The sequence below is a fragment of the Paraburkholderia megapolitana genome, assembly GCF_007556815.1.
GTDB lineage: Bacteria > Pseudomonadota > Gammaproteobacteria > Burkholderiales > Burkholderiaceae > Paraburkholderia > Paraburkholderia megapolitana.
Genome location: NZ_CP041745.1, coordinates 3644702 through 3701471, shown reverse-complemented (window position 1 = coordinate 3701471; position 56770 = coordinate 3644702). Strand labels below are relative to the sequence as shown.

Here is a 56770-nt window from a genome sequence, read left to right as displayed (position 1 = left end):
TAACCCCGACATGATCGAGCTGAAAAAGCTTTCGCCGGCCTTCGAGAAAGCCAACCCCGATATCAAGCTGAACTGGGTGATCCTCGAAGAGAACGTGCTGCGCCAACGCGCAACAACCGACATCACCACCAACAGCGGCCAGTTCGACGTCGTGATGATCGGCGCATACGAAACGCCACAGTGGGGCAAGCGCGGCTGGCTGTCGCCGCTCACCGGCCTGCCCGCTGATTACGATCTAAATGACGTCGTGAAGACCGCGCGCGACGGGCTGTCGGTGAACGGTCAGTTGTACGGGCTACCGTTCTACGTCGAAAGCTCGATGACCTACTACCGCAAGGATCTGTTCGCAGCGAAGGGCCTGAAGATGCCCGACCAGCCCACCTATGACCAGATCGCGCAGTTCGCCGACAAGCTCACCGACAAGGCCAATGGCACCTACGGCATCTGCCTGCGCGGCAAGGCCGGCTGGGGTGAAAACATGGCCTATGTGACGACGGTGGTGAACACGTTTGGCGGCCGCTGGTTCGATGAAAAGTGGCAGGCGCAGCTCACGACGCCGGAGTGGAAGAAGGCGGTCGGTTTCTACGTCGATCTGCTGAAGAAGAACGGTCCCCCGGGAGCGAGTTCGAACGGCTTTAACGAAAACCTGACGCTGATGTCGTCGGGCAAGTGCGCGATGTGGATCGACGCGACGGTGGCCGCGGGTATGCTGTACAACAAGCAGCAGTCGCAGGTTGCGGACAAGATTGGTTTTGCCGCTGCACCGACGGCCGTCACGCCGAACGGTTCACACTGGCTGTGGACGTGGGCGCTCGCGATTCCGAAGTCGTCGAAGGCTCAGGACGCAGCGAAGAAGTTCATCACGTGGGCAACGTCGAAGCAGTACGTCGAGATGGTCGGCAAGGACGAAGGCTGGGCGTCGGTGCCATCGGGTACGCGTCTGTCCACCTACGCGCGCCCGGAATACAAGCAGGCCGCACCGTTCTCCGATTTCGTGCTGAAGGCGATCGAAACGGCTGATCCGGAGCATCCGACTGCAAAACCGGTTCCGTACACCGGCGTGCAGTTTGTCGGTATTCCGGAGTTCCAGTCGTTCGGCACGGTGGTTGGCCAGAGTATCGCTGGCGCGCTCGCTGGTCAGATGACGGTCGATCAGGCGCTCGAAGCAGGCAACGCCACTGCGAACCGCGCAGTCCGTCAGGCCGGCTATCAGAAGTAACGCAGGAGTAAAGCGAGAAGCAACGCCGCCCCGCACGACCTCGCGGTAGCGTAAGTCCCCTGGCCGGCGCGAGCCAGCCAGGGTCTGGTCAGCGTCATGGCCAGGCAGCACAGCGGGCCGACGTCTGCCGCCGGCTCGCGCATTACCAAAAGGTGGTCACGATCATGCGTCATCTACACCTTCCTCTCATGCAAGCCCGCCCCAAAACCGAACCTGAACGCACGTCGCAAAAGGCGTCTTCCGCCCGCTGGCTGGTCACGCCATCGGTCGCCGCGCTCGTGCTGTGGATGGCGATTCCGCTCGCGATGACGATCTGGTATTCGTTCACGCGCTATAACCTGCTGAACCCCGACGAGAAAGGTTTTGCCGGTCTCGACAACTACCATTACCTCGCCACCGATCCCTCGTTCATTCCGTCGATCGTGCACACGCTCGAACTGATCGTCGCGGTGCTCGTCATCACGGTAGTGGGCGGCATCCTGATGTCGGTGCTGTTCGACCGCAAGTTCTACGGTCAGGGCATCGCGCGGCTGCTGGCTATCGCGCCGTTCTTCGTGATGCCGACGGTCAGCGCGCTGATCTGGAAGAACATGATCCTGCATCCGGTGTACGGTCTCGTCGCCGACGGCATGCGTGCGCTCGGGCTTACGCCGATCGACTGGTTCGCCACGTATCCGCTCACCGCGGTGATCATGATCGTCGCGTGGCAGTGGCTGCCGTTCGCGTTCCTGATCCTGTTCACGGCAATCCAGTCGCTCGACCAAGAGCAGAAGGAAGCGGCGCGCATCGATGGCGCGGGTCCGTTCGCGATGTTCTTCTTCATCACGCTGCCTCACCTGAAGCGCGCGATCGCCGTGGTCGTGATGATGGAAACAATTTTCCTGCTGTCGATCTTCGCCGAGATCTACACAACGACAGGCGGCGGTCCAGGCACCGCGACGACCAACCTGTCGTACCTGATCTACTCGCTCGGGTTGCAGCAGTTCGACGTGGGCCTCGCATCCGCGGGCGGGATACTCGCTGTGGTGCTGGCAAACGTCGTGTCGTTCTTCCTCGTGCGCATGCTGTCGAAGAACCTGAAAGGGGAGTACGAAAAATGAGCCAGCTTGCCGCTACTCCAGCATCGACCACGTCGACGCCATCAAAGCCGCGTTCCGCTTCACCGTTCGCAATCGTCCGGCGCAGCATCCCTGGCATCCTTGCGTGGCTGATCTCGCTGCTGCTGTTCTTCCCGATCTTCTGGATGACGATCACGGCGTTCAAGACCGAGCAGCAGGCGTACTCGTCGTCGCTGTTCTTCACCCCGACGCTGGATAGCTTCCGCGAGGTGTTTGCACGCAGCAACTACTTCTCGTTCGCGTGGAATTCGGTGCTGATCTCGGTCGGCGTCACGCTGCTCTGCCTGATTCTTGCGGTGCCGGCCGCGTATGCGATGGCGTTCTTTCCGACCCGGCGCACGCAGAAGGTTCTGCTGTGGATGCTGTCCACGAAGATGATGCCGTCGGTCGGCGTGCTGGTGCCGATCTATCTGCTGTGGAAGAACGCGGGCCTGCTCGACACGGTGTGGGGGCTCGTAATCGTCTACACGCTGATCAATCTGCCGATCGCCGTCTGGATGGCCTTCACGTACTTCAATGAAATCCCGAAGGACATTCTCGAAGCGGGTCGTATCGACGGTGCCGCGACGTGGCAGGAGATCGTCTACCTGCTGATGCCGATGGCGTTGCCCGGTCTTGCATCGACGGGACTGCTGCTCGTCATCCTGTCGTGGAACGAAGCATTCTGGAGCATCAACCTGTCGAGTTCGAATGCAGCACCGCTCACGGTCTTCATCGCTTCGTATTCGAGCCCTGAGGGATTGTTCTGGGCGAAGCTGTCGGCGGCATCGCTGCTGGCGGTCGCACCGATTCTGATCGTCGGCTGGTTGTCGCAGAAGCAACTGGTGCGCGGTCTCACGTTCGGGGCGGTCAAATAATGAGCCACGTCGTGACAGCGTCGAGCCTCGCGTTGATTTGCGATTGCGACGGCGTGCTGGTCGACAGCGAAGCGGTTGCCGCGGCGATGCTGGTGCGCGAGCTCGAAGCGCGCTGGCCCGATGCCGACGTCGAACCGGTGCTGCTGCCGATGCTCGGCTTGCGCATCGAACGCGTACTCGAAGGCACGGCGGCGCAACTCGGCAAGACGCTTGCCGCCGCCGACGTCGAAGCGATTCGCAGCGCGGTGGAAGCAGCGGCGATGCAGGCACCGATGGTGGCGGGCATCGAAGAAGCGCTCTCGCAGATCGAACTGACGAAGGCCTGCGCGAGCAACAGCTACCGGTCGTATGTGGAGAACGTGCTGGCGCGCACCGGTCTTGCGCGGTTCTTCGGCGAGCGCGTGTTCTGTGCCGATACGGTCGCGCAGCCGAAGCCCGCTCCCGACGTTTATCTCGCGGCGGCACGCGGCCTCGGCACGACACCGGAGAACTGTCTCGCAGTCGAGGACAGCGTTACCGGCACGACGGCGGCAAGCGCGGCGGGCATGACGGTCCTCGGGTTTATCGGTGGCGGGCACGCGAGTGCGGCGCAGATCGACGCATTGCGTGCCGCGGGCGCGCAGCACGTATTCGACGACATGCAGCTCTTGCCGGCGCTTACGGCAAGCTGGGTGCAGCGCGTGACCGTCGGTTCGCATTGAAATGGATAGTACTGGCAACACAGTTCTACATGTGACCCGGGCCGGCGCTCAAGCGCTAACCCGGGTCGACAACGGAGACACATCATGGCAAGCCTGACTCTGCGCGGTATTAGCAAGCGCTACGACGACAACGAAGTGATGCGCGACATCAATCTCGACATCGCGGACGGCGAGTTCGTCGTCTTCGTCGGTCCTAGCGGCTGCGGGAAATCGACGCTGATGCGGATGATCGCCGGCCTCGAAGATATCAGCGGCGGCGACCTGAACATCGACGGAACGCGCATGAACGACGTGCCGCCCGCAAAGCGCGGCATCGCGATGGTGTTCCAGTCGTATGCGCTTTATCCGCACATGACGCTGTACGACAACATGGCGTTCGGCCTGAAGCTCGCGGGTACGAAGAAGCCCGAGATCGATGCGGCCGTGCGCAACGCCGCGAAGATCCTGCATATCGACCATCTGCTCGACCGCAAGCCGAAGCAGCTTTCGGGTGGGCAACGTCAGCGCGTGGCGATCGGTCGCGCGATCACACGTAAGCCGAAGGTGTTCCTGTTCGACGAACCGCTGTCGAATCTCGATGCGGCGCTGCGCGTGAAGATGCGTCTCGAGTTCGCGCGTCTGCACGACGAACTGAAGACGACGATGATCTACGTGACGCACGATCAGGTCGAAGCGATGACGCTGGCCGACAAGATCGTCGTGCTGTCGGCGGGTAACGTCGAGCAGGTCGGTAGCCCGACGCGTCTTTACCACGCACCGGCCAACCGCTTTGTCGCGGGTTTTATCGGCTCGCCGAAGATGAATTTCATGGAAGGCGTGGTGCAGTCGGTGTCGCATGACGGCGTCGTGGTGCGCTACGAAACCGGCGAGACGCAGCGTGTCGCCGTCGTGCCCGGTAACGCGAAGGAAGGCGACAAGGTGACGGTTGGTATCCGGCCGGAGCATCTACATGTCGGCGAAGCGGAATACGGTGTATCGGCGCGCACGATGGCGATTGAATCGCTTGGTGACGCCGCTTACCTGTACTCGGAATGCGGCGTGGCGCCGGACGGTCTCATTGCGCGGATCCCACCGCTCGACCGGCACACGAGAGGCGAGATGCAGAAGCTGGGTGCCACGCCTCAGCATTGCCATCTGTTCGACAGCGCGGGCATTGCGTTCGAACGGAAGATCGTCGAGGTGCTCGCGGCCTGAGCGACCGAGGCGCGTCACTCCACGAAAAACGCCGCACGCAGGGTTGCCCTGTGTGCGGCGTTTTTTTCGTTTACGGCGCCGGCATTACCGCACTGTCGCCGTCATCGTCACTGTCATGCCTCAAGCGCCGCGCGCGCACACAGCTCATCGGTGACGAGACCCGACAGCCAGCCACCCTTCAGCGTAGCAATCACCGCATGCCGTTTGCGCGTGCCACCGGCGATGCCGATAGTCGGTCGTTTCGGCGGCGAATCGAGGCGGATGCTCGTCACGCGCCGGCCAGTCGGCGATTCGATGCGTGCACCGTTGGCGTCGATCGGCAGGCCGAGCATTTCGGCGATCGCGCCGAGCCGCATCAGTTCGCGCACTTCGTCGACGGTCAGAAAGCCGTCTTCATAGAGCGGGCAGTTCGGTCCGATGTCGCCGATGCCGACGAACGCTACATCCGCTTCCGCCGACAGCGACTGCACGATCCGGTAGAGCCGGTGGTTGCACCACTGCGCGCGTTCGGCTTCGTTGTCGGCGATCAGCGGCGCGGGCAGCAGAAAATGCTTGCCGCCGGTCTTCTCGGAGATGTGCAGCGCGACGTCATAGCGGTTCGACGAGCCGTCCTGAGCGATCGCACCGACCATCGATACGAGCCGGTGCTGTGGCCGCTCCAGCTGCGTGATCTGATCGACGGCGGCCTTCAGGGTCCGGCCGCTGCTCAAGGCGATGACCATCGGTCGCTCTTCGGTGAGGTAGCGCTCCATCACCTGCGCGCCGGCTACGGCGAGCTTGCGATCGACTTCCTCGTGGGTGTCGCCGTCGATCGGCACGATCTCGCACATCGCGAGTCCGTAGCGCTTCGACAACTGGTCGGCAAGCGTGAGGCAGTCGGCGATCTGATGATCGACGCGTACACGGATCAGATTCTTCTCGACCGCGAACGCGACGAGTCGTTGTGCAACGGGGCGTGACACCTGGAGCTTTTCGGCAATCTCGTTCTGCGTGTTGCCGGCGACGTAATAGAGCCACGCCGCGCGGGTTGCAAGATCGAGTTTTTCGCTGGACTTGGGCACGATGGATTCCGTCTGTCTTGCGCGTGCTGTGCGCCTGGGATGGCAGCCGGCGTGCTTCGTGCCGGCTGTGCGTGTCGCAATGCGGGGCCACCGCGAAACGAAACATATGCGGCCCGCGGGAAACTGCTACGCGAGCCGTTCGCGCGATGGGTCGAAAAGCGGCCGCACGTGCCGGTACAGCGCCCGGAAGCCGTCGAGCCGCTCACGTAGCGTCGCATGCCGTTGCATGTCGGGCGTGAACTCGCTTTCGACCGGTGGCTTTGTCAGCACCTCCGCAGGGTGGCCGCCTGCCGCGAGCCAGCCGAGCCGTGCCGCACCGAGCGCGGCACCGGTTTCGCCGCCGCCGTGCTTGCGGGTATGCGTGCCGAGTGCATCGGCGAGCAGTTGTGCCCAGTAATCGCTGCGAGCACCGCCACCGAGCAGCGAGAGCGCGCTCACCTCGGTGCCTGCCGCGCGCAGTGCATCGAGACCTTCGGCCAGTGCGAGCGTGACACCTTCGATAACCGCGTAGCCGAGCAGCGCGCGGTCGGTTGCGTGGGTCATGCCGAAGAACACGCCTTGCGCGTAGGGGTCGTTATGCGGTGTACGTTCGCCCGACAGATACGGCAGGAACAGCGGAGCGGTGGTCAGCGCGTCCGGTGCGAGCGCCGCGATTTCGCCGAGCAGCGTGGGTTCGTCGGTGGACGTGAGCTTGCAGACCCAGCGCAGGCAACTCGCCGCCGACAACACGACGCTCATCTGTTGCCAGCGGTCCGGAATGGCGTGGCAGTACGCGTGTACCGCAGAGGCCGGATTGGGCAGGAACCGGTCGCCGACCACGCACAGCACACCTGATGTGCCGAGCGAGACAAAGCCATCGCCGGGCTGGGTGGCGCCGATGCCGACTGCGCTCGTCGCGTTGTCGCCCCCACCGGCCGCGACCACGACGCCCGCGGGCAGGCCCAGTTCGCGCGCAAGCTCGGCGCGCAGCGTGCCCGACGGCGCGCTGCCTTCGGCCAGCGCCGGCATCTGCGAGCGGCGCATGTCGCAGGCCGCGAGCAACTCGTCGGACCAGTCGCGCTTCGCGACATCGAGCCACATCGTGCCCGCGGCATCGGATGGATCGGATACCTTGCCACCCGTCAGCATCAGCCGCAGATAGTCCTTCGGCAGCAGCACGCAGGTCGTGCGCCGGAAGATCTCCGGTTCGTGCCGTGCGACCCATAGCAGCTTCGGTGCGGTGAAGCCGGGCATCGCGAGATTGCCGGCGATGCGATGCAGGTCCGGTGCGCGTGCTGTGAGCTGCGCGCATTCGTCGACACTGCGCATGTCGTTCCACAGGATGGCCGGGCGCAATACGCGGTCTTCGGCATCGAGCAGTACCGCGCCGTGCATCTGGCCGGACAGGCCGATGCCGCGCACCTGGGCGAACTCGTCGGGATAGCGTTCGCGCAACGCGGACAGCGCGGTGCGCGTGCCGCTCCACCAGTCGGCGGGATTCTGTTCGGACCAGCGCTGATGTGGCCGTGAGACTGTGAACGGAGAACCGGCGGTGCCGATCACCTTGCCGTCGGACGCGAGCAGCAGAACTTTTACTTCGGACGTGCCGAGGTCGATGCCGAGATACATGGGCGCGGAAGGATCATCGTTGGGGACGCACTACTTTAGCCGCACCTGCCCCATGGCGCCATCGGCATGAGACCTGGATGCGCCGCAACGCATGCGTGCGGCGAGCGGATCGTACGGGTGTGCAGGTCAGATATGCGTGCCGCGTACCGTAATCCATTCGTCGACGCGTGCGAGCGCAGCACGCACGGTGGTTTCCAGCGCCGCAGTTCCGGCCATGCTGCCCCACAGCAGACGATCCGCGCAAAACGCGTGCAGCGGGTCGTCGCCGGCGAAGAAACCGCGTGCGACGCGTTCGTCCATCACGCCGTCCTGATAGGCATAAGGCAACGCGCCGCGTTGCCAGCGATCGAGAAAGCGGAAGAACAGCGCCGGCAGTACCGCTGTCGCGGCCGGCTCGGCGCCGCGCGCGAAACATTCGGCAAGCGTCGGTGCGATGAAGCCGGGGATCTTCGAGAAGCCATCCGCCGCGACGCGCTGGTTGGTGTCCTGAATGTAGGGATTGCTGAAGCGATCGAGCACCACGTCGCGGTAGCGCGCGAGGTCGAGCGGGCTCGGTGTGAGGCACGGAATCACGTCTTGCGTGACATAGTCGTAAGCGAACTGACGGATATCCGCGTCGAGCGTGCCTTCGTGAATGTAGCTGAGCCCCACGAGCGTACCCGCCCACGCGATGCAGCTATGGGTCGCGTTGAGAATGCGGATCTTGGCTTCCTCGTAAGGCAGCACCGACTCGACGAGTTCGGCGCCGACCCGCTCCCATGCAGGGCGGCCCGCACAGAAGCGATCTTCGATGACCCACTGGATAAACGATTCGCCCATCACCGGGCAGGTGTCGTCGAAACCGGTCGCGGCACGGACGCGTTCGCGTACGTCGTCGGTGGGGCGGGGCGTGATGCGATCGACCATCGAGTTCGGGCTCGTGGTGTGCGCATCGAACCATTGCCGCAGCGCAGTCGCACCGCGCCGCTCGAGAAACTCGCTCATCCCCGCATGAAAACGCTCGCCGTTGCTGCGCAGGTTGTCGCTGCTCTGCAGCGTGACCGGGCCCGCGTTGCGCTGCATGCGCGCTTCGAGAATCGCCGCAAGCGCGCCGTAGATCGTCGTGCGTGCGCCGGCGAGATCCGCGGCGAGATCGGGGTTCGCGGTATCGAGCCGATGATGCTCGTCGAGGTAATAGCCGCCTTCGGTCACGGTAAACGACACGATCTTGCAGGCAGGATCCGAACCGGCTTCAACCAGCGCATCGAGATTCGCGGACCACGGCAGCACGCGCTCGATCGAGCGGATCGTTTCGTAGGCGCGCTCGCCATGCGGTGTCACGGTTTCGAGCGTGTAGACGCCATGCTGGGCTGCCAGTGCGTCGAGTGCCGCGCGCATGTCGTCGCGGATGTTGCCAACCGACAGCGACCAGTGCGGCTCGCCATCCTGCCGGGTGGCATTCAGACGATGAAGGTACCAGGCCTGATGGGCGCGGTGAAACGATCCCACGCCGATATGCAGGATCACGTTTGCGGTCGCGCCGCTGCCTTGCACGCTGTTCATGTGCGTCTCCAGAGTCTTGTCTTCGGCGCACAGCCTGCGCGTGCGCTTTTAATGGGGTCGTTGAGGTCGATGCGAAAGTCGATGCGGAATGTTGAGCATTTGCTCCGTATATGAACGAATGATCGTATTCGCGCTATTGAAAGTCAAGATGGAGCGTGCTGGTTTCGTTGGCGCAGTGCGGCGTGACGGGCTTTTCAGCTGGATTTGTCCGAATCGCACTGCGACTGGCCGACCGGGGCGAAGAAAGCTGCTGCGTTGCACAAAATTTGACATCGATGAGGCCAGGATTAACCCGAATGCAAAAAAGTATTGGTCGAGAGCGTTGTTTTCAGTAGTGTCAAACGCGTCCGGCGACTAACTTTCGCTATACAGGCTGGAAACGGACGACGCGCAGCGAGCCGGTGCAACACCCACCCGGACACACGCTGTCAGCGTCGCTTCATGGAGGAAGACGAGATGAGCCATTCGATCGCAACACCGGGCGCGCATTCCGCTGTGTGCGGATCTGTCTGCCCGCGTCGCGCATGCGCACGCTGTGCGCAGCGGTGCGTCGTATGAAAAGCGTCCGTCGCTCCGAGGGCAGCACGCAGCCCGATCTCGAACTCGTGGCCGTACGCCGCGACGAATCGTTCAAGGTGTGGTCGCACGGTTATCCGTACCGCACGGTGCGCTGGCACTTTCATCCGGAATTCGAAATCCATCTGATCGTCGCGACGTCCGGCAAGATATTTGTCGGCGACCATATCGGTAGCTTCGTGCCCGGCAATCTCGTGCTGATGGGGCCGAACCTGCCGCACAACTGGGTGAGCGATGTGCCGTCCGGCGAAACCATCGCGCAACGCAATCTCGTCGTGCAGTTCGGCCAGGATTTTGTCGCGCGCTGTGTGGAAAGTTTTCCGGAATGGCGCTCGCTCGAGACGCTCCTCGCGGATGCACAGCGCGGCGTATCGTTTGGTCCGCACACCAGCGCAGCGATCCAGCCGCTCTTCATGGAACTGCTCGAAGCTCGCGGTCTGCGTCGTATCGTGTTGTTCATGTCGATGCTCGAGTGCCTGCTCGACGCATCGGACCGCGAACTGCTCGCAAGTCCCGCCTATCAGGTCGATCCATCGAGCTTCGCCTCGACGCGCATCAATCACGCGCTGTCGTACATCGGCAAGAATCTGTCGGGCGATTTGCGCGAGGGCGATCTCGCGCAGCTTGCCGGTCAGAGTGTCAGCGCTTTCTCGCGCTACTTCCGTCGTCATACCGGGTTGCCGTTCGTGCAGTACGTGAACCGCATGCGCATCAATCTCGCGTGCCAGTTGCTGATGGATTACGAACTGAGCGTCACCGACATCTGTTTTAAGGCGGGCTTTAACAACCTGTCGAATTTCAACCGGCAGTTTCTTGCCGCAAAAGGAATGGCGCCGACGCAGTTCCGCCGCTATCAGCAACTGAACGATGCGAGCCGTGTCGCATCGGAAGATGCGGCCGCGCGTGGGGCGGGCATCGACGGGGCCCCGTCGATCGTGCCGGCCACAGCACCGGCAGGACACCCGCCGGGGCGCGCGCTCGTTGCGCCATCGGCCTGGCCGCCAACCTGACGCGGTGCGTTCTCGTTGGCCCGATCGGCGGCTGACTGGATGGAGCGCATCGAGAACCTCCCGCGCATCACGCGCATCGCTAACTGTTTCAAAGCTCATCGTGCTGCCATCAGCGCGAGGGACGGGCTCACGCTCAGTGTTTACATCAGTGTCCACCTCAGTGCTCACATAAACAATGGAGACAACCATGACGCAGACCACCTCGACATTCGCCCCGCGGAACACGCGGCTCGCGCAAGTACGCACGGCGCTCGCGCTTGCCGCATCCGCATTCGTCCTGTCGCTTGCCGCGATGCCCGCAGCGCAGGCCGCACCCCTGAAAATCGGCATGACCTTCCAGGAGCTGAACAACCCGTACTTCGTGACGATGCAGCAGGCGCTCAACGAAGCCGCCGCGACGATCGGCGCGACGGTCGTCGTCACCGATGCGCATCACGACGTGAGCAAACAGGTGAGCGACGTCGAGGACATGTTGCAGAAGAAGATCGACATCCTGCTCGTGAATCCGACCGATTCGACCGGCATCCAGTCGGCGGTAACGGCGGCGAAGAAGGCAGGCGTTGTGGTCGTCGCCGTCGATGCGAACGCGAACGGACCTGTCGACTCGTTCGTCGGTTCGAAGAATTTCGATGCGGGGCAGATGTCGTGTGAGTACCTTGCGAAGGCGATCGGCGGCAGCGGTGAAGTGGCGATACTCGATGGCATTCCGGTTGTGCCGATTCTCGAACGTGTGCGTGGTTGCAAGGCGGCGCTCGCGAAATTTCCCAACGTGAAGATCGTCGACACGCAGAACGGCAAGCAGGAGCGCGCCACTGCGCTCACTGTCACCGAGAACATGATCCAGGCGCATCCGAACGTGAAAGGCGTGTTCAGTGTGAACGACGGTGGCTCGATGGGGGCGCTGTCCGCGATCGAATCGTCGGGCAAGGATATCAAGCTCACGAGCGTCGACGGCGCGCCGGAAGCGATCGCCGCGATCCAGAAGCCAAATTCAAAATTCATCGAAACGTCCGCGCAGTTTCCGCGCGACCAGGTGCGCATCGCCATCGGTATCGCGCTCGCGAAGAAGTGGGGCGCCAATGTGCCGAAGGCGATCCCTGTCGACGTGAAACTGATCGACAAGGACAACGCGAAGGGTTTCAGCTGGTGAGGTATACGCCGCGCGCAAGCAGTATCGCGCGCGGCATCGAAGGGGAGTACAGATGGACACGAATACTGTTCTTCAGCTCGCACACATCACGAAGGGCTTCCCCGGCGTGAAAGCGCTGCAGGATATTCATCTTGAGATCGCGCGCGGCGAGATTCACGCGCTGCTCGGCGAAAACGGCGCAGGCAAGTCGACGCTGATGAAGATCCTGTGCGGCATCTACGCGCCGGACGAAGGCACCATCGTGATCGACGGCGAGCAGCGTCGGTTCGCGAACTATCACGATGCGGTCGCAGCCGGCGTTGGCATCGTATTTCAGGAGTTCAGCCTGATTCCGTATCTGAACGCGGTGGAGAACATGTTTCTCGGCCGCGAGCGGCGCAACCGGTTGGGGCTGCTCGAGCGCGCGGCGATGCGTCGTTCCGCGGCCGCGATCTTCGCGCGACTCGGTGTCGCGATCGACCTGACGGTGTCGATCCGCGAACTATCGGTTGCTCAGCAGCAGTTCGTCGAGATCGGCAAGGCGCTGTCGCTCGACGCACGCATCCTGATTCTCGACGAGCCGACCGCGACGCTCACGCCGGCCGAAGCGGAACATCTGTTCGCGATCATGCGTGAACTGAAACAGCAAGGCGTCGCGATGATTTTCATCTCGCATCACCTCGAAGAGATTTTCGAGGTCTGCGATCGCATCACGGTGCTGCGCGACGGCCAGTATGTTGGCACGACCGACGTTGCCGACACCGATGTCGGGCATCTGGTGGAGATGATGGTGGGACGTCGCATCGAAAGCAGCTTTCCGCCGAAACCGGTGCTGCGCGCCGACGCGCCTACGGTGCTCGAAGTCAACGCGTTGCAGTTGCACAAAGACGGTCCGGTGAATCGCTTCGCGTTGCGCGAAGGCGAGATTCTCGGCTTTGCGGGGCTGGTGGGATCGGGCCGCACCGAGACGGCACTCGCCGTGATCGGCGCGGACAGGGCCCACGTGAAGGATGTCCGCATTCGCGGTGTTGCCGCGAAACTGTCGGACCCGGCCGATGCGCTGCGCGCGGGTGTCGGCATGCTGCCCGAGAGTCGCAAGACCGAAGGGCTGATCGTCGATTTCTCGATCAAGCAGAACATCTCGATCAACAACTTCGGCAAGTATCGCACCGCCCGTTTCTTTATCGACGGGCGTCACGAAATGCGCGCCACTGCCGACATCATGAAGCGTGTCGGCGTCAAAGCCCCGACGATGCATACCCAGGTGGCGACGCTCTCGGGCGGTAACCAGCAGAAAGTGGTGATCGCACGCTGGCTCAACCATCACACGAACATCCTGATCTTCGACGAACCGACGCGCGGCATCGACGTCGGCGCGAAAGCGGAGATCTACCTGCTGATGCGCGAACTCACCGCTCGCGGCTACTCGATCATCATGATTTCGTCGGAACTGCCGGAGATCGTCGGCATGTGCGATCGCGTCGCCGTGTTTCGCCAGGGGCGCATCGAAGCGATGCTCGAAGGCGACGCAATCGATTCGAACGCTGTGATGACTTACGCGACTGCTGGAACCCGTGGAGCAACTCATGAACACGCCTAATCCTTCTTCTTCACCCGACACCACGGATACATCGCCGGCGCTCGCCGTCGCATCGATCAGTTCGAGCTGGGCCGCGTTGAAACGCTCGCCGCTGTTCTATCCACTCATCGGTCTTATCGTCGTGTGCATCGTGATGGTGTTCGCGAGCGACAGTTTTCTGTCGACGGCGAATCTCGAGAACGTGCTGCGCCAGGTGTCGATCAACGCAATCATCGCGGTCGGCATGACCTGCGTGATTCTGACGGGCGGCATCGATCTGTCGGTCGGCTCGGTGATGGCGCTGTCCGGCACGCTCGCCGCGGGGTTGATGGTGGCCGGCATGAACGCGGTGGCCGCGCTTGCGGTCGGTATCGCGGTCGGTCTTGGCTTTGGTATCGCGAACGGTTTCTTCGTCGCGTTCGCCGGCATGCCGCCGATCATCGTCACGCTCGCGACGATGGGTATCGCACGCGGTCTCGCGCTGATTTATACGGGCGGTTATCCGATCGACGGGCTACCCGACTGGATCAGCTTCTTCGGCAACGGCAAAGTGTTCGGCATCCAGGCGCCGGTGCTGATCATGCTCGTCATCTACGCGCTTGCGTGGCTACTGCTCGAACGGACGCCGTTCGGCCGCTATGTCTATGCGATCGGCGGCAACGAACAGGCAACCCGGCTCTCGGGGGTGCGCGTCGGTCGCGTGAAGCTGCTCGTGTACTCGATCGCCGGTCTCACATCGGCATTCGCCGCGATCGTGCTGACCGGCCGCCTGATGAGCGGTCAGCCGAACGCCGGTGTCGGTTTCGAACTCGATGCGATCGCGGCGGTAGTAATGGGCGGCACATCGATCTCCGGCGGCCGCGGCTCGATTGTCGGCACGCTGGTTGGCGCACTGCTGCTCGGTGTGCTGAACAACGGGCTGAACATGATCGGCGTGAACCCGTATGTGCAGAACGTGATCAAGGGCGGAATCATCCTGCTTGCGATCTACATCAGCCGCGACCGCAGGAAATGACCGTTTCTTTCCCTCTCTCTCGAAGCAAGGCCATGCAATGAGCACTCAAGATCCGACGCAACAGATGACGGCAATCGTCTGTCATGCCCCGAAGGACTATCGCGTCGAGCAGGTGACGCGCCCGCGCGCCCGCGCCCACGAACTCGTCATCAGTATCGCGGCATGCGGCATCTGCGCGAGCGACTGCAAGTGCCACTCCGGCGCAAAAATGTTCTGGGGCGGCCCGAGCCCGTGGGTGAAAGCCCCGGTCATTCCGGGCCACGAGTTCTTCGGCTACGTCGAAGAACTCGGCGAAGGCGCGGCCGAGCATTTCGATGTACAGGTCGGCGACCGTGTGATCGCCGAGCAGATCGTGCCGTGCGGCAAATGCCGTTACTGCCGCTCGGGACAGTACTGGATGTGCGAAGTGCACAACATCTTCGGCTTCCAGCGCGAAGTCGCGGACGGCGGCATGGCCGAGTACATGCGCATTCCGCCGACAGCCATCGTCCATAAGATTCCCGACGGCATCTCGCTCGAAGACGCCGCTATCATCGAACCGCTCGCGTGTGCGATTCATACGGTCAATCGCGGCGAGATCCAGCTCGACGATGTAGTGGTGATCGCCGGTGCCGGCCCGCTCGGGTTGATGATGACCCAGGTCGCGCATCTGAAAACACCGAAGAAGCTCGTCGTGATTGACCTCGTCGAAGAACGGCTCGCACTCGCCCGCGAATACGGCGCCGACGTGACGATCAATCCGAAGTCCGACGACGCACTCGCGATCGTGCAATCGCTAACGCAGGGTTACGGCTGCGACGTCTACATCGAGACCACCGGCGTGCCTGCCGGCGTCACGCAAGGCATGGATCTGATCCGCAAGCTCGGGCGCTTCGTCGAGTTTTCCGTGTTCGGCAGCGAGACTACAATGGACTGGTCGGTGATCGGCGACCGCAAGGAACTCGACGTGCGCGGTGCACACCTTGGGCCTTACTGCTACCCGATCGCCATCGACCTGCTTGCGCGCGGCCTTGTTACCTCGAAGGGCATCGTCACGCACGGCTTCTCGCTCGAAGAATGGGATGAAGCGATCAAGACCGCGAACTCGCTCGATTCGATCAAGGTGCTACTGAAGCCTGGCCGCTAAGCTGGCGCCTGGCAGATAAGCGAGCGCGCGAGGCGCATACACGGAGACTCTATGGAATACGTCATCGGCGTCGACATCGGCACGCAAAGCACGAAAGCGCTGCTCGTCGACCGGCACGGCACGATCGTTGCGCAGCATGCGAGCAGCTATCAGCCGGACACGCCGCGGCCGTTATGGGCCGAGCAGAAGCCGGCAGTGTGGTTCAAGGCAGTGACCGAGTGCATCGCGCGCTGCGTCGAGAAGGCGCGTGCCGAAGGCATTGCGCCAGCATCGATCAAGGCCGTCTGTGTGAGCAGCCTGTATGGCGGCTCGGGCATTCCGGTCGATCGCGATATGCGGCCGTTGCATGCGTGCCTGATCTGGATGGACCGGCGTGCGACCGAGCAGGTGGAATGGGTACGCAGCCACATCGACGTCGAACGGTTGCAAGCGATCACCGGTAACGGTGTCGACAGCTACTACGGCTACACGAAGATGCTGTGGCTGCGCGAACACCAACCGGACGTGTGGGCAAAGACACGCTACTTTCTGCCACCTAACGCTTACGTGATCTATCTGCTTACCGGCGAAGTCGCGGTTGATCACAGCTCGGCAGGCAACATCGGCGGCGTGTACGACGTTGCCGCGCGCGACTGGTCCGACGAAGCGCTCGACATGCTCGGCATTCCCGCGACGATGATGCCGGAGCGGCTCGTCGAATCGTCGGAGGTTGTCGGTGGCCTGCTGTCGCAGTGGGGCGAGCAGCTCGGGCTCGAAGCGGGGACGCCGATTGTCGCGGGTGGCGTCGATGCGGCAGTCGCGACGTTTGCGGCTGGCGCGACGCGCGCGGGCCAGCATGTCGCGATGATCGGCACCAGCATGTGCTGGGGCTACATCAACCAAAGCGTCGACGCGCGGCATGGTTTGATCAGCATGCCGCACGTGTTCAACGGGCAGCAGGATCTGTATGTGTTCGGTGGCGCGATTACCGCCGGTGCGTCGGTGGCGTGGTTTCGCGAGCAGTTTTGCCACGCCGAAATCGAGGCCGCGCGCGACACGCCGAATGGCGATCCACACGTTCTGCTTGAACAGGCGGCGCAGCAGATTCCGGCCGGCGCCGACGGCGTGTTGTTCCTGCCGTATCTGATGGGCGAGCGCAGCCCCGTGTGGGACGCGAAGGCGAGTGGTGCATTTATCGGTTTGAGTCTTTTTCATACGCGGGCGCATCTGTATCGCGCGGTACTGGAAGGTGTGTCGTTCGCGCTGAAGCACAACATCGTCGCTGGACAACGCGGCGCGCAATCGCTCGATGAACGGTTGATCGTGGTCGGCGGTGCTGCGCACTCGGATCTGTGGATGCAGATCATTGCGGACATCACGGGCTATCCGGTCCTGACGATCGAGCAGGACGTCGAGGCTGCGATGGGCGCTGCGCTGCTCGCTGCGCTTGGTGCGGGGCTGATCGATCGGGACGCCGCGCAGCAAGGCTGGATCACGCTCGTTGAGCGTGCTCGACCCGATGCCGAACGGCAGAAACTTTATGAGCAGCGCTTCGGCGTCTATGCGGATCTCTATCCGGCGTTGAAACCGCTCATGCACAGATTGCAACCGACATGAACGCACAATTCGATTTCTCCGAGTGTTCGATTCTCGTGACGGGTGCATCGAGCGGCATCGGTCGCACGACCGTCGAGATGCTATGCGCCAGCGGCGCGCGTGTCGTTGCCGCCGCGCGCAATGCGGACGAACTGGCACGCCTCGCGCAGGAGACCGGTTGCGAGCCGCTCGTGCTCGATGTCGGCGATGCGGCTGCGATCGACGCGGCGTTTGCGTCATCCGCGCCGTTCGACGGGCTCGTGAACTGCGCGGGCGTCGCGTTGCTTGAACGCGCAATCGATACGACCGCAGCGAGCTTCGACGGTGTGATGGCTGTCAACGCGCGCGGGGCGGCGCTCGTTGCGCGACATGTCGCGCGCGGCATGATCGCGGCGCAACGCAAAGGGAGCATCGTCAACGTGTCGAGCCAGGCGTCGCTTGTCGCGCTCGAGAATCATCTGAGCTATTGCGCGTCGAAGGCGGCGATGGATGCGATCACACGCGTGCTGTGCATCGAACTCGGCCCGCACGGTATTCGCGTCAACAGCGTGAATCCGACGGTGACGTTGACGCCGATGGCTGTCGCCGCATGGAGCGAACCGGTGAAGCGCGAACAGGCGTTACGCGGGATTCCGCTGGGCCGCTTTGCCGAGCCCGCCGAAGTCGTGCAGCCGATCCTGTTTCTGCTGAGCGACGCGGCATCGATGATCTCGGGCATTGCGTTGCCGATCGACGGTGGGTATACGGCACGGTAAGTGTCACCCGTTCGCAGGCGCGCTTGCGTATGGATGAACTACAGCACCGTCCGCACATGCCACAGCTCGGGGAACAGCACGACATCGAGCATCTTGCGCAGATACGGCGCGCCGCTCGTGCCGCCGGTTCCCTGCTTGAAGCCGATGATCCGCTCCACAGTGGTGACGTGGCGGAACCGCCACTGCCGGAACGCGTCTTCGAGATCGACGAGTTCTTCGGCCATCTCGTACAGTTCCCAGTGCTGCGACGGATTGCGATACACCTCGAGCCATGCCGCTTCGACGGATTCGTCATGGACGGTCGGCTGGGTCCAGTCGCGCGCGAGACGCGCGGGCGCAATCGCGAAGCCCTTGCGCGCAAGCAGGAAAATCACTTCGTCGTAGAGCGACGGCGCTTCGAGCGTTGCACGCACCTCGGCGAGCACCGCTGGATGATGCGCGTGAGGTTTGAGCATGTGCTCGTTCTTGTTGCCAAGCAGGAATTCAATCTGCCGGTACTGGTACGACTGGAAGCCCGACGAAGCGCCAAGGTAAGGCCGCATCGCCGTGTATTCCGACGGTGTCATCGTCGCGATCACGCTCCACGCCTGCACGAGCTGTTCGAGAATGCGCGAGATGCGCGCGAGCATCTTGAACGCGGGTGGCAGTTCGTCGCGATGCACGGCGCCGAGCGCGGCGCGCAATTCGTAGAGTGCGAGCTTCATCCATAGCTCGCTCGTCTGATGCTGGATGATGAACAGCATCTCGTTGTGATCGGGTGACAGCGGCTTCTGCGCGGACAGGATCGAACCCAGCGACAGATAGTCGCCATAGCTCATCGATTGCGAGAAATCGAGCTGGGCGTCGTGCCAGCCGGCGGCCTGGTCGGGGGCGGTGGAATGCGCACCCGTGCTTGCACCTGCACCATGGCCGAAGGGGCAACCCTGCGCAGACTCGCCGGCTGCGACTGGAGAGCGGTCGTTCGGCACGGATGGTTTCGGATCGGTCATCGCGTGCTCCTCAGGTCACCGCGCCGCGCGTGGCGAATTCGGGCGCCCGCCAGGCCTCGCTCGCGAGCACATCGCGCAGTGTTTCGACGGCGTCCCACACATCGACGTAGCGCGTATAGAGCGGCGTGAAGCCGAAGCGCAGCACACGCGGCTCGCGATAATCGCCGATCACGCCGCGCGCAATCAGCGCCTGCATCACTTCGTAGCCATGCGGATGTTCGAAGCTCGCATGCGAGCCGCGCTGCGCATGCGTGCGCGGCGTGACGAGCTGCAAAGGAAACTCGCTGCAACGCGTCTCGACAAGCTCGATGAACAGATCGGTAAGTGCAAGCGACTTGCGGCGAATCGCCTGCATGTCGGTCTGCAGAAACACATCGAGCCCGCATTCGACGAGCGCCATCGACACCATCGGCTGCGTACCGCACAGAAAGCGCCCCACACCATCGTCGGGGCGATACTGCGGATTCATCTCGAACGGAGCGCGATGCCCCACCAGCCGGACAGCGGCTGCGTGAACGCGTTCTGGTGCCGCTGTGGCACCCACACGAATGCCGGCGAACCCGGGCCGCCGTTCAGATACTTGTACGTGCAACCTACTGCGTAGTCGGCGTCGACGCCGTTCAGATCGACCGGTACCGCGCCCGCCGAGTGCGCGAGATCCCACAACGCGAGCGCACCTTTACGATGGATCAGCTGCGTGAGCGCGGCCATGTCGTGCATATAGCCGGTGCGGTAGTTGACGTGCGTGATCATCGCGAGCGCGGTGTCGTCGCCGATCGCATCGGGCAGTTCCGCCGGATCGTCGACGAGACGCAATTCATAGCCGCGATCGAGCTGTTCGATCAGTCCTTGCGCGATGTAAAGATCGGTGGGGAAATTCGAGCGCTCGGAGACGATCACGCGGCGTTTCGGATCGCGCTCGTTCTGCAGCCGCAAACCTGCGGAGAGCAGCTTGAACAGGTTGATCGAGATCGTATCGGTAACGACGACTTCGTTTTCCGCGGCACCGATCAGCGGCGCGAGCTTGTTGCCGAGGTGGCGCGGCAACGCGAACCAGCCGGCGCTGTTCCAGCTGCGGATCAGACCTTGCGTCCATTCGGCGGCGATCACCGTTTGCGCGCGCTGGGCGGCCGTGGCCGGCGGGACGCCGAGCGAATTGCCGTCCAGATAGATCGTGCTGGAGGCGAGCGCGAACTGGTCGCGCAACGCGCCCAGCGGATCGGCGCGGTCGAGCGCCAGAGCTTCGTCACGGCTGTTCATGAGGTTCCAGTGAGTCGGGAAAGGAGAAATAAGCCGGCAAAGAAGCTGGACGACACATGCCGGGATGTCACACGCTTCACGTACGCTCGGGCAGCGCGCGCAGTATGGCGCGCACGGGGCTGGCATCGAGCGTCGTGAGTTTGAGCGGCAGCGCGATCAGTTCGTAGTCGCCGGGTGCGACGGCATCGAGCACGATGCCCTCAAGAATTGCCATCCGGTGTTCGCGGATCCGGTGATGCGCGTCCATCGTTTTCGATTCCTGCGGATCGAGCGACGGCGTATCGATGCCGATCAGCTTCACGCCATGCGCGGCGAGCAGATCGATGGTCTCGGGGGCGACCGCGCAGAAGGCGCTGTCCCACGCGGCCGTCGGCGCGCGTTCGTAGGTGCGCAGCAGCACGCGCGGCGGTGGCGGGTCGTCGAGGTCGCCGAGCGCCGCGGCTACGTGTCGCGGCTCCACGAGCGGTGCCGCGCCGATACAGTGAATGACGCGGCAGCGGCCGAGGTAGGCGTCGAGCGGTACCTCGCCGATCGCGAGGCCGTTCGCGTCGTAATGCAACGGTGCATCGGTATGCGCGCCGGTGTGCGGCGACAGCGTGAGCCGCGCGACATTGACCGGCGAACCGGCTTCGATGCGCCACATGCGCTCGATCCCGACCGGTGTATCGCCCGGCCAGACGGGCGTGGCGGTATCGACGGCGGGGGTGATGTCCCAGAGTGTGTTCATGGTTTCGCTTCGTGGGTCTATCTTGCCTATCGAATGATAGGCAAAACGCGGCGAAATAAGCTTGCGAATAAATCTCGTTTTTTCCTGTCTCTTGGAACATAATTTGATCCAAACCGGAAAGGGAGACCGAAAATGAACGCGATCTCGCTCGACGCCACCGATTGCCGCATTCTGGCGGTGCTTCAGCAAGAAGGACGGATCAGCAACCTCGACCTCGCGGAGCGGATTTCGCTCTCGCCGTCGGCGTGCCTGCGGCGTTTGCGGCTGCTGGAAGAGCAGGGGGTGATCGAACGCTACCGGGCCTGCCTGAACCAGCATGTGCTCGGTTTCGAACTGGAAGCCTTCGTGCAGGTATCGATGCGCAACGAGCAACCGAACTGGCACGAGCGCTTTGCCGAAGCGGTGCGCGACTGGCCGGAGGTGGTCGGCGCCTTCGTCGTAACGGGCGAGACGCACTATCTGCTGCGGGTCGTTGCGCACAACCTCAAACACTACTCGGACTTCGTGCTGGAGCGGCTGTACAAGGCGCCGGGGGTGCTCGATATCCGCTCGAACATCGTGCTGCAGACGCTCAAGGAAGATTCGGGTGTGCCGGTGGCGCTGGTGGAGGCGGGTACGCGGCTGGGGGCTGCGGGCGGCGGCCAGGCGTAGCCCGGCGTCAGCTCGTTGTTATTGCGGCAGCAAGGCCGCAGTGCGATCGCGGCGGCGATCTGGGCGATACCAGTTGCCTCAGAACGACTTCAGCCCGTGGAACTTCCCGTTCTGGAAGACGAGCGGCGCCATCTCAGCCACGTTCTCATGTAGCCCGCAGCGCTCCACCTCGCCGACGAAGATCACATGGTCGCCCTCGTCATAGCGGCTGCGGTTGTGGCACTCGAACCAGGCCAGCGCGCCGTCCAGTACCGGCATGCCGCTATCGCCCTCGGCATGCGAGACACCCTCGAAGCGGTCGCCCTTCACCGTGGCAAAACGCGTGCACAGATCGAGTTGCGACGCGGCGAGCACATTCACGACATAATGGCTGTTCGCCCTGAACACCGGCATCGATGCGGAGCGCGTAGCGAGGCTCCACAGTACGAGTGGCGGCGCCAGCGAAACCGAATTGAACGAACTCGCCGTGATGCCGAGCAACTGGCCCGACGGCGCGCGCGTGGTAATGACGGTGACGCCCGTGGCGAACTGCGCGAGTGCGCGCTTGAACTCGGCGGCATCGAAATTGGGTGGTGTGGCGTGCTTCATCGGAGGGTTGCCCGCTTCGTTGGCCATCGCGGCCCGGTGACCGTGCTTGACGCTGCAGCGGGAAGAATTGATTCAAAAGTCATATTGAAAGTCGGCGATTTGTCCAAATTTTAACGGAATCGCGGACGGACCGGCCGTGCATCGTTGGGTTCGCAACGTTGGCCCGCCGGAGTGCCGCATTGAACGAGGAGTCGCAGCATGAGTGAATCAGTCGAAACCGCCACGCTAGGCGGCGGATGTTTCTGGTGCCTCGAGGCCGTGTTTCTCGGCGTCGATGGCGTGAACGCGGTGGAATCCGGCTACGCCGGCGGCCATGCGCAGCGACCGAGCTACGAGCAGGTCTGCGACGGCGATACGGGGCACGCCGAAGTCGTCAACGTCACCTTCGATACGGCGAAAATCAGCTATCGCGAGATCCTCGATATTTTCTTCGCGATCCACGATCCGACCCAGTTGAACCGCCAGGGCAACGACGTCGGCACGCAGTACCGGTCGGTGATTTTCACGCACTCGGATGCGCAACGCGACATCGCGCTGCAGGCCATCCGCGAGATCACCGCCGAGGCCATCTACGACGGACAGATCGTCACCCAGGTCCTGCCGCTAGACGGCAATTACTGGGCGGCCGAAGCCTATCATCAGAACTATTTCGCGCAGCATCCGGATCAGGGCTATTGCGCGTTCGTGGTCGCGCCGAAGGTCGCGAAATTCCGTCAGAAGTTCGCGCACCGGATCAAGGCAGGGTAAGCGACTAGCGGCGGCGCTCGCCAGAACGGTGAGCGCCGCTCCTCGCAGAACGTGTAGACGTTCCACGACGGTTGGCAATAATCAGCCGTCGTGCCGCATCCGCTCGATCGCCTCGGCGATCAGGCGCGCAAGCTCCACGCAGCTGAGCGGCGCCGAGCCTTCGGCCTTGTTATTCACCGCGATCAGCACCGGCTGCCCCGCAATCGCGTACCTCGCTGCCAGCTCGGCCAGTGCGCGGCGGGTTTGCGGATCTTCGTCGACGAGCCGGTCGAACGGCTCGTATTTGGCCTTCGCCTGCTCATACCGGAAACCGCCGTGCAGACTCCAGCGCACGATCAGCGGGCCGGATGGTGCATCCGCTTCTGCATCGAGCAACGCCAGCGCGGCCGCCTGCCGCAACGGGTCCGGCATGCGCGCGTGAATGCCCACGCAGTAGCGCACGCCCGCGGCCTTCAGCGTACGGATGAAGCGCGGTGTCAGCATGCTGGAGTCACGAATTTCCACCGCATAGCAGGTGCCTTCGGGCAGCGTCGGCAGCGCTCCGACGAACGCGGCAAGGCGTTCGATAAACAGCATCGGTTCGGCGAGCATCTCGTCGGGCAGAGGCGAGATCTGGAACACCAGCGCACCGGCTTTTGCGCCGAGGCCGTCTATACACGGCCGGACGAACTCGTCGATGGCGAGTTGCGGGTTCAGAAAACACGGGTTGGCCGAGACCGGTTCGCCGCGTTCGGCGCGCACCGTCGCGTCGGTGACGAGCGCGGGCGCTTTGACGATGAAGCGGAAATGGTCCGGCACCTGCTGCGCGTAGCGCAGGTAATCGGTGACCGGCAACGGCGCGTAGAACGACCGGTCGATGCCGACCGTGCGCAGCAGCGGATGCGCACCGTAGGCGGGGAGGCCATCGCGCGACAGCTTGCTGTTGCTGTACTCGTCGCCGTAGACGATACCGTTCCAGCCTGGAAACGACCACGACGACGTGCCGAGGTGCACGTTCGGTGGCAGTGAGGCGGCGATCTCGAGTAAATCGGCGGAAGGTTCGGCAGCGAGCACGTCGCGGGCGCGGCGCTTTTTCGTCTCGACGGGAGCGGTAGGAGCGGAAGAAGTGACGGCCGGCGCTGCCGGGGTCGCTGGTACCACCGGCATGCCGAACAGATCGAACTGGTCTTCGTCTTCAAGGCCAGCGTCGCCGGCCTCATTCATTTTCTGCGCGGATTGCGCCAACGCGCGTTCGTCCATCGGGTTCTGCTGTGAAGTCAAGGTTGCGCCGCAGCCGTCGTGCACGGCTTCGGCGCAACGGGTTTACAGCGGTTTGTCGTACATATAGCGCCGCGACCACGGCAGCGTTTTCGCGCTGCGTCCGGACTTGCGGCACACCACCTGGTAGATCGATACGTCGTCGTTTTCGAACGCGTAGGCGCAGCCTGCCAGGTACACGCGCCAGATGCGGAATTTCTCGTCGTCGACGAGTTTCTTCGCTTCTTCCGCATGCGTTTCGAAATTGTCTGCCCAGATGTCGAGCGTGTGCGCATAGTGACGGCGCAGACTCTCGACGTCAACCGCTTCGAGCCCGCCGCGCTGCATCGATTCGAGCGCGAGACTGATGTGCGGCAACTCGCCGTCCGGGAACACATAACGATCGATGAACTCGCCGCCGCCGAGCGCCGTTTCGCCGCTGTCCGAATCCGACGACGTGATGCCGTGATTCATCGCGATGCCGTCGTCGACGAGCAGGTCGTGAACCTTCTGGAAGTAGCCCGGCAGATTCTTGCGTCCGACGTGCTCGAACATGCCGACGCTCGTGATCCGGTCGAACTGCCCGGGAACGTCACGGTAATCCTGCAACCGGATTTCGATCTTGTCTTCGAGTCCCGCCGCCTTCACACGCGCGGTAGCGAGGTCGAACTGGTTCTGCGACAGCGTGACGCCGACGCATTGCGCGCCGAACTTCTGCGCTGCGCGCAGCACGAGCGCACCCCAGCCGCAACCGATATCGAGCAGACGTTGACCCGGCTGCAACTGGATCTTCGTCAGGATGTGATCGATCTTCTTGATCTGCGCGGTGGCGAGGTCTTCATCGCCGTTCTCGAAGTACGCGCACGAGTACACCATGTTCTCGTCGAGCCACAGCTTGTAGAACTCGTTCGAGACGTCGTAGTGATACTGGATCGCCTTCTTGTCCGACGACTTCGAGTGATTGAAGTAGCGTCGCACGCGCGCCAGCTTGCTCGCGCTCGTCACCGTACTGCGCGCGAGCGAATAGCCGATGTTGATGATGTCCGACAGCTTGCCTTCGATGTCGATCTTGCCCTTCACGTACGCCTCGCCCAGATTGTCGAGGCTCGGTTCGAGCAGATACGGCAGCGCGGTTGCGCTCTTCACGTGCAGCGTGACTTGGGGCGTGGCGAACTGCCCGAAGTCATGTTGCTGGCCGTCCCACAGCACGAGCCGTGCGGGCAGGTTGGCCGTGCTCTTTACGTCTTCTACCCACTGCGCCAGCTTCTTCTCCCAGAACATGTGATTTCTCCGTGTCCAATGAAATTCAAAGCAAAGCCTGCTGATTCGCTGTGTGCAGTTGCGCGGTTACTCACTCACCACACAACACAGCACACGCGATCCAACCAGTGAAACCGGCGGCTCGTGCCGTCGTGTTTCGCCGGCTTTATCCGCTGCATCAAGGTGCGAGGCGAGCGATGCGCCAGTTGCCGCCGGCACCACCGGTCGTGTCCCGCGTGTAGCGCAGACGGTCGTGCAGCCGCGACGGCCTGCCTTGCCAGAATTCGATAGAGTCGGGAACGAGGCGATAGCCGCCCCAGTGCGGCGGGCGTGGCGGATGGTCGCCATACTGCGCACTGATTTCCCGCTCGCGCGCTTCAAGTTGCGCGCGGCTTTCAATTACCTGACTTTGATCCGATGCCCATGCGCCGATTCGCGAACCGAGCGGGCGCGATGCGTAATAGGTGTCGCTTTCTTCTGCGTCAGTCTTAACGATAGTGCCTTCTATACGCACTTGCCGTTCGAGTTCGACCCAATGAAACAGCAGGCTCGCGTAGGCGTTGTCCGCGAGTTCACGGCCCTTGCGGCTTTCATAGTTGGTGAAGAACACGAAACCGCGCGCGTCGACACCCTTGATCAGTACGATGCGCGCCGATGGCCGGCCGGCCGGGTCGACAGTGGCGAGCGTCATGGCGTTGGGTTCGGGAATCTGTGCGTCCTGGGCCTGGGCAAACCACGCGTTGAACTGCTGGATCGGGTCGCGATCGACGTCGGCTTCGTCCAGCGAACCGAGCGAATAATTTTTGCGAAGTTCGGCGAGTGAGGTCATTTTCTTATGCGAGCACTACAGTGGGGCCAGTATAGCTAAGGAACGAATTTTCTGTGTGCAGCCCCACAGCGCATATGGAATACAGGCGGGCGCCCGATACCGCCGAATCGGCCCGATCGGGCAAAATACGGCTTTCGGGCACCGCTAGCCCCAGCCTGCCCAGCCTGTTTTTCGACGAGTCTCCGATCATGTCCACGCCTCACGCGAACGCCCCTTCCGATGTTACTCCGAGCATCGCCGCAATTGAAACCGCGGCGGACGCCGACCGTGCGCGGCGCTTCGGCGGCGTTGCGCGCCTGTACGGCGCAGCGGCGCTCGCCGCATTCGAGCGCGCGCATGTGGCGGTGATCGGGATTGGCGGGGTGGGGTCGTGGGCGGCCGAGGCGCTCGCGCGCAGTGCGATCGGCACGTTGACGCTGATCGATCTCGACAACGTCGCGGAGAGCAATACGAACCGGCAGATCCACGCGCTCGACGGCAACTACGGCAAACCGAAAGTCGATGCGATGGCCGAACGCATTGCGTTGATCGATCCTGCGTGCAAGGTGCGGGTCGTTGAGGACTTCGTGGAAGCGGGCAATTTTCCGGCGTTGCTTGGCGGCGGCTTCGATTATGTGATCGATGCGATCGACAGTGTGCGCACGAAGACCGCGCTGATCGCATGGTGCGTCGAGCAGGGGCAGCCGCTCATCACGGTGGGCGGTGCGGGTGGCCAGTTCGATCCGACGCGCATCCGCATCGACGATCTCGCGCTGACGATCCAGGACCCGCTGCTGTCGAAAGTGCGCGGGCAGTTGCGCAAGCAGCATCGCTTTCCGCGTGGACCGAAGGCGAAGTTCAAGGTGAGTGCGGTGTATTCGGACGAACCGCTGATCTATCCAGACGCAGCCGGGCCCAGTGTCGATGAACTGGACGAACTAAACGATCAGGACGAACCGATGGCCGCGAGCGGGCCGGTGGGACTCAACTGCGCGGGCTTTGGGTCAAGTGTGTGCGTGACCGCGAGCTTCGGCTTTGCAGCCGCCGCGCACGTGCTGCGTGCGCTTGCGCAACGCGCGGGCTAGAGCCTGTTCGCCGCACTACCGCACTGCAATCCTCGCGCTCGGCCCTTCACGCGGCCAGCGCAAGCCCGTTATCGGTGTGCACAGATCTCTCGCCCGCGCGCCGTGTTTAGAACAGCGCCGCGCTAAGCTTGCGCCGCCATTGCGCGACCAGTTCTGGCTGGTGAGCAGCAAGGTCAAACACCGACAGCATCGTCTTGCGGCCGATGTCCTCACGGAATGCGCGGTCGCGCCGGACGATCTCAAGCAGATGTTCGAGCGCGCCCGCGTAGTTGCGTCGTGCAATCAGTGCGCTTGCCAGGTCGAAGCGTGCTTCGAGGTCGGCGGGGTTGCCGGCGACGCGGGCTTCGAGGGCATCGGTGGGCGGCAGATCGGCGGCGGCGTCGAGCGCGTCGAGCCGGGTTTTGATCGCGTTGTAGCGCGCGTCGATGCCCTGGGTCGTTTTCGGCGACAGCAGGTCCACCTCATTGCGTGCTTCGTCGAAACGATTGTCGTCGAGCAGCAGTTCGATCAGATCGAGCCGCGCGTCCTCATAACCGGGATCGAGGGCGAGCGCGGCTTTCAGCGCGTCATATGCATCTTCACGCCGGCCTTCGGCAAGCGCGGCCTGCGCGTTCTGCCGCGCGGCATCCGCGCCGTCCGGAACAAGCCGGTCGAGGAATTCGCGCAACTGACTTTCCGGCAGCACGCCGACAAACTGGTCGACCGCCTGGCCGTCCGCGAACGCGACGACGTGCGGGATGCTGCGCACGCCGAAGTGCGCGGCGAGTTCCTGGTTCTCGTCGACGTTGACCTTGACGAGCCGCCATTTGCCTTCGTACTCGGTTTCAAGCTTCTGCAGCATCGGTCCGAGCGTCTTGCACGGGCCGCACCACGGCGCCCAGAAGTCGACCAGCACGGGGGCCAGCGTCGACGCTGCGATCACGTCTTTTTCGAAAGTGGCCAGGGTGGTGTCCATTGCATCCTCATCGGTGTGACTATCGCGTGCAGATAGGGGCGAAAGCGCTGAATTCAATGCTTGATGCTCAGATGGCACGCTCGTGCGGCGTGCCTATGAGGTTTGCTTATGCCACCAGCTCAGGCCGGCTTGCGCTCCGGCAACGGAATCCATTCGGTCTCGCCGGGCACCTTGCCCATCTGCTGATCCGTCCAGGCGGTTTTCGCAAGTTCGATTTTCTCGCGCGAACTCGCGACGAAGTTCCATTCGATAAAACGCTCGCCTTCAAGCTTCTCGCCGCCCGCCAGCATCACAGTCGCCCCGCCGGTGCTCGCGAGCGTGACGGTTTCGCCCGGCACGAGCACCGCCATCTGGCCGGGTTCGAGCGGTGTGCCGTCGATCGCGAGATCGCCTTCCACGAGGTACACGCCGCGCTCGTCGTGCTCCGGTTCGAGCGCAAATGCGCTGCCCGGCGTGAAGTGCGCGGCCACATAGAGCGTGCCCGAGAACGTTCTGGCCGGCGCAGTGTGCCCGAACGCCGTGCCCGCGATGACACGCAGCGTGACGCCGTTACGCTTGATCTGCGGCAGCGTTGCGGCTGGATGATGTTCGAACGACGGCTCGATGTCTTCGTCCGCTAGCGGTAGCGCGACCCAGGTCTGGATGCCGTGGATCGTCGTGCCGGCTGCGCGTTCAGCCGGCGGCGTGCGCTCCGAATGAACGATGCCGCGGCCGGCCGTCATCCAGTTGACGTCGCCGGGGACGATCTTCTGCTCAGTGCCGAGACTGTCGCGATGCATGATCGCGCCTTCGAACAGATAGGTGACCGTCGCGAGACCGATGTGCGGATGGGGGCGCACGTCGAGACCGACGCCCGCTGCGAGCGTGGCCGGCCCCATGTGGTCGAAGAAGATGAACGGGCCCACCAGGCGCGCTGCCATTGCCGGCAGCACACGCCGCACGGCGAGATTGCCGATGTCGCGCAAATGAGGTTTGAGGACCGCTTTGATCGAGGAGGACATGGCGCGCTCGGGGAAGAAGGGGACGATCGCCCATTCTACTGCCCGCGACGTGTCGTCATCATCGAGGCACGTCCAGGCACGCCTAAGCCATGCGGTTTTTCGCCAGCGGCGGGTTCGCCGCGAAATAACGCTTGATGCCTTTCAGGATCGCGTTCGCCATCTTGTCGCGATAGGTGTCGTCGTTGAGCCGCCGTTCTTCGTCGGGGTTGCTGATGAACGCGGTCTCGACGAGGATCGACGGGATGTCGGGCGCTTTCAGCACGGCGAAGCCGGCCTGTTCGACCGAGCCCTTGTGCAGCTTGTTGATGTCGCCGATCTCATTCAGTACGAAATTGCCGTAGCGCATCGAATCGCGGATCTGCGCGGTGGTCGACATGTCGAAGAGCGCGCGGTTGACGCTTGCATCGGCGGTCTTCACGTTAATCCCGCCGATCTGATCCGACGAGTTCTCCTTGTTCGCCATCCAGCGTGCCGCGGCGCTAGACGCGCCGTGATCCGACAGCGCAAACACCGACGATCCGCTCGCCTGCGGCGTCGTGAACGCATCGGCGTGGATCGACACGAACAGGTCCGCGCCGACGCGCCGCGCTTTTTGCACACGCACGTTGAGCGGCACGAAGAAGTCGGCGTCGCGAGTCATCATCGAGCGCATGTTCGGCTGCGCATCGATCTTCGCGCGCAGTTTCTTTGCGATGTCGAGCGCGATGTGTTTTTCGTATGTGCCGCCGCCGCCGATCGCGCCCGGGTCCTCGCCGCCGTGACCGGGATCGATCGCTACCGTGAGCAGGCGTACCGTGCTGCCGTTGCCGGACTTCGGCGCGGTGAACTTGTAGCTGTCGTCACCGCTGCCGTTGTCATCGCGGCTGTCGTCGCTATTGTCGTTGCGCGCGATCGCCGTGGGCGGTGCCACCGGCGGCTTGCCGGACGGACGCGTCGGTGTGGTGGGCGTCGGCGTGACGCGCGCCGGCGGACGCACGGTGTCGCCCGCGGGCGGGTTGTTCTGCGCGTAGCGCTGGAAGAACGCATCGCTGTTGTCGGTCCCGGCGGGCGGCGTGGCTGGGCCGCTCAGTGTCGCGGGCGGCGTGCTGTTGCTGTCGTTGAGCTGCTGTTGCTTGCGCTCGGACTGCGCGAGCAGATCCATCAACGGGTCGGGTGCAACGGCGGGATACAGATCGAACACCAGGCGGTACTTGTAAGCGCCGATCGGTTGCAGCGTGAACACCTGCGGCTTCACCGATCCCTTCAGGTCGAACACCATCCGCACGACATGCGGCTGATACTGCCCGACGCGCACGGCCTGGATCTGCGGATCGTTCGGCGTGATCTTCGAGACCAGGTCGCGCAGCGCCTGATCGAGATCGAGGCCGGTCAGGTCCACCACCAGCCGGTCGGGCGACTGCAGCGTTTGTTGTGTGGTTTGCAGCGGCTGATCGGATTCGATCGTCACGCGGGTGTAGTCGCGCGCTGGCCATACGCGTACGCCGAGCACCGAACTCGCGTGCGCGAGACGCGGTGCGACGAGGCCGAGAATCAGCGTCGACGCGCCGGCGCGCAGGATCTGCCTGCGCCGCCAGTTATGCGTGGCGGTGGCGGCTGCTTCGATCGAATGAAACGGTTTGATCAACATCTTTCGAGACATGCTTTTCCTGGTTCGCTGTATGCGCGTGCGACGAGCTGACGCCCGTCGCCAGCGACTTCGAGCGAGAAAACAAGATCCGGTGTGCCTAGCAGACCGCCCGCCTGTTGCGGCCATTCGACGAGGCAGATCGCCCCGGAATCGAAGTACTCGCGAAAGCCGGCATCGGCCCATTCGGCCGGATCGGTGAATCGATACAGATCGAAGTGATACAGCTCAAGTTCCCCATCGGGACGCTCGACCGCATACGGTTCGACGAGTGTGTAGGTCGGGCTGCGCACTCGACCGGTGTGGCCGAGGCCGCGCAAGGTTGCGCGCACGAGGGTGGTTTTGCCCGCACCGAGATCGCCGACGAGCTGTACTTGCAGCCCCTGAAACGTACGCTGGCCACCCGACGGCAGCGGCGCAGTACGGACGGTTTCGATCGCGTCCGCGAAGCGCACACCGAACGCAATGGTGGCGGCTTCGTCCGCGAGCGCGAAGTGGCGCTCGAGCAGGGCGTTAGCGGGCAATTGAAGAAGGCGATCGGGCTGGTCGGGCATTCTCGTAAAATGGCGTGATGAACCGAAGTCCGCAGTACCCCGTTGCAGACACGCCTGCGTCCGATGACGATGCGCGTGTCATGCGTCGTTTCGATGAAGCGGCGCTGACAGCGCTCGCCCTGCGCATCAAGACATGGGGCCGCGAACTGGGTTTCGGTGCGCTCGGTATCAGCGATACCGAACTGCCCGATGCCGAGTCGGGACTCGCTGCGTGGCTCGAGGCGGGCTACCACGGCGAGATGGATTATATGGCCAAACATGGGATGAAACGCGCGCGGCCGGCCGAGCTTGTGGCCGGTACGCGACGCGTGATCACCGCCAGAATCGCCTATTTGCCCGCCATGACGCTGACCGGAACGCACGCTGGAAAGGTGACCGAAAGCGATTCCTCGCCCGCTCCTGATGCACCTGACTGGCGTGCCGACGAAATGGCGCGGCTGGCCGATCCGTCCGCGGCAGTCGTGTCGATCTATGCACGCGGCCGCGATTATCACAAGGTCATGCGCCAGCGGCTGCAGCAACTCGCGGAGCGCATCGAAGCGGAAATCGGTGCCTACGGCTACCGCGTCTTCACCGATTCGGCGCCGGTGCTCGAAGTAGCGTTCGCGCAAAATGCGGGGATCGGCTGGCGCGGCAAGCACACGCTGCTACTGCAGCGCGATGCCGGTTCGCTGTTCTTTCTCGGCGAAATCTATGTCGATCTGCCGCTACCCACCGACGCATCGATCGATCCCGACAGCGCGCCCGAAACCGCCGGCGCGCATTGCGGAAGCTGCACGCGGTGTATTGACGCATGCCCGACCGGCGCTATCGTCGAGCCGTACAAGGTGGACGCGCGGCGCTGCATTTCGTATCTGACGATCGAACTGAAAGGCAGTATTCCCGAAGATATGCGACCGTTGATCGGCAATCGCGTGTATGGGTGCGACGACTGCCAGCTCGTGTGTCCATGGAACAAGTTTGCCCAGGCCGCGCCGGTCGCCGATTTCGACGTGCGGCATGGGCTCGATCGTGCGTCGCTGGTCGAGCTGTTCGACTGGAGCGCCAGCGATTTCGATACGCGGATGCAAGGCAGCGCGATACGCCGCATCGGCTACGAGTGCTGGTTGCGCAATCTTGCGGTCGGTATGGGCAACGCGCTGCGCGCCGATGCGGCAACGCTTGCCGGCGCTGCGCGTAGTGCGATCGTCGATGCACTGCGCCGGCGCGCGGACGATCCGTCGCCGCTGGTTCGCGAGCATGTTCAATGGGCGCTCGAAGCAGCGTAAAGTAGCAGGATTTTCCGGCTTCATCTCGCGGCAGGAACGCACACCGCGAGGCTAGTAGGAGGCAACGATGTTCCACGCAGTAATCGACGCACCGTTCGGCAAGGTCGGCATTCGTCTCGAAGACGGCATGGTGCGCGAGATCGTTTATTTGCCGGTTTCGGTCGATAACATCGCGCCCGCCTCGCCGCTTGCGTTGCATGCGGTCGAGCAGATCGAGCGTTACTTCGAACGTGCATCGACCACGTTCGATCTGCCGCTCGCGCACGTCGGCACCGCGTTTCAGCGCCGCGTATGGGCGGCGATCTGCGACATTCCGCCGGGCACCGTGCTGACTTATGGACAACTCGCGAAGAAAGTCGACAGTGTGCCGCGTGCAGTCGGCCAGGCGTGCGGTTCGAACTATTTCCCGATCGTGATTCCGTGTCATCGCGTGGTGGGGTCGAACTGGATCGGCGGCTTTGCGCATGAGGATGGCGAGGGTTATTTGCGCGAGGTGAAGCGCTGGCTGCTCACGCATGAAGGTGTGCCGTATGCGGGCGGTGGCCATATGAAGCAGATGGGTCTCGCGCTATGAGCGAAACCGCTTCGAGCACGGCCGCGGCTTCCTCTTCCTCCGACACCGTTGCAACATCGCCGCTCTTCACGGCCAGCAACGCTTCGATCGACGCGTTCTGCGACGCGCTGTGGCTCGAACACGGACTGTCCCGCAACACGCTCGATGCCTACCGGCGCGATTTGCGGCTTTTTGCGGAGTGGCTGGCCAGCACGCGTGAGCTGTCGCTCGACGTCGCCGCCGAACCAGACCTGACCGCCTATAGCGTGGTGCGCCAGAAAGACAAGTCGACTTCGTCGAACCGCCGGTTGTCGGTGTTCCGGCGTTACTACGCGTGGGCTGTGCGCGAGCATCGCGCGGCGGTCGACCCGACGCTGCGCATCCGTTCGGCGAAACAGCCGGCGCGCTTTCCTTCGACGTTGACCGAAGCGCAGGTCGAAGCGCTGCTCGGCGCACCCGATGTCGATACGCCGCTCGGCTTGCGCGATCGCACGATGCTCGAACTGATGTACGCAAGCGGGTTGCGCGTGACCGAACTCGTCACGCTAAAGACCGTCGAGGTCGGACTCAACGAAGGTGTGGTGCGCGTACTGGGCAAGGGTTCGAAAGAGCGGCTGATTCCGTTCGGCGAGGAAGCGCACGGCTGGATCGAACGCTATCTGCGCGAAGCGCGGCCGGAACTGCTCGGCGCACGTGCGGCCGATGCGCTGTTCGTTACCGCGCGCGCGGAAGGTATGACGCGGCAGCAGTTCTGGCACATCATCAAGCGCCATGCCAAAACCGCCGATGTCCACGCGCCGTTATCGCCGCATACGCTGCGGCATGCGTTCGCAACGCATCTGCTGAATCACGGCGCCGATCTGCGCGTCGTGCAGTTGCTGCTCGGGCACACCGATATTTCAACGACGCAGATCTATACGCACGTTGCGCGCGAGCGGTTGAAGTCGTTGCATGCTGCTCATCATCCGCGCGGGTGATGAGCGGTCCAGGCGTCAAACAACGTCGCGCAGCTTGTGCTTGAGAATCTTGCCCGTCGACGCAGCCGGTAGTGCCGCGAGCACGCGGATCTCAGCCGGCTGTTTGTACGGCGCGAGCCGCTCCCTACACCATTGCGCAAGCACATCGGGCGCAACCGTCGAGCCGGCCGCCAGTTCGACGAATGCAATGACCTCTTCGTTGCCCTCCACCGCCCGACCCACCACCGCCGATTGCACGACCTCCGGGTGCGCATTCAACACATGCTCGACTTCGGCGGGATAAACGTTGAAGCCCGAGCGGATGATCAGCTCCTTGCTGCGCCCGACGATATGCAGCGCACCGTCCGCGTCCTGGCGGGCGAGGTCGCCGGTCTTCAGCCAGCCGTCGCTGGTGACGGTGGCGTGCGTTTGTTCCGGGTTGCGGTAGTAGCCGAGCATCAAGTTCGGGCCGCGCGCCCACAGCTCGCCGATTTCGCCAGGCGCGGCTTCGACACCGTCGAGTGTCACGAAGCGCACATCGACGCCGGGAATGACCTGGCCGACCGAGCAATCGGCGCGCGGCGCATCGAGCATTGTTTGCGCGATGGTCGGGCTGCTCTCCGTCATGCCGTAGCCGTTGTGCAGCGTGACGCCGTACACGCCTTCGACGCGCGCCTTCAGCGCTGCATCGAGCGGCGAGCCGCCTGAGTAGGCAAACCGCAGATGCGGCGCCGACCACGCATGGCCCTGCGTCTGCAGATGTTCGAGCAGCTTTGCGTGCATCGCGGGCACGCCCTGGAAGATCGAGATCCGCTCTTCGGCGAGTGCGCGCCGCACCGCTTCGGGCGAGAAGCGCGGGGCGAGCCGCAGTGTCGTGCCAGCGAACATGCTACCGAGGCACACCGAGGCGAGGCCGTACACATGCGAGATCGGCAGCACCGCGTAGACCACGTCGTTCGGACCGATGCGGCGCAGCGAGCTCGAAATCCCGGCGATGAACAGCAGGTTTCGATGCGACAGCATCACGCCTTTCGGCGCGCCGGTGGTGCCAGTCGTGTAGATGAGGGCGGCGCATTGACGGTCGTTGGCGGCTTCGACCGGTTCGGGGGCGACGCTGGCGTCGAGTGCGTACGACCAGGCGCCGATATCGGTGGCAAGTGTGGGCGCCGCCTGTGCGTCATGACGTTGTGCATGCTGTCGCGCATCGGGCGACGTTTCCACCGCGTACGCAACGATGCGCGGTTGCGCATGCGCGCGGATTGCGTCGAGTTCGGCGGCGGAGAGCCGTGCATTCGATACGAGCGCCCATGCGTCGAGCTTCGCTGCCGCAAACAGCAGTACCACCTGCACGATGCTGTTTTCCGCCACGATCATCACGCGGTCGCCGCCGCGCACGCCTCGCGCCTGCAGGATTGCGGCTACACCATCGATCGCCTCGGCGAATTGCGCATAAGTCAGGCTGCGTGCGTCTTCGATCAGCGCCGGATGGTCGGGTTGCCGGGCCGCCGCGCGCACCGGAAGCTCGGAGATGCGTGCGGGCAGCGAGGCGAGCAGGGAGGGGACGTCGATGGCCGAGCGAAGGGTGGGCGCGCTGGCGCCCTGGGGGTCGATATTCAATGCTGTCTCCGGTGCCATGCAGGATGATTGCCGCATCGTCTGGATGACTGCTGAACGACCTCGGTGACGAGTCTATCCGGCCTATCCGTGCGACGATTTTCGAACGATCGTGCCACAAGCCACGGCCGCGCACAATCGAGGATAGGGCAAATAGCCGTTGCGCGGCACGGCCATTACAATGCGCCGATGAGCAAATCCAGACACGTTTCCGAAACCCCCGCGACCCAGTTTTTGCGCCGGCACGGCGTCGCGTTCGGCGAGCATCCGTATGACTATGTCGAGCACGGCGGCACCGCCGAATCGGCGCGCCAGCTCGGCGTCGACGAGCATCACGTGGTGAAAACGCTGGTGATGGAAGACGAACATGCCAGGCCGCTGATCGTCCTGATGCACGGCGACCGTACCGTCTCGACGAAGAACCTCGCGCGGCAGATCGGCGCGAAGCGTGTCGAGCCGTGCAAGCCCGAAGTCGCGAGCCGGCACTCCGGTTATCTGATCGGCGGTACGTCGCCGTTCGGCACGCGCAAGGCGATGCCGGTGTATGTCGAATCGACGGTGCTCGAACTCGAACGCGTTCTGCTGAACGGCGGCCGGCGCGGTTTTCTCGTCAGCATCGAGCCCGTCGTGCTGACGACGCTGCTCGACGCGAAACCGGTGCAATGCGCGAGCGTGGAGTGACCAGGTTGACGCTCGACGTGAAGCGCTGTGGCGGTTCGGTAGAATGGCGGCCGTTGCACTCGTGTTCGCGTGCAGCGGCGGCGCCTTCCCCCTAAGACCAAGAGACAAAAGAGCCCCAACATGGAAAACCTGATCGTCGCCGTCGCGGCCTATCTGATCGGTTCGGTGTCGTTTGCCGTGATCGTCAGCGCTGTCATGGGGCTGGCCGACCCGCGTTCGTACGGTTCGAAGAACCCCGGCGCGACCAACGTGCTGCGCAGCGGCAACAAGACAGCGGCGATCCTGACGCTGGTCGGCGATGCGTTCAAAGGGTGGCTCGCGGTCTGGCTCGTCGATCGCTTCGGCGCGCATTACGGCCTCGACGACGACGCGGTTGCGCTGGCGGCGATCGCTGTGTTCCTCGGGCACCTGTATCCGCTGTACTTCCGCTTCAAGGGCGGCAAAGGCGTGGCGACCGCGGCCGGTGTGCTGCTCGCAATCAATCCGCTGCTGGGTCTCGCCACGCTGCTGACGTGGGTGATCGTCGCGTTCTTCTTTCGCTATTCGTCGCTGGCGGCGCTGGTCGCGGCGATCTTCGCACCGCTTTACGATGGTTTCCTGTTTGGACCGAGCATCGTCACGCTTGCGATTGTCGTGATGAGCGCGCTACTGATCTGGCGTCACCGCGGCAATATCGCGAAGCTGATGGCGGGGCAGGAAAGCCGGCTCGGTGGGAAGAAGGACGACGCGGGTCAGGGCGCGGGCGGTAACAAGCAACAGCAGCGTCGCCGCTGAATGAGCCGGGCCGCGCGGCGCTGTTTGCCGTGCCGGCGCGCTAGCTGCATTGGTTGCTGCGGTTGCATCGACTAAACGGTCACGTTGACCGCGCCGCCTGCACGGGATGCCTCAGCCGCCTCAGTCGCGAAAGTTATTGAAGTCGAGCGGCGTATCGGTGACATCCTTGCGCAGCATCGCGATCACGCCTTGCAGATCGTCGCGTTTCGTCCCGGTCACGCGCACCGCATCGCCCTGAATGCTCGCCTGCACCTTGATCTTGCTGTCCTTCACGAGCCTGACGATTTTCTTCGCGAGATCGCCCGACACGCCTTTCTTCACGGTGACGACCTGCTTGAGCTTGTCGCCGCCGATCTTCTCGATCTTGCCGTAGTCGAGGAAGCGCACGTCGACGTTGCGCTTGGCCATCTTCGACAGCAGGACGTCCTTGACCTGGCCCAGCTTGAATTCGTCGTCGGCGAACGCGGTCAGTTCGCGCTCTTTCTGCTCGACACGGGCATCGGACCCCTTGAAGTCGAAACGGGTGGAAATTTCCTTGTTGGACTGCTCGATCGCGTTCTTGACTTCGATCATGTTGGCTTCGCTGACGACGTCAAACGATGGCATTGCTTTCTCCCAATAGTGCTGCGTGCGCGGCGCGGCAGGGGCTGCGCACCACGCTCTCGCTATAATCATGAACCGGCTGTCATTTTACCGGCGCCACCTCGTTTGCCCAAGGCCGCTGCGCAATATGCAGTGATGTCATGGAAGCATTGCGCGATCCTGATCGATCGACCACCTCGTTCTTCCCGTGTATTTCAATGCCCCAGCCTGATTCCCCTTCGTTCGTTGCCGGTTACCCGCTACGGGCGCACAACACTTTCGGCTTCGACGTGCGCGCGCGCTTCGCGTGCCGGATCGAGCATGAAGCGCAGTTCGCGGCGGCCGTGCGCGACCCGCGGGCGGTGGGGCTGCGCCGGCTCGTGCTGGGCGGCGGCAGCAACCTGGTATTGACCGGCGATTTCGACGGCCTGGTGCTGCTCGTCGCATTGCAGGGGCGTCGGGTAATTCGCGAAGAAAGCGATGCATGGTACGTCGAAGCTGCAGCCGGCGAGAACTGGCACGCGTTCGTCGCGTGGACACTCGACCACGGGCTGCCCGGCCTCGAAAACCTGGCGTTGATTCCGGGTACCGTCGGTGCGGCGCCGATCCAGAACATCGGTGCGTATGGGCTCGAGATGGCTGAGCGCTTCGCCTCGCTGCGCGCGGTGGATCTCGCCACCGGCGATATCGTCGAAATGGACGCCGCCGCGTGCCGGTTCGGGTATCGCGACAGTTTTTTCAAGCAGGAAGGGCGGGACCGTTTTGCTATCGCATCGGTAACGTTCAGGTTGCCGAAAGCCTGGACGCCGCGCGCCGCCTACGCCGATCTCGCGCGACAACTCGCTGTCCAGCAACAGGCCGATGCACCGGATGCGCGAGCGATCTTCGATGCGGTGGTGGCGGTACGCCGCGCAAAACTCCCCGACCCGTCGGTACTGGGAAATGCAGGCAGCTTCTTCAAGAACCCGGTCATCGATGCCGCGCGCTTTGCCGCATTGAAGGCGCGCGAGCCGGAGGTGGTGTCCTACCCGCAACCCGACGGCAGCGTGAAGCTGGCGGCTGGATGGCTGATCGATCAGTGCGGCTGGAAAGGCCGGGCCGTTGGCGCGGCCGCCGTGCACGAGCGACAAGCGCTCGTGCTGGTGAATCGCGGCGGCGCGACTGGCGCCGAGGTGCTCGCGCTGGCCCGCGCGATCCGCGAGGATGTGCTGCGCCGCTTCGACGTGGAGCTTGAAATGGAACCGGTGTGTCTCTGATGCTCTGCGTGCGAAGCGACCTCGCGGTCTTTCCAGGTACGTTTCGAACCTGAAAGCCGTTTGGCCACCCGGCCTGGAATAGCGCGTACGGCTCAGTGATTCAGCTTGCCGAGCAGCAGAAATTCCATCAGCGCTTTCTGCACGTGCAGGCGGTTTTCCGCCTCGTCCCACACCACGCTTTGCGGCCCATCGATCACTTCCGCGCTGACTTCTTCGCCGCGGTGTGCCGGCAGGCAATGCATGAAGAGTGCATCGGGGCGCGCGCGCGCCATCATGTCCGCGTCCACGCACCAGTCCGCGAAGGCTTTCTTGCGCACTTCGTTTTCCGCTTCGAAACCCATGCTGGTCCAGACGTCGGTGGTGACGAGATCGGCGCCCGCGCAGGCTTCGTCCGGATCGTCGAATTCCTTGTAGAACGGCGCGCTATCCGCTGAAACCAGCCCGTGGTCGAGCTTGTAGCCGGGCGGCGTGGACAATTGCAGCTTGAAGCCGAGAATCTGAGCGGCTTCGATCCACGTGTAGAGCATGTTGTTGGCGTCGCCGACCCACGCGACCGTCTTGCCGCGAATCGGCCCGCGATGCTCGTAGTACGTGAAGATATCCGCCAGCACCTGACACGGATGATATTCGTTGGTCAGACCGTTGATGACCGGCACGCGCGAGTTGTCGGCAAAGCGCTGGAGAATGTCCTGGCCGAACGTGCGGATCATGATGATGTCGACCATCCGCGAGATGACCTGGGCCGCGTCTTCGATCGGTTCGCCGCGCCCGAGCTGCGTGTCGCGCGTGCTCATGAACACCGCGTGACCGCCGAGCTGGAAGATGCCCGCTTCGAACGACAGGCGCGTGCGCGTCGAGTTCTTCTCGAAGATCATCGCGAGCGTGCGGTCGTGCAGCGGATGATACGTCTCGTAGTTCTTGAATTTGCGTTTCAGGATGCGTGCGCGTTCGAGCACGTACTCGTAGTCATCCAGCGAGAAATCCTTGAACTGCAGATAGTGACGAATTTTCTTGGCGGTCATAAAAACAAATACGGCGGACTGACCCGGCGAAAGTGCCGGACGGCGCCGCCGTCGTTTGTGGTAACTCGATGCAGCATAAAGGATTTTGCTCCGTTTGACGAGCCGGCCGCGAGAGCCGTCTGGGCGCGGCAGGACGTCATTCAAGCGGGGCGGAACGGTCTGTGTGCAGTGCGGAAAGAGGTCCGCTGCGCTATAATTGCGCGGTTTTCTGAAGTCCGGCCAGCAGGTTCGCTGCTTGTCGGAACGCGGGTCGCACACCCGGCACGCTTTCCTTGCGATGCACCGTTACGGTCGCTGTCGTGGTCGCTGCCCCGGCCGTCTTAAGGCTGCCTGTAGCACCTGGCGGCACGTACTGCGGGCTGTGTGCAGCGTGTTCGCGCAATCACACACGCAGCGGCGTTAGCCGGCGCTTTGCCGGGCAGTCAACAGGTAATCTACATGGCCGAAGCACCCCCAACCGAGTATTTCATCCAAGGCATTACGCACAGCGGAAAGACGTTTCGGCCGAGCGACTGGTCGGAGCGACTCGCTGGCGTGATGTCGTGTTTCGGGCCGGGTGCGAAAGGGCCGAATGCCAGACTGCAGTACTCGCTGTACGTGCGTCCTACGATGCTCGGCAATCTGAAGTGCGTGATCCTCGACTCGCGTTTGCGCGACATCGAACCGATGGCCTTCGATTTCGTGCTGAACTTTGCGAAGGACAACGACCTTGTCGTGACGGAGGCCTGTGAGTTGCCGCCTGAGCACGGTACGCGCAAGGGTGCGGCCGGGTAGGTGTGCAGCAACGGTGCAGCAAAAGTGGTGTCATTGGAAAAACCCGCCTCAGCGGGTTTTTTTACGCATTGACGTCATGCTGCGTCACACCGCCGGGCAAACAAAAAAGCCCGCCAAAGCGGGCTTTAATGACGCAGCGGAAACAGGAGGCGGTCCGCTGTCGCGGACCTGCCAGGATTACTGTGCTGCGGGCGCTTGCAGGCCCTTGAGGGCTGCAGCGAGGCGGCTCTTATGGCGAGCGGCCTTGTTCTTGTGAACGATTTTCTTGTCGGCAATGATGTCGATGGTCTTCGACGATGCCTGGAAAATTTCAGCGGCCTTGGCCTTGTCGCCGGCTTCGATTGCCTTGCGAACAGCCTTGATGGCGGTGCGGAACTTCGAGCGCAGCGCCGAGTTGTGCGAGTTGGCCTTGGCGGCCTGGCGGGCGCGCTTACGTGCTTGTGCGGTGTTAGCCATGACGGTTCCTTATCCTGTTCCTGTTTCCAGAGCCTGACCTGAAAGGGTGGCCGGGCGCTGCTTTTGATCCGACCTCTGGAAGCGATTGCCCAGAGGCGCAAAAAATAAAATTCGACGACGGTCTACGCGAAATCGGCCTGTTTCTACGGCCCGCGCAGCAGCCCGACAGCCGAGCAAGCTTCGAAACCGGCGATTATAGCAACAAAATCAGGCATGTGGCAAACGAAACGGTTGGCCCGGCCACACGGGGCGCCGCCGGCCTAAAGGGGCACAACCGGCGCCCGGCTGGCCCGGCGCAGGCGGAAATCCCGTGCCGTCGAACGACTGCCGCGCAAACCGGTCCGAAGCGTTCTATCTGCCGAACGCCCGTTCGGTGGTCCGGCACCCGTATAATGAGCGCCCCATGAATCTATTCCGAGCCCTGCTGACGGTCAGCGGCTTCACGCTGCTGTCGCGCGTGACCGGACTGGCCCGCGAAACGCTGATCGCCCGTGCGTTCGGCGCCAGCCAATACACCGACGCGTTCTACGTCGCCTTCCGCATTCCCAACCTGCTGCGCCGCATTTCCGCCGAGGGCGCGTTCTCGCAGGCGTTCGTGCCGATCCTCGCCGAATTCAAGAACCAGCAGGGCCACGACGCGACCAAGGCACTGGTCGACGCGACCTCGACCGTGCTGGCCTGGGTACTGGCCGTGTTGTCGGTGCTGGGCATTTTCGGTGCGTCGTTCGTCGTGTTCGTGGTCGCGTCGGGCCTGCGCGCCGACGGCCAGGCTTACCCGCTCGCCGTATCGATGACGCGGATCATGTTCCCGTACATCGTGTTCATTTCGCTGACGTCGCTGGCGTCGGGCGTGCTCAACACCTACAAGAACTTTTCGCTGCCGGCATTCGCGCCGGTGCTGCTGAACGTCGCGTTCATCGTCGCGGCCGTGTTCGTCGCGCCGCATCTGCAAAAACCGGTCTATGCGCTCGCCTGGGCGGTGATCGCGGGCGGTGTGCTGCAATTCCTCGTGCAGTTGCCGGGGTTGAAGAAGATCGACATGCTGCCGCGCATCGGCCTGAACCCGCTGAAAGCGCTGGCGCATCGCGGCGTGAAGCGCGTGCTCGCGAAGATGCTGCCCGCGATGTTCGCCGTATCCGTCGCGCAGATCAGCCTGATCATCAACACGAACATCGCCTCGCGTATCGGGCCCGGCGCCGTATCGTGGATCAATTACGCCGACCGGCTGATGGAATTCCCGACGGCGCTGCTCGGTGTCGCGCTCGGCACGATCCTGCTGCCGAGCCTGTCGAAGGCGCACGTCGACGCCGATCCGCACGAATATTCGTCGCTGCTCGACTGGGGCCTGCGCGTGACGTTCCTGCTTGCCGCGCCCAGCGCGGTCGCACTGTTCTTCTTCGCCGAACCGCTCACCGCCACGCTGTTCCACTACGGCAAGTTCGACGCCAACGCCGTGGTGATGGTCGGCCGCGCGCTGTCCGCCTACGGTGTCGGGTTGATCGGGCTGATCCTCATCAAGATTCTCGCGCCTGGCTTCTATGCGAAGCAGGACATCAAGACACCGGTGAAAATCGCGGTCGCCGTGCTGATCGCGACGCAGATCAGCAACTACATCTTCGTGCCGATCTTCGCGCACGCGGGCCTCACGCTCAGCATCGGCCTCGGTTCGTGCATGAACGCGGGCTTGCTGTTCTTCATGCTGCGCCGGCGCGGTATCTATATGCCGTCGCGCGGCTGGACGGTGTTTTTCGCGCAACTGATCGGCGCGTGTCTCGTGCTGGCCGGGACGATGCACTGGTTCGCGGTGAATTTCGACTGGATCGGCCTGCATGCCGAGCCGCTCGCGCGGATCGCGCTGCTCGGCGCGTGCCTCGTGCTGTTCGCGGCGCTATATTTCGGTATGCTCTGGCTCATGGGTTTCAAGTACGCGTATTTCAGAAGGCGAGCGAAGTGATCACGACGACGCGGGTTCTCGATTATTTCAGCACACTCGTCGCGGAGGACGACAGTCTGCCGCTGACCGAAGCGGCACTGTCGCTGGCCCAGGACGCTTATCCCGACGTCGATCTGCAGGGCATCCTCGCCGAAATCGACGAACTCGCGGTACGTCTGAAACGCCGCATGCCCGACGATGCCGACATCAAGCAACGCGTCGGCATCCTGAACCGGTTCTTCTTTCGCGAGCTGGGCTTTGCGAGCAATCTGAACGACTACTACGATCCGGACAACAGCCACCTGAACATGGTGCTCAAGCGTCGGCGTGGTGTGCCGATTTCGCTTGCAGTGTTGTACCTGGAGATGGCCGAGCAGGTTGGCATCCCGGCACGCGGCGTATCGTTTCCCGGGCATTTCCTGCTGCGCGTCACGATGCCCGAAGGCGAAATGATGCTCGATCCGATTTCGGGCAATTCGCTGAGCGAATCCGAGATGGTCGACATGCTCGAACCGTACGTGGCGAAGGCGGGCGAATCGGTTGGCCGGGCGCTGCGCATGCTGCTGCAACCGGCAACGCGCCGCGAGATCGTCGCGCGGATGCTGCGCAACCTGAAATCGACGTATCTGCAGACCGAACGGTGGCAGCGGCTGCTCGCCGTGCAGCAGCGGCTCGTCATCTTGCTGCCGGGCAGCATCGAGGAAGTGCGCGACCGCGGCTTCGCGTATGCGCGACTCGATTATCTGCGGCCCGCGCTCGAAGACCTCGAACACTATCTGGAAGATCGGCCGGACGCGGAGGATGCGACGGTGGTCGAAGCGCAACTGCACGAACTGCGGCAACGCACACAGCAACAGCACAACGACCGCGATTGACGGATTGACGCGCGGCGAACGATACGTCGTTCGGACGCGGTAAAAGAAACGCCAGCGATACGTATCGCTGGCGTTTTTTGTTGCGCAGGCCGACGGACAACGCTTCGCGCAGCGCCCGGAAGCCGGTGCCGCGCGCACGTGCGTCAGTTACTTCGGCTGCATCCGGATCGCGCCGTCGAGGCGAATCACTTCGCCATTCAGCATCGGATTGTCGAAGATCTGCTTGACGAGCATCGCGTACTCATCCGGTTTGCCGAGACGCGAAGGAAACGGCACCATCGCGCCGAGCGCATCCTGCACTTCCTGCGGCATGCCGAGCAGCATCGGCGTTTCGAAGATACCCGGCGCAATCGTCATCACGCGGATCGCGTTGCGCGCGAGGTCGCGTGCGAGCGGCAGCGTCATGCCCGCCACACCCGCCTTCGATGCCGCATACGCCGCTTGCCCGATCTGCCCGTCGAATGCCGCCACCGATGCCGTGTTCACCACCACACCGCGCTCACCGTTCGCGTTCGGTTCGTTCTTCGACATCGCCGCAGCCGCGAGCCGCGTCGTATTGAATGTGCCGATCAGGTTGATCGCAATGGTGCGCGAGAACGAGTCGAGCGGATGCGGACCGTCCTTGCCGACGGTTTTCACCGCCGGTGCGACACCCGCGCAATTGACGAGGCCGCGCAGCGTGCCGAGCTTCGTCGCGGCTTCGACGGCCTGGATCGCGTCGTCTTCACGGGTTACGTCGCATTTGACGAACACACCGCCGAGTTCCTGGGCGAGCGCGGTACCTGCCGCTTCGTTCAGATCGGCGAGCACGACCTTGCCGCCCTGTGCGACGAACAGGCGCGCCGTTGCCGCGCCGAGGCCCGATGCACCGCCGGTGATCAGGAATACGTTGTCACGAATCTCCATCTTGCTCTCTCCTTTGTATATGCCTCATGGGCAGTCGTATGAGGGGGCTCGTGGCCTGCTGCCGGCATGCGGCAGCAACGTTTGCCGTGACCTCACACCAGCACCTCAAAGAAAAAACGCCGCGGGCACGAAGCCGGCGGCGCACGCGCGACAGCCGCTCGATGCGCGGCCGCCGCGTTATTTCAGCGCGTCGAACACGCGTGTGCGGATGTCATCGACGCTACCCAGCCCGGAGATCCGGCGATACGCCGGCGCATTCAGACCGCTCTCGGCGCCGCGCTGCGCCCAGCCGTTGTAGTAGTCGATCAGCGGACGGGTTTGTGCGACGTACACGTCGAGCCGCTTGCGCACGGTCTCTTCCTTGTCGTCCTCGCGCTGGATCAGCGGTTCGCCGGTAATGTCGTCGACGTTCTCGACTTTCGGCGGATTGAACTTGACGTGATATGTGCGCCCCGATGCGGCATGCGAGCGACGTCCGCTCATGCGCACGATGATCTCGTCGAACGGCACGTCGATTTCCAGCACGTAGTCGATTGCGACGCCGGCGTCTTTCATCGCTTCGGCTTGCCGCAACGTGCGCGGAAAACCGTCGAACAGATAGCCGTTCACGCAGTCCGGCTCGAGCAGACGTTCCTTGACGAGATTGATGATGAGTTCGTCCGACACGAGTTCGCCGGCATCCATGAAGCGCTTTGCTTCGACACCGAGCGGCGAACCGGCCTTCACGGCGGCGCGCAGCATATCGCCGGTGGAAATTTGCGGAATGCCGAATTTTTCCTTGATGAAGGTGGCCTGGGTTCCCTTGCCCGCACCGGGAGCGCCCAACAGGATCAAACGCATTTGATATCTCCAGATCTATGTGAATTCTGTGCGGCCTATCGCTTGAGCGGCCCGAGCGGACTGCGCGGCGTGAGCGCATCCGCTCGTTTTGTTCGTGAATTGCGGGGCAAGCGGCATTGGGCTTTTATCGAACCGTTAACGGCACGTCTCGCGCAGCACGCATCGCTTCGTGTGAAACGGGCGGCGCTGCAAGACGGGGCACGGTACGGCAGGCAGTGCGAAAGCCGAACGAACGACGATTACCGGATGGGTCGCGCAACCGCCCGATTATGCCATGGGTTTTTCGACGCCCGAGGCGAATAGCTCGCGTACGCGGGCCAGGTCGGCCGGGGTGTCGACGCCCGGCAGCGGTACGTCCTGCGTGATCAGCACCGCGATCCGTTCGCCGTGCCACATCGCACGCAACTGTTCGAGCGCTTCGACCTGTTCGATCGGCGATAGCGTGAGCGACGGGTAGGTGCGCAGGAATTTCGCGCGATACGCATACAACCCGATATGCCGGTAGACCACAGCCGGCGCAGGCGGCGCGGGCATTGCCGAGAGATCGGGCCAGTGCGATTGCCACGCGTCGCGTGCCCACGGGATCGGTGCGCGCGAGAAGTACAGTGCCACGCCACGCGCATCGGGCACGACCTTGACGACGTGGGGGCTGAAGATTTCAGCGGGGTCGTGAATCGGATGCGCGGCCGTGGCGATCGCGCATCCGTCACTCGCGGCGAGATGTGAAGCCACACCGCGCACCAGTGCGGGATCGATCAGCGGTTCGTCGCCCTGCACGTTGACGATGATCGTGTCGTCGCTCCAGCCGAACTGCGTGGCGACTTCCGCGAGACGATCGGTGCCGGACGGATGATCGGCGCGTGTAAGCACCGCTTCGATGCCGTGGGCATACGCGGCATCGAGTACTTCCTGTGCGTCGGACGCGATCAGCACCTGTCGCGCGCCCGCTTCGCGCGCGCGTTCGGCCACGCGCACGACCATCGGTTTGCCGCCGATGTCCGCGAGCGGCTTGTTAGGCAGACGCGTCGACGCAAGTCGCGCGGGGACGACGGCAATGAAGGGCGGCGTAGAGGTAGCGTTGGGCATCGCGAGGAGGGCGGCGGAAGGGACCGGAAACGGAAGCCGCAGGAAACGCAGCGGCTGAACGGTGAAGTGCTATGCCGGCAGGCGGGTGTGAGACTGTCGATGTGAGGCCGGTGTGACCTCACACCCGCGACCGGCGAGTGACACGACTCAGGTGCCGGCGCCCGGTTGAAGCGGCTCGACGGGCGTGCCTTCTACCGTTTGACGCGCTTCGTCGACGAGCATGACCGGGATGCCGTCGCGGATCGGATACGCGAGCTTGTCTGCGTGGCAGACGAGCTCCTGCGCGGCACGATCGTAGCTGAGCGGGCCCTTACAGATCGGGCAGACAAGAATTTCAAGCAGGCGAGCGTCCACGGAGTTTCTCCACAACCAGAGCGATGAGGCGATGATCGAGCGCGGCTTCGACTGGAACAACCCAGATCCGCGCGTCGTGCCAGGCTGCCAATTTTACCGCATCCTTTTCGGTGATCAGGATTGAGTCGGCATCGGCATCGACGAACGGGTTGCTGCTGAACGCATAGTGATCGGGCAGCGCGCGCGTGGCCGGTGTGAGACCGGCGGCCCGCAGTGTCGCGAAGAAGCGCTCGGGTGCACCGATTCCCGCGGCGGCCAGCACGCGGTTGCCGGCGAACTGCGCGAGCGGCCGGCGCAGTTCGGGACTGTCGAGATGCCACGCATCGCCGGGTGTGAGCACGAGCGGCCAGGTATTCGGCCATGGCGGCAACGCGCGCTCGTACGGATTGTTGATCAGCGTTGCATCGCGCCTGCGCGACAACGGTTCGCGCAGCGGACCGGCGGGCAACAGAAAGCCATTGCCGCCAAGCCGGTGATCGAACACGACCAGCTCGACATCGCGCGCGAGACGATAGTGCTGCAGGCCGTCGTCGCTGACGATCACGTCGACATCGGGGTGCGCCGCGCATAGCGCCAGCGCGGCCGCGACGCGGTCGGGACAGACCCACACCGGTGCGCCGGTGCGGCGGGCGATCAGCAGCGGTTCATCGCCGGCATCGGTGGCGAGCGATGCCGGTGTGACCTGCGTCGGTTCCTTGATTCTCGCGCCGTAGCCGCGCGACACGACGCCGGGCACAAAGCCGGCGGCACGCAGTGCATCGACGAGTGCGATCACGGTCGGCGTCTTGCCGGTTCCACCCACGGTGACGTTGCCGACCACCACGACCGGCACGCCGACGCGCACGGCCTTGCGCCAGCCGAGCGAGAACGTCGCACGTCGTGCGCCGGCAATGGCGCCGAACAGACAGGCAAACGGTGTGAGCGCCCAGGCGAGCGGGCCGCGTTGTTGCCATTCGCGCGCGAGCTGCGCTTCGATACGGGCTTTCAATCCGCTCATCGAGAGGCAGGCGGGAGCAGTGCGATGTGCGGTGCACACATCGCGGGCATGGATGACGCGATCCACAGATAAGACATCGACGCGATTCTCCAGGCAATCAGGATCAAAAAGACACAAGCGGGTTGCTACGAAAAGCGCGGGCAGCGAGTGCGCATGCCACAGGTGTTGTTCGCCGCCCGCCCGGCATCCGCGTGGAACGCCCGGGACCCGGCACTCTAGCGCGCGGGCGTCGTATGCGGCAAGTCGCATGGGCCGGGCCGTCACCACGGTTTTGCATTGAGCACACGTAGCCCGCCTGTGGATAACTTTGTGGAGAAGTCGCCCTGTGACGCCCGGGAAAGGCCGTGTAGAAAGCCCCGGATCGACTTCAATGCACAATAGGTAGATAAAAAACCCATGCAAATCAAATAGATGCCACGAACTCATGAGCGTTTGCGCGGTGTCGGGTCCAGCGTTTGCGCAGCCGGCCCGCCGTGTGGACACATGCGGCATTTTATGCGGCAGGGCTGGACGGCGCGAGCCGCCCGGACTATCGTCTGTCGGCTGTCCGAACGCTCCTTTTGGCTTTTCCTCTGATCATTCCTCGCATGAATTCCGATAGTTCCTTTTCATCGTCGCTGCCCGCTGGCGGCGATGCGGTCGTGCCGGTGTCGATGCTCAATCGCGCGATCGGCACGTTGCTCGAACGCTCGTTTCCGCTCGTCTGGGTGTCGGGCGAGGTGTCGAATTTCACGCGCGCCGCGAGCGGCCACTGGTACTTCTCGATCAAGGATGCGCAGGCGCAGATGCGCTGCGTGATGTTCCGCGGCCGCGCACAGCATGCCGAATTTACGCCGCGCGAAGGCGACCGCATCGAAGTTCGCGCGCTCGTCACGATGTACGAACCGCGCGGCGAACTGCAACTGAACGTGGAGGCGGTGCGTCGCACGGGGCAGGGACGGCTCTACGAAGCGTTCCTGCGTCTGAAGGCGCAACTCGAGTCGGAAGGGCTCTTCGATGCGAGTCGCAAACGCGCGTTGCCTGCGCATCCTCGTGCGATCGGTATTGTCACGTCGCTGCAGGCCGCCGCCTTGCGCGACGTACTGACGACGCTCACACGACGCGCGCCGCACGTGCCGGTGATCGTGTATCCCGCACCGGTGCAAGGCGTGGGAGCGAGTGCGAAGCTTGCATCGATGGTCGAGGCAGCGAACGCGCGACGCGAAGTGGACGTGTTGATCGTCTGCCGCGGGGGGGCTCGATCGAAGACCTGTGGGCGTTCAACGAAGAAGTCCTGGCGCGCGCGATAGCCGCGAGCGAACTGCCGGTGGTGAGCGGCGTCGGACACGAAACCGATTTCACGATCGCCGATTTCGCCGCCGATCTGCGCGCTCCAACGCCGACCGGTGCCGCCGAACTCGTCAGCCCGCAGCGTGCGCTGTTGCTGCGCGATCTCGGCCAGCGGCATGAGGCGCTGGCGCGCAGCTTCGATCGCACGATGGAGCGTCGCGCGCAGCAACTCGACTGGCTGTCGCGGCGACTCGTTTCGCCGGCGGAACGGCTCGCGCGGCAACGGACACACCTGCAGCAACTCGGCGTACGTCTGGCTTCGGCAGGCGCGCGACCGGTGCGCGATGCACAAGCGCGTTTTGCGCTGGTGCAGATGCGCTGGCAACGCTGGCGTCCCGATACGGCCACCCATCGCGCGACGCTGCAGCGGCTCACGCAGCGGCTCGACGATGCATTGTTACGGCAGCATGAACGGCATACGGCGCGCGTGGCCACGCTCGCTGCACGGCTCGATGTGCTCAGCCCGCAACGCACGCTCGAGCGTGGCTATGCGGCGTTGCTCGACGGGCAAAGCGGACGCGCCGTGCGCGCGCCTTCAGCATTGAAGCCCGGCCGGCGCTTCACGGTGCATCTTGCCGACGGTACGGCTGACATTGCCCTCGCCGATGTGCAGCCACGTCTTACCGATGGTTTCTGACGACGCTTTCATCTGCCGCACTTTTGACCTCGCTGCATCGCTGTGTGGGCATTCATTACGGCGCTTACGCAGCACGTTGCATGCCGCATCCGCGCGATGCCGATCATAAAGGCCGCTGGTTTGCGGGGTTATTCCAAGTCGCCTACAATCGAGTGCTCTACAGCGTCATCCGCGAACTCCCCCCACAAACAGATAGAAGGAAAGCACCATGGCACATACCCTCCCGCCGCTGCCGTACGCCGAAGACGCCCTCGCACCGCACATCTCGCTAGAAACAATTCAGTTCCACTACGGCAAGCATCATCAGACCTATGTGACCAACCTGAACAATCTGATTCCGGGTACGGAGTTCGAGAACCTGTCGCTTGAAGATATCGTGAAGAAGTCGTCGGGCGGCATCTTCAATAACTCGGCACAGATCTGGAATCACACGTTCTTCTGGAACAGCCTGTCGCCGAACGGTGGCGGTGCACCGTCGGGCGCGCTGGGTGACGCAATCAATGCCAAGTGGGGTTCCTACGACGCGTTCAAGGAAGCGTTCACGAAGACCGCTATCGGCACGTTCGGCTCGGGCTGGGCATGGCTCGTGAAGAAGGCAGACGGTTCGCTCGACCTCGTGTCGACGAGCAACGCCGCTACGCCGCTCACCACTGACGCGAAAGCACTGCTGACGATCGACGTATGGGAACACGCGTACTACATCGACTATCGCAATGCGCGTCCGAAGTTTGTCGAGGCATTCTGGAACGTCGTGAACTGGGACTTTGCAGCGAAGAATTTTGCGTAAGCAGGGTGCGGTTGTAGCGTGACGGTGTAGCGCTCGAACGTGCAATAAAGCTGGACACGCAGTAAGAACGAAAGCCCTCATTGATGAGGGCTTTCTGCTTTCTGGCGCTCGCATTATTTGTTGTTGTTTGCTGTCCACGAGCCATAACCATTTCGGGGTCTCGTCCCCAAGATCGATTGTTTGTCGCTGGATCGGAACGGGTATGAAATACGGCCTGTGATGACTCAGACGACGGGCAAAAACGTGGAAACGACGAGCATTCTGGACGACGGGAAAGCGATAGCTGTCAGGTTTAGCGACGGCATCGAGCGGCGCTTTCACGCCATATGGCTGCGAGACAACGCAAGCGATGCATCGACCCGGGCGCAGGGCAACGGTCAGCGGCTGATTACGCTCGGCGATATTTCGCCGGACACACGGGTTGCCTCCGCTTCGATTGACGGGAAGGCCGTCTGGGTGACCTTCCGGCCCGGCAATCAGGAGATTGCTTACGACATCCAGTGGCTCGCTGCGCATGCGTACGATGGATTGCGCCCCCAGGCACCGGGCTGGACCGCTACGGAAATCGAAACGTGGGATGCGGACCTCGCCCAGAACGTTCCGTGCGCCGATTTCACTGAGGTTGGCCGCAGCGAGGACGCACTCGGCGACTGGCTCTACGATATCCGCCGTTACGGTTTTGCCAAGCTGGCAGGCGGCCCCGTGAAACCCGCCGCGCTCCTCGAAGTCGTCGACCTGTTCGGCTATGTCCGCGAAACCAACTACGGCAAGATCTTCGAGGTGCGCACGGAAGTTAACCCGAACAATCTCGCGTTCACGGGGCTGGGCCTGCAGGCGCATACCGACAACCCCTATCGCGATCCGGTGCCGACGCTACAAGTGCTCTACTGCCTCGAAAACTCGGCGACCGGCGGCGAGAACATGGTGGTAGACGGATTTCGCGTCGCTGAGCGTTTGCAGCAGGAAAGCCCACGAGGTTTCGATCTGCTGACGCGCTACTGCGCACGTTTCGAATACATCGGCAGTGCCGGTGTTCATTTGCGCTCGCGTCGTCCGATGATCGAGTTGATGCCCGACGGCGAACTCGTCGGTGTGCGTTTCAACAACCGGTCGGCCAGCGCCATCGTCGATGTGCCTTATGACGATATGGACGATTACTACCGCGCGTATCGCCGCATGGGCGAGCTGATCGATTCACCCGACATGCAGGTGGCTTTCAAGCTGCAACCAGGCGAATCCTTCATCGTCGATAACACGCGCGTTCTGCATGCGCGTCGCGGCTATTCGGGCGAGGGTTCCCGCTGGCTGCAGGGATGCTATGCGGACAAGGACGGGTTGCTGTCGAAGCTGGCGGTCATCGAGAAACAAAGGGAGCACGCGTGATGACGACTCCGATCAAACAGACGCTGGATGTCGACAACATCGTTGCGTTTATCGGCGATATTTTCGCGCGACGCGGCGGCGAGGAATACCTCGGTGAAGGTGTGACGATGGCCGAGCATATGCTCCAGGCTGCGCATCTCGTCGAACAGAACGGCGAAAGCGATACGGTGATCGTGGCGGCGCTCCTGCATGACATCGGCCATTTCACGAGCGAATTCGGCGCGTTCTCGATGAGCGACACGAAGGACAACTATCACGATGCGGCTGGCGCCGTCGTGGTCGAGCAATTCTTTCCTCGCGCCGTGACCGATTGCGTTCGTCTGCATGTCGCCGCGAAGCGTTATCTGTGTGCCGTCGATCCCGGTTACTTCGCGAAACTGTCGCCGGCATCCGTGCATTCGCTACGGCTTCAGGGCGGTCCGATGACGGATGAGCAGGTAGCACGCTTTAGCCAGAACCCGAATCTCGCGGATGTGATCAAGGTTCGCCTGGCGGACGATGCGGGGAAGGTTACCGGTGCGAGCACGCCCGACTTCGCGCACTACGCGCCATTGGTGCAACGGCTCGTGGACGCGCATTGTATGAGGTGAACGCGGCCGGTGGTGGAAGATAAAACCCAATTGATTTCGTTTGATTCGGAGTCGATTGGGTAATTGCGTTTATATATTTTAATTGCGAAAATAATAATAAAAATCCATTCGATGTCATTGCGCTGACATGAAGCGTGAATAATATATTTGATATTCCATGTAAATATCGGAATGTTTATTGACGCCCATTGGAGCACGAATTCTTCGTGTTCTATCGATGCGAACCCAACGTGCTGTAGAGGCTTTGTAGCGATCGTATGCCGCACCCCTGTGCTTCGATAGCAGCCGTTCCGCGTGAGGCGCAGGGCATTGGATTGCCGCTCTCGTCAGATATTTTTGGATCGAATAGCCAGATGACTGACAGGCTGGTGCTCATCCATTGAATCTGTCCATATCCAGTATCCCTGCAATTCAACCTGAATCGGTATTCCGGAGAAAAATCATGAAAAATTATTGGATGAATTATTTGAAATTCGCTGCCGCCGGTCTCCCGGCGCTTGGTATGGCGAATCTGCTCGGCATGAACGCGGCGTGGGCCGAACCGTCGGCGCAGCTGATCGCTGCCGCAAAGGCAGAAGGCCAACTGACCTTGATGGGACTGCCGCGTGATTGGTGCAACTACGGCCAACTGGTCGACGACTTCAAGGCGAAGTACGGACTCAAGGTCAGCGTATTGAATCCCGACGCAGGGTCGGGCGACGAAGTCGAAGCGATTCGCGCGAACAAAGGCAACAGCGGGCCGCAAGCGCCGGACGCCATCGATGTTGGCCTGTCCTTCGCACCCAAAGCGAAAGCGGAGGGTCTGCTCGCTCCGTACAAGGTGGCGACGTGGAACACCATTCCCACAGAGGCAAAGGATGCCGATGGCTACTGGTACGGCGACTACTATGGCGTGCTCTCGTTCGAGGTGAACGCCGATCTCGTCAGCAAGATTCCCACTGACTGGGCCGATCTGCAGAAATCCGATTACTCGAGTTCAGTGTCGCTGGCAGGCGATGCGCGCGTGTCCAATCAGGCGATTCTGGGCGTATTCGCAGCAGGCCTGTCGCGCGCGCACGGCGACGTCGCAAAGGCGGGCGACGCGGGCCTGCAATACTTCGCGGAGTTGAACAAATCCGGCAACTTCGTCCCGGTGATCGGCAAGGAATCGACGCTCGCGCAAGGCACGACGCCGATCCTGATTCGCTGGGACTACAACGCGCTTGCCGATCGGGACTCGCTGAAGGGTAATCCGAAAGTGCAGGTCGTCGTGCCGAAGACCGGCGTGGTTGCCGGCATGTACGCGCAGGCGATCAGCGCCTATGCGCCGCATCCGAATGCTGCGAAGCTCTGGATGGAATACCTCTATTCCGACAAGGGCCAGTTGACCTGGTTGAGCGGCTATTGCCATCCGATTCGCTTCAAGGACCTGACGGCGACCCACAAGATTCCCGCCGATATGATGGCGAAATTGCCGCCCGCGGCCGCATATGAAAAAGCGGTATTCCCGACCCTTGACCAGCAGGATGCGTTCAACGCGATCATCACGAAGCGCTGGGATCAGGTCGTCGGCGCGAACATCAAATGAGTCGCACAACTGGGGTGGCGAAAAGCCGGATCTATCCTTGACCGCGCTGCTCGGTGCGAACGACCTTTTCATGTAACGTACCGGGCTAATACGACTTCACGGTTGCGAGCCACTCATGAACAAGCCGACTACGGGTCTTCCGCCTCTCGAATGGGTTCGCGTGTTCGAGGCGGCCGGACGCCTCGGAAGCTTTACGGCAGCGGCCAACGAACTGGGTTTGACACAGGCGGCCGTCAGTCAGCGCATCAAGAATCTCGAGGCGCGACTCGGCGCGCCGTTGTTCGACCGGCGGGCTCGCGGAGTTGTGCTGTCGATGCAAGGCGAGGCGTGGCTGCCGCACATCCAGGCGGCGTTCGGTCAGTTGCTGGGCAGCACCGTCAATCTGTTCGAGTCGCCGCGACAGAAAATTACCATCGCGGCTTCCGCGTCGGTGATTACGCTCTGGATCGCGCCGCGACTGCCGGCGATTACTGCCGCACTGCCCAATGTCCAGCTGACGTTTGAAACCGTACAGCGGCTTCCCGACTATGGCCTTGCGGAGGCGGACTTCGAGATTCGTTTCGGTGACGGCGTGTGGCCCGAACGTCGCGCGAAGCGGCTCTTCAGGGAAGAACTTGCACCGCTTGCTGCTCCGGCGCTGACTGGAAAGAAAAAACGCGGCTGGGAACACCTGCCGCTTATCGCGACTTCCGGGCCTCGGGTGGGCTGGCGCGACTGGTGTGCAGTCAACGGAACGCAGTTGCCTGCCGTACCGTCGCTGCGATTCGATACGTTCGTGCTGGCGCTGCATGCTGCCGAAGCCGGCGCAGGCGTACTGCTCGGCTCACTGCCGCTGTGTCAATCGGCGCTTGCGGCAGGTCGCCTCAAGCGCCTGACGTCGAACGCGCTCGCGATGGATGGCACCTACTGGATCACCTGGCCCGCGACCATGCCGGACTATGCGGAGCACCGGACGTTGATCGATTGTCTGACTGAAGCGTAGCGGTATGCGTCGTGAGGCCATCGACATCCGGTCGATGGCCTCACGTAACAAGCACGGACGTCTTGTGTGAAGACGTCAGCCAAGCCTAGTGAACCGTCTCAGGCGCTAACGAACTGCTCGGCAGCAGGCTCGTGATCCAGCAGTTGCTCGGCGCCGTTTTCCCCGCGAAACGATCGTACAGCCACGGCAACATCCCCACTGCCCACACGGCAGCCGTAGCCGCGTGTTCGAGCGGATATTCGGTGTACACGACAGGTGTGCCGCTCGCACAGAACTTTTGCGCGAGCGCGCGCACATCCGTGGCAAGCATGACGCCGTCGCCGAACTGCAAAGGATTCGAACCGTTGAGAATGCCCAGATAACCTTGACTCATGTACATCGGAATCGTCGGCGATCCAGCGAGCCCGGCGTTCACGACGTTGGCGTACTTCACGTAGGCCGGAATGCTGTTGATGTCGTTGGCGTACTGCGGCTTCAGCAACGTCGCCCACTGTAGCCCGAGGTACTTCGGCAGGATGTAGGCCAGCGACTGGTTCTGGATATCGTTGAACACCGCCAGCCCCTGATCGTTGAGATAGGGCGTGAAGTCGATGTTGTACGCGCGTCCCAGACCGACGAGCGCCGCCGGCGCAACGCCACCCCAGACAATGCTGCCGTTCACGTAGTGGAGGTTGTGGGCGGGATCGACCAGTATTCCGCCTTCCGCGGCACCGACGAGCAGCTTGTTGATATCAGGCGCGTAGGTTGGCGCAAGCTGCGCGGCCCAGTCGGTACCGATCGCTCCACCCGAGTAGCCGATGATCGCAACCTTCGTAGCAGGGCTCAGGCCGGTGGAAGGTGTGTTGATCGCGGCGCGAATCGAATCGAGGGTCGTCATGCCGTATTCCGGGCCGGCTGCGAAATCAGCGGTCTGACCTTCGGTGTCGGGCACGATCAGGTTGTAGCCGAGCTGCAGCAGCAGGGCGAGCGGAATGGATTCCGCACTGTAGATGAAGCTCCCCAGATTGATGATCTTGCT

The 56770-nt window shown here is 63.0% G+C and carries 52 protein-coding genes and 2 pseudogenes (2 of these 54 cut by a window edge); 30 read left to right on the top strand and 24 right to left on the bottom strand.

Annotation, left to right across the window (positions count from 1 at the left end; all coding sequences use genetic code 11):
• From FNZ07_RS29835 to FNZ07_RS29815, 5 genes are all read left to right on the top strand, one after another.
• A protein-coding gene (locus tag FNZ07_RS29835; RefSeq protein WP_091011164.1) for an ABC transporter substrate-binding protein crosses the window boundary here: on the top strand, positions 1 to 1219 show its 3' portion. 104 nt of this gene lie to the left of the window's left edge; the window shows 1219 of its 1323 coding nt (coding positions 105–1323); the start codon falls outside the window, past its left edge; its stop codon occupies positions 1217 to 1219.
• Between the two features lie 164 nt (positions 1220 to 1383).
• Positions 1384 to 2319 carry a carbohydrate ABC transporter permease gene (locus FNZ07_RS29830; protein ID WP_091011165.1) on the top strand — a complete coding sequence of 312 codons (936 nt, stop codon included), beginning with the start codon at positions 1384 to 1386 and terminating at the stop codon, positions 2317 to 2319.
• The gene (locus tag FNZ07_RS29825; RefSeq protein WP_091011166.1) at positions 2316 to 3194 is read left to right on the top strand and encodes a carbohydrate ABC transporter permease; all 879 of its coding nucleotides are present in this window, start codon (positions 2316 to 2318) and stop codon (positions 3192 to 3194) included. Before FNZ07_RS29830 ends, FNZ07_RS29825 begins: the two co-directional genes overlap by 4 nt.
• 11 nt (positions 3195 to 3205) lie before the next feature.
• Positions 3206 to 3895 (top strand): HAD family hydrolase, encoded by a 690-nt coding sequence (locus tag FNZ07_RS29820; protein ID WP_407670648.1) that lies wholly within the window; start codon positions 3206 to 3208, stop codon positions 3893 to 3895.
• Positions 3896 to 3979: 84 nt separating this feature from the next.
• A complete protein-coding gene (locus FNZ07_RS29815; RefSeq protein ID WP_091011168.1) occupies positions 3980 to 5089 on the top strand; it encodes an ABC transporter ATP-binding protein in 1110 nt (369 codons plus the stop codon).
• A 113-nt stretch (positions 5090 to 5202) separates the two neighbouring features.
• Here FNZ07_RS29815 and FNZ07_RS29810 read toward each other — a convergent pair whose 3' ends face one another.
• The 3 genes from FNZ07_RS29810 to dalD form a co-directional block, all read right to left on the bottom strand.
• Positions 5203 to 6150, bottom strand: a complete 948-nt coding sequence (locus FNZ07_RS29810) for a sugar-binding transcriptional regulator (protein WP_091011169.1) — start codon at positions 6148 to 6150, stop codon at positions 5203 to 5205.
• Between the two features lie 126 nt (positions 6151 to 6276).
• Positions 6277 to 7758, bottom strand: a complete 1482-nt coding sequence (gene xylB / locus FNZ07_RS29805; RefSeq protein ID WP_091011170.1) for a xylulokinase — start codon at positions 7756 to 7758, stop codon at positions 6277 to 6279.
• 126 nt (positions 7759 to 7884) lie between these two features.
• Positions 7885 to 9300 carry a D-arabinitol 4-dehydrogenase gene (gene dalD / locus FNZ07_RS29800; RefSeq protein WP_091011171.1) on the bottom strand — a complete coding sequence of 472 codons (1416 nt, stop codon included), beginning with the start codon at positions 9298 to 9300 and terminating at the stop codon, positions 7885 to 7887.
• Positions 9301 to 9854: 554 nt separating this feature from the next.
• Here dalD and FNZ07_RS29795 point away from each other — a divergent pair.
• The 7 genes from FNZ07_RS29795 to FNZ07_RS29765 all read left to right on the top strand — a co-directional run bounded on the left by FNZ07_RS29795 (position 9855) and on the right by FNZ07_RS29765 (position 18065).
• Complete coding sequence (locus FNZ07_RS29795; RefSeq protein ID WP_091011621.1) at positions 9855 to 10886, top strand: AraC family transcriptional regulator; 1032 nt, start codon at positions 9855 to 9857, stop codon at positions 10884 to 10886.
• 187 nt (positions 10887 to 11073) lie between these two features.
• Positions 11074 to 12036: a substrate-binding domain-containing protein gene (locus tag FNZ07_RS29790; RefSeq protein WP_091011172.1), complete on the top strand. Its 963-nt coding sequence runs from the start codon at positions 11074 to 11076 to the stop codon at positions 12034 to 12036.
• Positions 12037 to 12088: 52 nt separating this feature from the next.
• Complete coding sequence (locus FNZ07_RS29785) at positions 12089 to 13615, top strand: sugar ABC transporter ATP-binding protein (protein WP_091011173.1); 1527 nt, start codon at positions 12089 to 12091, stop codon at positions 13613 to 13615.
• Positions 13602 to 14609: an ABC transporter permease gene (locus FNZ07_RS29780; protein WP_091011174.1), complete on the top strand. Its 1008-nt coding sequence runs from the start codon at positions 13602 to 13604 to the stop codon at positions 14607 to 14609. Before FNZ07_RS29785 ends, FNZ07_RS29780 begins: the two co-directional genes overlap by 14 nt.
• A gap of 37 nt (positions 14610 to 14646) precedes the next feature.
• Complete coding sequence (locus FNZ07_RS29775; protein WP_091011175.1) at positions 14647 to 15735, top strand: alcohol dehydrogenase catalytic domain-containing protein; 1089 nt, start codon at positions 14647 to 14649, stop codon at positions 15733 to 15735.
• Positions 15736 to 15786: 51 nt separating this feature from the next.
• The gene (locus FNZ07_RS29770) at positions 15787 to 17331 is read left to right on the top strand and encodes an FGGY-family carbohydrate kinase (RefSeq protein WP_091011176.1); all 1545 of its coding nucleotides are present in this window, start codon (positions 15787 to 15789) and stop codon (positions 17329 to 17331) included.
• Positions 17328 to 18065, top strand: coding sequence for an SDR family oxidoreductase (locus tag FNZ07_RS29765; RefSeq protein ID WP_091011177.1), 738 nt, complete (start codon positions 17328 to 17330; stop codon positions 18063 to 18065). Before FNZ07_RS29770 ends, FNZ07_RS29765 begins: the two co-directional genes overlap by 4 nt.
• A 38-nt stretch (positions 18066 to 18103) precedes the next feature.
• Here FNZ07_RS29765 and kynA read toward each other — a convergent pair whose 3' ends face one another.
• The 3 genes and pseudogenes from kynA to kynB form a co-directional block, all read right to left on the bottom strand.
• On the bottom strand, positions 18104 to 19054 hold the full coding sequence (kynA, locus tag FNZ07_RS29760; protein ID WP_091011178.1) for a tryptophan 2,3-dioxygenase: 951 nt from the start codon (positions 19052 to 19054) through the stop codon (positions 18104 to 18106).
• Positions 19055 to 19064: 10 nt separating this feature from the next.
• Positions 19065 to 20314 (bottom strand): annotated as a pseudogene (kynU, locus tag FNZ07_RS29755) (kynureninase).
• A 76-nt stretch (positions 20315 to 20390) separates the two neighbouring features.
• Complete coding sequence (gene kynB, locus FNZ07_RS29750) at positions 20391 to 21041, bottom strand: arylformamidase (protein WP_091011180.1); 651 nt, start codon at positions 21039 to 21041, stop codon at positions 20391 to 20393.
• Positions 21042 to 21173: 132 nt separating this feature from the next.
• Here kynB and FNZ07_RS29745 point away from each other — a divergent pair, with 132 nt between their 5' ends.
• Positions 21174 to 21692, top strand: coding sequence for an Lrp/AsnC family transcriptional regulator (locus FNZ07_RS29745; RefSeq protein ID WP_091011181.1), 519 nt, complete (start codon positions 21174 to 21176; stop codon positions 21690 to 21692).
• Between the two features lie 78 nt (positions 21693 to 21770).
• On the opposite strand, the gene FNZ07_RS29740 is transcribed toward FNZ07_RS29745, so the two are convergent.
• Positions 21771 to 22280, bottom strand: a complete 510-nt coding sequence (locus FNZ07_RS29740; protein ID WP_091011182.1) for a flavin reductase family protein — start codon at positions 22278 to 22280, stop codon at positions 21771 to 21773.
• A 198-nt stretch (positions 22281 to 22478) separates the two neighbouring features.
• Here FNZ07_RS29740 and msrA point away from each other — a divergent pair, with 198 nt between their 5' ends.
• Positions 22479 to 23027, top strand: coding sequence for a peptide-methionine (S)-S-oxide reductase MsrA (gene msrA, locus FNZ07_RS29735; protein WP_091011183.1), 549 nt, complete (start codon positions 22479 to 22481; stop codon positions 23025 to 23027).
• A gap of 81 nt (positions 23028 to 23108) precedes the next feature.
• Here the strand turns inward: msrA and FNZ07_RS29730 are convergent, their stop codons facing one another.
• The 3 genes from FNZ07_RS29730 to pdxH form a co-directional block, all read right to left on the bottom strand.
• On the bottom strand, positions 23109 to 24266 hold the full coding sequence (locus tag FNZ07_RS29730; RefSeq protein ID WP_407670659.1) for a DUF72 domain-containing protein: 1158 nt from the start codon (positions 24264 to 24266) through the stop codon (positions 23109 to 23111).
• Positions 24267 to 24329: 63 nt separating this feature from the next.
• The gene (locus tag FNZ07_RS29725; protein WP_091011184.1) at positions 24330 to 25544 is read right to left on the bottom strand and encodes an SAM-dependent methyltransferase; all 1215 of its coding nucleotides are present in this window, start codon (positions 25542 to 25544) and stop codon (positions 24330 to 24332) included.
• Positions 25545 to 25701: 157 nt separating this feature from the next.
• Entirely contained in the window at positions 25702 to 26352 is a 651-nt protein-coding gene (gene pdxH / locus FNZ07_RS29720; protein WP_091011185.1) for a pyridoxamine 5'-phosphate oxidase, read from the bottom strand.
• 188 nt (positions 26353 to 26540) lie between these two features.
• Here pdxH and tcdA point away from each other — a divergent pair, with 188 nt between their 5' ends.
• Positions 26541 to 27416 (top strand): tRNA cyclic N6-threonylcarbamoyladenosine(37) synthase TcdA, encoded by an 876-nt coding sequence (gene tcdA, locus FNZ07_RS29715; RefSeq protein ID WP_091011623.1) that lies wholly within the window; start codon positions 26541 to 26543, stop codon positions 27414 to 27416.
• A 106-nt stretch (positions 27417 to 27522) separates the two neighbouring features.
• Here the strand turns inward: tcdA and trxA are convergent, their stop codons facing one another.
• The 4 genes from trxA to tsaE form a co-directional block, all read right to left on the bottom strand.
• The gene (gene trxA, locus FNZ07_RS29710; RefSeq protein ID WP_091011186.1) at positions 27523 to 28371 is read right to left on the bottom strand and encodes a thioredoxin; all 849 of its coding nucleotides are present in this window, start codon (positions 28369 to 28371) and stop codon (positions 27523 to 27525) included.
• Positions 28372 to 28490: 119 nt separating this feature from the next.
• Positions 28491 to 29372 (bottom strand): pirin family protein, encoded by an 882-nt coding sequence (locus FNZ07_RS29705; RefSeq protein ID WP_091011187.1) that lies wholly within the window; start codon positions 29370 to 29372, stop codon positions 28491 to 28493.
• A gap of 82 nt (positions 29373 to 29454) precedes the next feature.
• On the bottom strand, positions 29455 to 31011 hold the full coding sequence (locus tag FNZ07_RS29700; RefSeq protein WP_091011188.1) for an N-acetylmuramoyl-L-alanine amidase: 1557 nt from the start codon (positions 31009 to 31011) through the stop codon (positions 29455 to 29457).
• The gene (gene tsaE, locus FNZ07_RS29695; RefSeq protein WP_091011189.1) at positions 30993 to 31550 is read right to left on the bottom strand and encodes a tRNA (adenosine(37)-N6)-threonylcarbamoyltransferase complex ATPase subunit type 1 TsaE; all 558 of its coding nucleotides are present in this window, start codon (positions 31548 to 31550) and stop codon (positions 30993 to 30995) included. The genes FNZ07_RS29700 and tsaE overlap by 19 nt, the downstream gene beginning before the upstream one ends.
• Positions 31551 to 31567: 17 nt before the next feature.
• Here tsaE and queG point away from each other — a divergent pair, with 17 nt between their 5' ends.
• The 3 genes from queG to xerD all read left to right on the top strand — a co-directional run bounded on the left by queG (position 31568) and on the right by xerD (position 34348).
• Positions 31568 to 32818: a tRNA epoxyqueuosine(34) reductase QueG gene (gene queG, locus FNZ07_RS29690; RefSeq protein WP_091011190.1), complete on the top strand. Its 1251-nt coding sequence runs from the start codon at positions 31568 to 31570 to the stop codon at positions 32816 to 32818.
• Between the two features lie 67 nt (positions 32819 to 32885).
• The gene (locus tag FNZ07_RS29685; protein WP_091011191.1) at positions 32886 to 33392 is read left to right on the top strand and encodes a methylated-DNA--[protein]-cysteine S-methyltransferase; all 507 of its coding nucleotides are present in this window, start codon (positions 32886 to 32888) and stop codon (positions 33390 to 33392) included.
• A complete protein-coding gene (xerD, locus tag FNZ07_RS29680) occupies positions 33389 to 34348 on the top strand; it encodes a site-specific tyrosine recombinase XerD (protein WP_091011192.1) in 960 nt (319 codons plus the stop codon). Before FNZ07_RS29685 ends, xerD begins: the two co-directional genes overlap by 4 nt.
• A 15-nt stretch (positions 34349 to 34363) precedes the next feature.
• Here xerD and FNZ07_RS29675 read toward each other — a convergent pair whose 3' ends face one another.
• On the bottom strand, positions 34364 to 35944 hold the full coding sequence (locus FNZ07_RS29675; RefSeq protein WP_245811448.1) for a class I adenylate-forming enzyme family protein: 1581 nt from the start codon (positions 35942 to 35944) through the stop codon (positions 34364 to 34366).
• Positions 35945 to 36130: 186 nt separating this feature from the next.
• On the opposite strand from FNZ07_RS29675, the gene FNZ07_RS29670 reads away from it, so the two are divergent.
• Entirely contained in the window at positions 36131 to 36622 is a 492-nt protein-coding gene (locus tag FNZ07_RS29670) for an aminoacyl-tRNA deacylase (protein ID WP_091011194.1), read from the top strand.
• Positions 36623 to 36742: 120 nt separating this feature from the next.
• Positions 36743 to 37396 (top strand): glycerol-3-phosphate 1-O-acyltransferase PlsY, encoded by a 654-nt coding sequence (gene plsY / locus FNZ07_RS29665; protein ID WP_091011195.1) that lies wholly within the window; start codon positions 36743 to 36745, stop codon positions 37394 to 37396.
• Positions 37397 to 37516: 120 nt separating this feature from the next.
• On the opposite strand, the gene FNZ07_RS29660 is transcribed toward plsY, so the two are convergent.
• Complete coding sequence (locus FNZ07_RS29660; protein WP_091011196.1) at positions 37517 to 38002, bottom strand: YajQ family cyclic di-GMP-binding protein; 486 nt, start codon at positions 38000 to 38002, stop codon at positions 37517 to 37519.
• A gap of 194 nt (positions 38003 to 38196) precedes the next feature.
• On the opposite strand from FNZ07_RS29660, the gene murB reads away from it, so the two are divergent.
• Complete coding sequence (gene murB / locus FNZ07_RS29655) at positions 38197 to 39234, top strand: UDP-N-acetylmuramate dehydrogenase (RefSeq protein ID WP_091011197.1); 1038 nt, start codon at positions 38197 to 38199, stop codon at positions 39232 to 39234.
• Between the two features lie 92 nt (positions 39235 to 39326).
• Here the strand turns inward: murB and argF are convergent, their stop codons facing one another.
• Complete coding sequence (gene argF, locus FNZ07_RS29650) at positions 39327 to 40256, bottom strand: ornithine carbamoyltransferase (protein WP_091011198.1); 930 nt, start codon at positions 40254 to 40256, stop codon at positions 39327 to 39329.
• Between the two features lie 438 nt (positions 40257 to 40694).
• Between argF and FNZ07_RS29645 the strand changes: the two genes are divergently transcribed.
• The gene (locus tag FNZ07_RS29645; protein ID WP_091011199.1) at positions 40695 to 41030 is read left to right on the top strand and encodes a DUF3579 domain-containing protein; all 336 of its coding nucleotides are present in this window, start codon (positions 40695 to 40697) and stop codon (positions 41028 to 41030) included.
• Between the two features lie 177 nt (positions 41031 to 41207).
• Here FNZ07_RS29645 and rpsT read toward each other — a convergent pair whose 3' ends face one another.
• Positions 41208 to 41486, bottom strand: a complete 279-nt coding sequence (rpsT, locus tag FNZ07_RS29640; RefSeq protein ID WP_091011200.1) for a 30S ribosomal protein S20 — start codon at positions 41484 to 41486, stop codon at positions 41208 to 41210.
• A gap of 403 nt (positions 41487 to 41889) precedes the next feature.
• Here rpsT and murJ point away from each other — a divergent pair, with 403 nt between their 5' ends.
• Together murJ and FNZ07_RS29630 are read left to right on the top strand one after the other, a co-directional pair.
• The gene (gene murJ / locus FNZ07_RS29635) at positions 41890 to 43440 is read left to right on the top strand and encodes a murein biosynthesis integral membrane protein MurJ (protein ID WP_091011201.1); all 1551 of its coding nucleotides are present in this window, start codon (positions 41890 to 41892) and stop codon (positions 43438 to 43440) included.
• Positions 43437 to 44294: a SirB1 family protein gene (locus FNZ07_RS29630; RefSeq protein WP_091011202.1), complete on the top strand. Its 858-nt coding sequence runs from the start codon at positions 43437 to 43439 to the stop codon at positions 44292 to 44294. Before murJ ends, FNZ07_RS29630 begins: the two co-directional genes overlap by 4 nt.
• 147 nt (positions 44295 to 44441) lie before the next feature.
• Here FNZ07_RS29630 and FNZ07_RS29625 read toward each other — a convergent pair whose 3' ends face one another.
• The 5 genes from FNZ07_RS29625 to lpxK all read right to left on the bottom strand — a co-directional run bounded on the left by FNZ07_RS29625 (position 44442) and on the right by lpxK (position 48477).
• Positions 44442 to 45200, bottom strand: a complete 759-nt coding sequence (locus tag FNZ07_RS29625; RefSeq protein ID WP_091011203.1) for a 3-hydroxyacyl-CoA dehydrogenase — start codon at positions 45198 to 45200, stop codon at positions 44442 to 44444.
• 177 nt (positions 45201 to 45377) lie between these two features.
• Positions 45378 to 46040: an adenylate kinase gene (gene adk, locus FNZ07_RS29620; RefSeq protein ID WP_091011204.1), complete on the bottom strand. Its 663-nt coding sequence runs from the start codon at positions 46038 to 46040 to the stop codon at positions 45378 to 45380.
• 267 nt (positions 46041 to 46307) lie between these two features.
• Positions 46308 to 47126 (bottom strand): 3-deoxy-manno-octulosonate cytidylyltransferase, encoded by an 819-nt coding sequence (kdsB, locus tag FNZ07_RS29615; protein ID WP_091011205.1) that lies wholly within the window; start codon positions 47124 to 47126, stop codon positions 46308 to 46310.
• 147 nt (positions 47127 to 47273) lie between these two features.
• Entirely contained in the window at positions 47274 to 47480 is a 207-nt protein-coding gene (locus tag FNZ07_RS29610; protein WP_091011206.1) for a Trm112 family protein, read from the bottom strand.
• Positions 47461 to 48477 carry a tetraacyldisaccharide 4'-kinase gene (gene lpxK, locus FNZ07_RS29605; protein WP_091011207.1) on the bottom strand — a complete coding sequence of 339 codons (1017 nt, stop codon included), beginning with the start codon at positions 48475 to 48477 and terminating at the stop codon, positions 47461 to 47463. The genes FNZ07_RS29610 and lpxK overlap by 20 nt, the downstream gene beginning before the upstream one ends.
• Positions 48478 to 49064: 587 nt before the next feature.
• On the opposite strand from lpxK, the pseudogene xseA reads away from it, so the two are divergent.
• From xseA to FNZ07_RS29575, 6 genes and pseudogenes are all read left to right on the top strand, one after another.
• Positions 49065 to 50443, top strand: a pseudogene (gene xseA / locus FNZ07_RS29600) (exodeoxyribonuclease VII large subunit).
• A 208-nt stretch (positions 50444 to 50651) separates the two neighbouring features.
• Entirely contained in the window at positions 50652 to 51230 is a 579-nt protein-coding gene (gene sodB / locus FNZ07_RS29595) for a superoxide dismutase [Fe] (protein ID WP_091011209.1), read from the top strand.
• Between the two features lie 219 nt (positions 51231 to 51449).
• Positions 51450 to 52613, top strand: a complete 1164-nt coding sequence (gene tmpA / locus FNZ07_RS29590; protein ID WP_091011210.1) for a 2-trimethylaminoethylphosphonate dioxygenase — start codon at positions 51450 to 51452, stop codon at positions 52611 to 52613.
• Complete coding sequence (tmpB, locus tag FNZ07_RS29585) at positions 52613 to 53203, top strand: (R)-1-hydroxy-2-trimethylaminoethylphosphonate oxygenase (protein WP_091011211.1); 591 nt, start codon at positions 52613 to 52615, stop codon at positions 53201 to 53203. The genes tmpA and tmpB overlap by 1 nt, the downstream gene beginning before the upstream one ends.
• Positions 53204 to 53705: 502 nt before the next feature.
• Positions 53706 to 54770, top strand: a complete 1065-nt coding sequence (locus FNZ07_RS29580; RefSeq protein ID WP_245811467.1) for an ABC transporter substrate-binding protein — start codon at positions 53706 to 53708, stop codon at positions 54768 to 54770.
• Between the two features lie 115 nt (positions 54771 to 54885).
• On the top strand, positions 54886 to 55752 hold the full coding sequence (locus tag FNZ07_RS29575) for a LysR substrate-binding domain-containing protein (RefSeq protein ID WP_091011213.1): 867 nt from the start codon (positions 54886 to 54888) through the stop codon (positions 55750 to 55752).
• Positions 55753 to 55837: 85 nt separating this feature from the next.
• Here FNZ07_RS29575 and FNZ07_RS29570 read toward each other — a convergent pair whose 3' ends face one another.
• A protein-coding gene (locus tag FNZ07_RS29570; RefSeq protein ID WP_091011214.1) for a lipase family protein crosses the window boundary here: on the bottom strand, positions 55838 to 56770 show its 3' portion. 378 nt of this gene lie beyond the right edge of the window; only the last 933 of its 1311 coding nucleotides appear in the window; its start codon lies off the right edge, out of view; it ends in the stop codon at positions 55838 to 55840.

Bases quoted from the DNA above. Each gene is read 5' to 3' on its own strand.
- dalD (WP_091011171.1), bottom strand. From the start codon at position 9,300: ATGAACAGCGTGCAAGGCAGCGGCGCGACCGCAAACGTGATCCTGCAT.
- FNZ07_RS29645 (WP_091011199.1), top strand. From the start codon at position 40,695: ATGGCCGAAGCACCCCCAACCGAGTATTTCATCCAAGGCATTACGCAC.
- FNZ07_RS29795 (WP_091011621.1), top strand. From the start codon at position 9,855: ATGAAAAGCGTCCGTCGCTCCGAGGGCAGCACGCAGCCCGATCTCGAA.
- queG (WP_091011190.1), top strand. From the start codon at position 31,568: ATGAACCGAAGTCCGCAGTACCCCGTTGCAGACACGCCTGCGTCCGAT.
- FNZ07_RS29765 (WP_091011177.1), top strand. From the start codon at position 17,328: ATGAACGCACAATTCGATTTCTCCGAGTGTTCGATTCTCGTGACGGGT.
- argF (WP_091011198.1), bottom strand. From the start codon at position 40,256: ATGACCGCCAAGAAAATTCGTCACTATCTGCAGTTCAAGGATTTCTCG.
- trxA (WP_091011186.1), bottom strand. From the start codon at position 28,371: ATGGACACCACCCTGGCCACTTTCGAAAAAGACGTGATCGCAGCGTCG.
- FNZ07_RS29815 (WP_091011168.1), top strand. From the start codon at position 3,980: ATGGCAAGCCTGACTCTGCGCGGTATTAGCAAGCGCTACGACGACAAC.
- FNZ07_RS29730 (WP_407670659.1), bottom strand. From the start codon at position 24,266: ATGGACGAACGCGCGTTGGCGCAATCCGCGCAGAAAATGAATGAGGCC.
- kdsB (WP_091011205.1), bottom strand. From the start codon at position 47,126: ATGCCCAACGCTACCTCTACGCCGCCCTTCATTGCCGTCGTCCCCGCG.
- FNZ07_RS29775 (WP_091011175.1), top strand. From the start codon at position 14,647: ATGAGCACTCAAGATCCGACGCAACAGATGACGGCAATCGTCTGTCAT.
- FNZ07_RS29745 (WP_091011181.1), top strand. From the start codon at position 21,174: ATGAACGCGATCTCGCTCGACGCCACCGATTGCCGCATTCTGGCGGTG.
- tmpA (WP_091011210.1), top strand. From the start codon at position 51,450: ATGACTCAGACGACGGGCAAAAACGTGGAAACGACGAGCATTCTGGAC.
- adk (WP_091011204.1), bottom strand. From the start codon at position 46,040: ATGCGTTTGATCCTGTTGGGCGCTCCCGGTGCGGGCAAGGGAACCCAG.
- FNZ07_RS29705 (WP_091011187.1), bottom strand. From the start codon at position 29,372: ATGTCCTCCTCGATCAAAGCGGTCCTCAAACCTCATTTGCGCGACATC.
- FNZ07_RS29670 (WP_091011194.1), top strand. From the start codon at position 36,131: ATGAGCAAATCCAGACACGTTTCCGAAACCCCCGCGACCCAGTTTTTG.
- murB (WP_091011197.1), top strand. From the start codon at position 38,197: ATGCCCCAGCCTGATTCCCCTTCGTTCGTTGCCGGTTACCCGCTACGG.
- sodB (WP_091011209.1), top strand. From the start codon at position 50,652: ATGGCACATACCCTCCCGCCGCTGCCGTACGCCGAAGACGCCCTCGCA.
- FNZ07_RS29700 (WP_091011188.1), bottom strand. From the start codon at position 31,011: ATGTCTCGAAAGATGTTGATCAAACCGTTTCATTCGATCGAAGCAGCC.
- FNZ07_RS29725 (WP_091011184.1), bottom strand. From the start codon at position 25,544: ATGTTCTGGGAGAAGAAGCTGGCGCAGTGGGTAGAAGACGTAAAGAGC.
- FNZ07_RS29825 (WP_091011166.1), top strand. From the start codon at position 2,316: ATGAGCCAGCTTGCCGCTACTCCAGCATCGACCACGTCGACGCCATCA.
- murJ (WP_091011201.1), top strand. From the start codon at position 41,890: ATGAATCTATTCCGAGCCCTGCTGACGGTCAGCGGCTTCACGCTGCTG.
- xylB (WP_091011170.1), bottom strand. From the start codon at position 7,758: ATGTATCTCGGCATCGACCTCGGCACGTCCGAAGTAAAAGTTCTGCTG.
- plsY (WP_091011195.1), top strand. From the start codon at position 36,743: ATGGAAAACCTGATCGTCGCCGTCGCGGCCTATCTGATCGGTTCGGTG.
- FNZ07_RS29685 (WP_091011191.1), top strand. From the start codon at position 32,886: ATGTTCCACGCAGTAATCGACGCACCGTTCGGCAAGGTCGGCATTCGT.
- FNZ07_RS29770 (WP_091011176.1), top strand. From the start codon at position 15,787: ATGGAATACGTCATCGGCGTCGACATCGGCACGCAAAGCACGAAAGCG.
- FNZ07_RS29790 (WP_091011172.1), top strand. From the start codon at position 11,074: ATGACGCAGACCACCTCGACATTCGCCCCGCGGAACACGCGGCTCGCG.
- kynA (WP_091011178.1), bottom strand. From the start codon at position 19,054: ATGACCGATCCGAAACCATCCGTGCCGAACGACCGCTCTCCAGTCGCA.
- lpxK (WP_091011207.1), bottom strand. From the start codon at position 48,477: ATGAGCGGATTGAAAGCCCGTATCGAAGCGCAGCTCGCGCGCGAATGG.
- FNZ07_RS29780 (WP_091011174.1), top strand. From the start codon at position 13,602: ATGAACACGCCTAATCCTTCTTCTTCACCCGACACCACGGATACATCG.
- pdxH (WP_091011185.1), bottom strand. From the start codon at position 26,352: ATGACCTCACTCGCCGAACTTCGCAAAAATTATTCGCTCGGTTCGCTG.
- FNZ07_RS29575 (WP_091011213.1), top strand. From the start codon at position 54,886: ATGAACAAGCCGACTACGGGTCTTCCGCCTCTCGAATGGGTTCGCGTG.
- FNZ07_RS29785 (WP_091011173.1), top strand. From the start codon at position 12,089: ATGGACACGAATACTGTTCTTCAGCTCGCACACATCACGAAGGGCTTC.
- tsaE (WP_091011189.1), bottom strand. From the start codon at position 31,550: ATGCCCGACCAGCCCGATCGCCTTCTTCAATTGCCCGCTAACGCCCTG.
- msrA (WP_091011183.1), top strand. From the start codon at position 22,479: ATGAGTGAATCAGTCGAAACCGCCACGCTAGGCGGCGGATGTTTCTGG.
- xerD (WP_091011192.1), top strand. From the start codon at position 33,389: ATGAGCGAAACCGCTTCGAGCACGGCCGCGGCTTCCTCTTCCTCCGAC.
- FNZ07_RS29625 (WP_091011203.1), bottom strand. From the start codon at position 45,200: ATGGAGATTCGTGACAACGTATTCCTGATCACCGGCGGTGCATCGGGC.
- rpsT (WP_091011200.1), bottom strand. From the start codon at position 41,486: ATGGCTAACACCGCACAAGCACGTAAGCGCGCCCGCCAGGCCGCCAAG.
- FNZ07_RS29580 (WP_245811467.1), top strand. From the start codon at position 53,706: ATGGCGAATCTGCTCGGCATGAACGCGGCGTGGGCCGAACCGTCGGCG.
- tmpB (WP_091011211.1), top strand. From the start codon at position 52,613: ATGACGACTCCGATCAAACAGACGCTGGATGTCGACAACATCGTTGCG.
- tcdA (WP_091011623.1), top strand. From the start codon at position 26,541: ATGTCCACGCCTCACGCGAACGCCCCTTCCGATGTTACTCCGAGCATC.
- FNZ07_RS29830 (WP_091011165.1), top strand. From the start codon at position 1,384: ATGCGTCATCTACACCTTCCTCTCATGCAAGCCCGCCCCAAAACCGAA.
- FNZ07_RS29660 (WP_091011196.1), bottom strand. From the start codon at position 38,002: ATGCCATCGTTTGACGTCGTCAGCGAAGCCAACATGATCGAAGTCAAG.
- kynB (WP_091011180.1), bottom strand. From the start codon at position 21,041: ATGAACACACTCTGGGACATCACCCCCGCCGTCGATACCGCCACGCCC.
- FNZ07_RS29740 (WP_091011182.1), bottom strand. From the start codon at position 22,280: ATGAAGCACGCCACACCACCCAATTTCGATGCCGCCGAGTTCAAGCGC.